This is a genomic window from Zwartia vadi, assembly GCF_030410375.1.
GTDB lineage: Bacteria > Pseudomonadota > Gammaproteobacteria > Burkholderiales > Burkholderiaceae_B > Zwartia > Zwartia vadi.
Map to the genome: position 1 here is coordinate 57672 of NZ_JAUHHE010000013.1, position 57671 is coordinate 115342.

Genomic DNA, 57671 nt, shown 5'->3' on the forward strand with positions numbered 1-57671 from the left:
TTTGCCAAGTAGTTTTTCCATCCCGCCATCACTACTCATGGGAGAGCCGGGCACGAACACGCCACACTTATCGCTCCAGAACTCAGGGAAGTCTGGACCATTCATCGCCATCATGTACTCAGTCTGATTCACGACTGACAGAATCGCCTGCCTCATCAATTTGTTGTTAAAAGGCGCATGCAAATGATTAAACCGCATCAACGATATAGAGGGCAGCGTACGTTTAATCAATGTGATGTTGCGATCCTTTTTAAGCACAGGCAAAAAGTCTGCATCGATATGCTCGACGCCGTCGACTTCGTTGTTGCGCAGCGCAGCGACTGCCGTCGCGCTATCAGGAATAATCTGCCATTTCACTTGTTCGATATAGACAATTTTTGGACCTGAAGTGAACTGTGGCTTGAGCTTGTTACTGCTTGGCACGTATCCGTCAAATTTTTGATAAACAGCTTGAGAACCCGACACCCATTGATCATGGACAAACCTGAAGGGTCCGGAACCATTCATGACTTTGACCTGCACATTATCAGGCGTGAGAGCTAACTTTTCAGGCATGATGCATGCCATGCTCCCTGTTGGACGCGCGATCGCATGCAAAATCAAAGGAAAGGGTTTGTTTAATTTGAACTGAAGGGTTTTATCGTCGAGTGCGGTCAGAGAATCCGTTGCGGCCATCAATGAACGGCCCATCAAGTCCTTTTTTGACCAACGATTCAAACTTGCGACGGCATCCTGCGCGCGTACAGGAGATCCATCGTGAAACTTCAAACCATCTCTCAACTTAATTGTCCAGATCAAACCGGTGCTATCGACCTCATGGCCAGAAGCCATTTGGGGATGTGGCTGGTATTGATCATCCAAGCCGTAAAGCGTGTCAAAGATAAGCTGAGAATGGATATTGGTGATAAAAACTGTGCTGAACATTGGATCCAGAATCGTCAGATCCGCATGGGGCACCCATCGAAATAATTTTGCAGGCGCCGCGGCATGCGCTCTAAAGGCTGTGGGCAAAGTCAATGCTGCGGCAGTTGCTGAAGACGTCACCAAAAATTTTCTGCGATCCATCTTGATTCTCCCAAAAGCTTTACTTCAATACATGCCGCCCACCTTATGCGTTGCGACAAAATGGCCCTCGCCCACCTGTACAAGTGGCACAACGAGGGGTTCATCACCCACGCCCCTCGCGGGACTGGGTATTTCTGAAACTTCGAGTTTGTGCTTGCGACGCGCCATAGGATCGGCAATCGGCACAGCCGCCATGAGTTTTTTAGTATAGGGATGCTGTGGGTTTTCGAAAATCGCGCTACGCGGCCCAATCTCGACAATCTGACCGAGATACATCACCGCAACCCGGTGGCTGACCCTTTCTACAACAGCCATGTCATGCGAGATGAACAAATAAGCAATACCCAGATCGTCCTGCAGATCGATTAACAAATTTACGATCTGGGCGCGTATCGAAACATCCAAGGCTGATACCGCCTCGTCCGCGATCAAAACTTTGGGATTAACCGACAATGCGCGTGCAATACAAATGCGTTGTCGTTGTCCTCCCGAGAATTCATGTGGCCAGCGATTGACAGTCGACGGGTCCAAACCAACCCGCTCCATCAGCTCAGCCACTCGCTTGGCGGCCTCAGCTCCACTGGCTAAACCCTGAATGATCATCGGCTCGCCGATACACTCGCCCACCCTCATGCGTGGATTGAGTGAAGCAAAGGGATCCTGAAAAACAAATTGCATGTTCCGGCGCAGGCCACGCAGGGACCTCGCATTCGTCAAATCAACTGTGGCGCCCTCGAATATCACCTGACCGGCGGATACCCGCGTCAGTCCCATTAAAGATCGTCCTGTCGTGGTTTTGCCGCAGCCGGATTCACCGACAAGTGAAAGCGTCTCACCCTCGTGCAAATCAAAAGAGACTTGTTCAACCGCATGGACGCGTCGTTGCACACGAGAAAAAATTCCGCCGCGAATATCAAAACGCGTCACGAGCCCCCGGACACCGAGAATCACAGGGCTATCGTGCGTCCCATCCGCGAGACGGGCGGAATGCTTCATCACCCTGCCAGCGGATTGCCTTGCCTGATCCTGACTTTCTTGCAAAGGCAAATCAAAACGAGTGGGCTCGCTCACGCCGCGCATAGAGCCAAGTTTTGGCACAGCGGCCAAAAGTGTCTTTGTGTAGAGATGCTGTGGCGCGGCAAACAAACTGAAAACGTCGTTCTCTTCCACGACCTCCCCGCGTTTCATCACCATCACACGATCGGCGATCTCAGCGACGACACCCATGTCATGGGTGATGAAAATAACGCCCATGTCCATTTCTTTTTGTAGATCGGCAATTAATTGCAAAATCTGTGCCTGAATCGTGACATCCAAGGCTGTTGTGGGTTCATCAGCGATCAGTACCGAGGGTTTACAGGACAGTGCCATCGCAATCATGACGCGTTGCCGCATTCCGCCAGACAGCTCGTGTGGATAGCGATTCATCATTGCCGTTGCATCAGGAATACGGACTTGATCAAGAATCCGAATCGCTGCAGCAGTTGCTTGAGTCATGTCGCAGGATTGATGCAACAAAATGGCTTCAGTAATCTGTGAGCCCACTGTGAATACAGGATTCAAAGATGTCATGGGCTCCTGAAAAATCATGCTTAGGTCTGCCCCGCGCATACTGCGCATGACCTCTTCGGATGCGCGCCGCAAATCAATTGTTTCGCCTTGAGAACGGTGAAATTGCATTTCGCCGCTTGTAATGGTTCCGCCACCAAACTCTATCAAGCGCATCAAGGCAAGCGACGTGACAGACTTTCCGGAACCAGACTCTCCCACGATCGCGAGTGTTTCGCCACGATCCACATGCAAATCCAGCGATTTAACGGCCTGAACCTGCCCGGGTCCCGAACCAAATACAACCGATAGACCTTTAACGTCCAATACACGTCGCGCATGTCCCATCAATCTTTCCTGATTTCTGTTCATATCAGATTCTCTTTGCCATACGCGGATCGATTGCGTCACGCAAACCATCTCCCAACATATTGATCGCGAGAATGGTGACTGATAAAAACAACGCGGGAAAGGCGATCATGTGCGGTTTGATCTGCCAAAGCGCGCGTCCCTCGGCCATGATGTTGCCCCACGAGGGAATCGATGGTGGCACGCCAGCACCGATAAAAGACAGACTGGCTTCAGCCAATATCGCCAAACCACAAATGTAAGTTGTCTGTACGGTTAGTGCAGCCACAGTATTGGGGAAAATATGCTTGAATACGACGCGCACAGGGGATGCGCCAGCAGCGATCGCTGCCTCGACATAAGGCTGCTCACGTAATGAAAGAGCGAGTCCCCTGACAAGACGCACGACCCGTGGAACCTCTGCAATGGTGATGGCGATAATGACGTTTTCCAGCGAAGCTCGCGTCAAAGCGATCAACGCAATCGCCAGCAAAATGGTCGGGATGGACATCAAGCCGTCCATGATGCGCATCACAATCGCGTCAATCCAGCGCACAAAACCTGAAGTCAGCCCGATGATGGTGCCGATCACTGCTGAAAGAATGGCGACAGTGAATCCTACGACAAGGGAAACACGCGCTCCGTAGACGACGCGCGCAAACACGTCACGCCCTAGCAAGTCAGTACCAAACCAAAACCTTTCACTCGGCACGCGTGCGCGATGAATCGGAGAGAGCGCCATAGGATCTTTTGAAGCGATCCAGGGCGCAAAAATCGCCATGAGAATCAGCAACAAAACTAAAGTCCCGCCGACCGCAATCGTCGGATGACGCCGGAGAAATTTGAATGCTTGCGACATCAGTATTTAATCCTCGGATCAAAAACGCGGTACAGCAAATCAATCAAAAGATTCACCAGCACGTACAGGAAACTGAAGAGCAAGATCACGCCCTGAATGATCGGATAGTCGCGCCTGAGAATGGCGTCAACCGTCAACCGACCCAGGCCGGGGATGGAAAAAACCGTCTCTGTGACGACCGCCCCGCTTATCAGCAACGCAACGCCACTGCCAATGACCGTTACAACTGGAATCGCTGCATTTTTCAGAGCATGTCTAAAAAGTATGTCCTGATTGCCCACACCTTTAGAGCGCGCGGTTCTGATGTAATCCTGCGACAAGGTCTCGAGCAATGTTGCACGCGTGATGCGTGTGATGAGTGCCACGTAAACGCTGCTGAGCGCAAGAGTAGGCAGGATCAAGGTCTTGATCGAGCTCCAAATCCCCTGGGAAAAAGGAACATAGCCCTGGACTGGCAACCAGCGCATTTCGATACCAAATCCCCAAGCCAGCATATACCCGACAACAAAAGTCGGAAGCGAAAAACTCAATACTGCCATCACCATGACGCCACGGTCATAACCGCTGTTGTGACGCCAAGCGGCCAAGGCGCCCAGAGGAATCGCAATCATGACGGAGACACACAGTGTCATCACCATCAAGGTAAACGTAGGCGGCATGCGCTGCACAATCATCTGCGAAACAGGTACACCCGTAAACAGCGACGTACCAAGATCGCCTTGCACAACATTGAGCAACCAGAGCGAAAAGCGGTAATAGAAAGGCTGATCGAGGCCGAGAGTCTGCCGAATGCGCGCGATGTCTTCGAGCGAGGCTTCTTCGCCAGCGAGAAATACGGCTGGATCACCAGGCGCCAAATCAAGCAAGCCGTAAACAAACAAAGCAACGACTAGCATGACGGGCAAGGTTAAGAGCAATCGGCGAATAGTGTAAGCAAACATCTAGATCACACGCCCTGATAAACCTGAAGTTGTCCCGATGCTATCGGCTCAAACTCCTTGCGTCAACAGATTATTTTGTACTTGGCAATAAGAGAACCCAGGCGTACATTGTGTTTGAATTTCAAGCCATCGAGCGAAAATCAACCGAATGAAAATCATTACACATCACAGGAGTCATGCATGGATTTAAGTCGCTTTGCACGCCGTCAGTACACAGTTGGTCCCTCTCCCATCGAATTTTTACCCAACTTCAGCAAAGCGCTGGGTGGACCAAAAGTATGGATCAAGCGTGACGATATGCTTGGGTTGGCACCCGGCGGCAACAAAACACGCAAACTCGAATTTTTGATGGGAGACGCTCTGGCGCAAGGCGCAGATACATTGATCACCTGTGGCGCGCCGCAGTCCAATCATTGCCGCATCACATTAGCTGCGGCTGTGAAAGAAGGTCTCAAGTGCCGGTTCGTCATCGAAGAACGCGTGCCGGGCAGTTACGATCCACAAGCCAGCGGCAACAACTTTATGTTCAGATTGCTAGGCGTTGAAAGCATCACAGTGGTGCCGGGTGGCTCCAACATGGCGCAGGCAATGCAAGCTGTCGCCGAAGAGGCTCGCGCGCAGGGCCGCAAGCCTTACATCATCCCAGGCGGGGGCTCGAATGCCATTGGTGGCTTGGGCTATGTTGCATGTGCACAAGAAATTCAGCAACAACTATTCGAGATGGGTCAACCGATGAACGCGCTTGTGGTGGGCTCAGGCAGTTCAGGTACACACGGGGGGCTTGTTGCAGGATTTTTAGGCAACAACATCAAGATTCCACTTGTAGGCATTGGCGTCAGTCGTGACCCTCAGGATCAAAATCCTCTGGTCCACAAGGAAGCCCAAGCCATCATGGATTTACTGGGTACAGGGATCACGGTTCCATCCGAGGCGGTGGTGTCTTTTGGAGACTGGTGGCGTCCCAAGTACTCCATTCCAAACCCCGCGATGGTCGAAGCCGTGCAAATGCTGGCTCGCACAGAAGCTATTTTGCTCGATCCCGTCTACACAGGAAAAATCATGGCGGGCTTGATTGGACTGAGTCGCAAGGGATACTTTAAGTCCACCGACAATGTGCTGTTCTTACACACAGGAGGCGCAACCTCCTTGCACGCATATGAATCGGTGATTCTGGGTAATCCTGCCGATGCGAAATAAATCGTCGATTGCTTGAAGTCGGCTACTTGAATTCGGGCCTTTAAAATCAAGAAAAGACTGAACAAAGATTGCGCCGATGATCGACGAGGTGTATCGTCATCGGCATCAATATTTACAACAACCCACATTTATAAGGTGGAGACATGAACATCCTCAAGGCAGGCATGATTGCCGTTGCGCTGGCGACGCTATCGATCGGCGCACAAGCCCAAAATTATCCAACCAAACCCATTCGCTGGGTCGTGCCCTACACGCCGGGCGGTTTCACTGACAACGTGACGCGCATGGTCACGGCCAAAGTGCAAACTATTCTGGGTCAGCCAATCATTATTGAAAACAAGCCAGGTGCAAACTCCATCATTGGTGCAGATTTCGTTGCAAAAGCGCCGCCAGATGGTTATACGATTCTGACGGTTATTACGGCTCATGCAGCTAACGCCACCTTGTACGAAGGCAAACTTCCCTTCGATCACAAGGCGCTGACCCCTATTTCTCTGGTGGCGATTTCGCCCCTGATTTTGACTACGAGCAAACAATTCCCCGTCAAGAATGTGGGCGAACTTCTGGCCTATGCCAAAGCGAATCCGGGCAAAGTTGCCTTTGGTTCATCTGGCATCGGTTCAGCCGCTCATCTCACCTCGGAACTCTTGCAGTCCACGGCTGGCGTCAATATGATCCACGTCCCCTACAAAGGAACCGCTCCTGCATTGGCGGATTTGATGTCAAACAATATCCAAATGCTGGTCGATGTCCCAAGCTCGATGATGCCTCACTTTAAAGGCGGTAAAGTCAACGCACTTGCCATGTTTGCCAATCAGCGCTTGCCAAGTGCCCCTGAGGTGCCGACCATCAAGGAGTCCGGAGGTCCTGCGATTGAATCCTCGAGCTGGGTGATGTTCTTTGCGCCACCTGGCACACCCGCACCGATCGTTGACAAGCTATCCAAGGCTGTCAATGAAGCAGTAAAGTCACCTGAAATTGCCGCGCGTTTTTCTGAGCTGGGGATTGTGCCCATGGGACTGAATCCCGCAGAAACAGGGAAGTTCCTCGCGACTGAAGTTGACAAGTGGGGGCAAGTCATTAAAACAGCCAAGGTCACCGCTCAGTAATTTCTTTAGTTCTAATCATCATGCAAAAAACAGTCGCCGCTCGCGCTCAAGCCCCGCTCACTTCATCCGGTGGGGTCACAGCGCAGGCAGCGACGATGCCGATTCTGTTGTCCTTGAGCTTTTGTCATTTGCTCAACGATCTCATTCAATCGCTCATTCCCGCGCTATATCCGTTGCTTAAAACCGAGTTCAACCTTGATTTCGCTCAAATCGGACTCATCACCCTTGCCTTTCAACTCACGGCGTCCCTCCTGCAACCAACCGTTGGTTTTTATACAGACAAACGTCCCCAGCCTTTCTCTTTGGCGATTGGCATGGGCTCGACTCTGATTGGGCTGTTGCTCCTATCAGTCGCCAACAGTTACACCGTAGTATTGATCGCCGCCGGGCTGGTTGGCACGGGATCAGCAATCTTTCATCCCGAGGCATCCCGCGTGGCTCGCATGGCTTCGGGCGGTCGCTACGGAACTGCTCAGGCATTGTTTCAAGTAGGCGGCAACGCCGGACAAGCGATTGGCCCCTTGCTAGCAGCCTTTATCGTGCTTCCACATGGTCAGGGTGCGATAGCATGGGTGTCCATGGCGGCCTTGGTTGCAATGGCTTTTTTAACGCGTGTCGGCATGTGGTACGGGTCCAATCTTCGTCCAACCCAAAAAGTTTCCAGCCATACGGCCGAGGCCAAAGATTCCGGACTGCCGAGAGGTCGTGTGCTCTTTCTCATTACAGTCCTGATGATTTTGCTCTTTTCGAAAAACGTCTACACCTCAAGCCTCACATCATTTTTTACGTTTTATCTTATTGAGCGTTTCGACTTACCCGTGCAGGCAGCGCAGATCCAGTTATTCATCTTTATGGCGGCCATCGCGGTGGGCACCCTGGTGGGCGGCGCATTGACGGATCGCATTGGCCGCAGACCCATGATCTGGATCTCTATCCTTGGCGTTCTACCCTTCACGATGGCACTCCCCTATGCAGATCTCTTCTGGACGGGTGTTTTGACGATCATTATTGGCTTGATCACTGCCTCAGCCTTTCCTGCAGTCCTCGTCTATGCGCATGAAGTCATGCCCGGTCGCGTTGGACTGGTGTCAGGGATGTTCTTTGGTTTTGCCTTTGGCTTGGGTGGTCTGGGTGCGGCCGTCATGGGAGGACTGGCAGATATATACGGCATTGCAGTCGTTTATAAAATATGCTCGTTTTTACCGATACTGGGTATCGTTGCCTGGTTCTTACCAAACATGGCTCAAGAAAAATTGCGTTATCGCAGCGCAACATCCTAGATCCTGCTCACATATCAAAATTTGTGACGCATCCCCACGCCAATGACAAAACTTTCAGCTGTGTTCATCATCGCGTAATTCAGACCATAGGACGCGTAGGTATAAACATCGGTGCGCGCCGAGAGTTGGTGCGTCAGCGCAGCACTGTATATTTGCTGCGTCTTGAACTGGGCATTATCAGACAACACGCCTTGCGGCTGCATCATTTGCCACGAGGCTAATATTGTCGTTTGCGATGACAAAGGGGCTGTCACGCCAAACATGTAAGAGCTTGTTTGCGCATTGGGTAAAAATAAAACGGCCCCGGACACTCCGGAGGATGTAGTCAGTCCAGATGGAGGCGCTGCGCCTGTTCCAGAGTTTTGGCCATTAATCAGACCATTCAGCGAGCGTCCAAATGCCAATGAGAGTTTGACAATTCTGAGGTTGTAGGCCCCTCCCAACACCCAAGCAGAGGGACTCTGACTGGAAACCTGTTGAGCTGCATCCCCATAAAACCTGTCATACGCAAAGGCAAGGTCAAGTGGCCCTTGTCGATATTGCGCACCGAGCGTGAGCGCGCGCATATTTTGATTGGACACAAAATTGTAGCCTGTCACCTGGGCGGTACAGGATTGCGAAGTTATACAAGAAGCGCCTCCCTCATAGATACCGGCCAATTCAGTAGCGAACGAATAGCCTGCACCAACTTTTAATCCACTAAAAGGCGTCGCTTGGAGCAGCAGCATATTGCCGTAACGCGTCGTGTTGGTTGAGCCGAATGAGGTACCAATATTGGCTTGCCCGAAGCCCTCTCCAAAAGGATCAATGGATAAAAAATAGTTTGAGGCAAGGTTGATCTGACGACCGACTTCAAACTGCCCGACGTCTCGAAGCGACACACCAATTGTCGACTGACGCCCAAACAAGCGCCTACCTTGTGATGAGGTGCCCTGAGCGGGATTAAAACCACCCTCGAGAACAAAATCGATCGACACCCCGCCACCTAATGACTCCACCCCGCGCAATCCAAAGCGTGAACCAGACTGGACGCCGTTGCTCATCCCGAAAAAGCTTTGGTTGAGTGCCTGAGAAGACGCGGGGCCAGACACCGCCTCTTGTCGCACGCGGTCATACTCAATCCCCAGATCAATCACTCCGTAAAGCGTCACACCGTCTTGCTGCGATGCAGCGCCAACGCCTGCGCCGAGCCATGACACGCTCGCGGCCATCACCACTTTGAAAAAAAAGCGCGCAGACACTTTTGGGTAGGGCACGATAGAACCTTGACGAATGTTGCAGGGGTCGATGAAGGGTAGTAATCTTGAAAAGACTACTTCGCATTCATTTATTTTAAAGGTTCGTCATGTCCGTGCATAATCTCAAAACAAAAACTCAGGTCGATGCGGTTCAACAAGCCAAAATTCATCTTGCGGCCGCAAACCGCCTTGCAGTGCTTGATGATCTGCATGAAGGCATTGATAATCACTTTACGATGACAGTCCCCGGGCAGAAAGATCGATATCTTATTTTGCCTTTCGGCTTACATTGGTCAGAAGCTCGCGCAAGCGACATGATCGTTTTTAATGAAAAAGGCGAAACTGTCGAGGGCGAAGGCGTGGTTGAGCTCTCTGCTCAGTGTATTCACGCTCCGATCCATCGCATCACAGGCGCCAATGTTGTCTTGCACACCCATCAAAACTGGGCTGTCACACTCAACATGCTGCAAGATAATCGTCTCTTGCCCGCCAGCCAGACCGCGGCTTTTTTCCACGGTTTGATTGCCTACGATGATACCTACACCGGCACAGCTGACTTCCTCTCCGAAGGCGAGCGACTCGCCGCCGCAATTGGTGACAAAAAGATTTTGTTCATGAAAAATCACGGCATCCTTGTGGTCGGTGATACGGTCGCTCAAGCCTACAAGCGTCTCTACAAACTTGAACGCGTCTGTCGCGCGCAAGTGCTGGCGATGAGTACAGGCAAGCCGATTCAGATCCTATCAGATGAAGTGATCGCAGCCGTGCAAAAGCCCCCTGTCGACGATCGCCATACACGGGCTGGACGTGACAACCTCTACTTTGAAGCCATGATGCGCGTGCTCGACCGTGAGCTGCCTGGGTATGCGGACTAAGTCAATCCTATTCAGGATTTAAAGGCGCGATCCACTGCGCGGCGGGTACAGACACTCCGCCGCGCACACCGGGCTCCACAGTTCCATAGCGTTCGGCCCACACTGCAGGCAATGGACGAGCGCGCGGGGAAGACAACCACAACCTGAGCAGATGGCGCTTTCGCCCTGGTTCGTTCCAGTCCTCAAAGGCAGTCCTATCGTGCAACAAGGTGTGATTGTGGACAAATTGCATATCACCGGCTTCAAGTCGCATTAAAAAATTCAGCCGGCGATCATTTGCCAACGCATCAAAGCAGTCGAGTGCTTCCACATGCAATGGCGTCAATCGCATCGCCTGCGCAAAACGCTGAGCCGAATCGATGTACTGACGCTGATAGATTGTCGACATCATTTGCGCATACCAGGTAAAAACAGGTATCTCAAAGTACGGTTTTTGGCCAGGACCCTCGTCTCCGCGCCGATCTGTTGCAATCGGATCAAATAGCGCAGCCGCCAGCTCAGGATAGTCCCGACGCATTACGTTATAGATCGTATTCGAGGAGACCAGCGCAGAATCGCCACCAGACTTGGCTTGCTGCAAACACACTAAACCGACAATGTCGCTCGAATCAGTGTGAAAGGTTTGACGCTCATGTGTTTGGTAGATTCTGACTTTTGGATCGTCTGCGTTGAGACCCATATCAGTGACATGTCCCAAAACATGTCCTTTCGCATTTTGAGGCACAGGGTAACCAAGATGACAGCCCAAACCATAAAAAGCTGCAGCAGTGACTGCTCGCGGCCAGTCTTTGACTGGAAGTGCGCGCACCAGAGCGAATCCACAGCCGTGGATCAATACATCATGTAAATGCGCGAGCCTGGGACCCAATGTTGGTAAGACAAAGGCCTCACGCCGTATGCTTGCAATATCGGAATGAGTCTCCAGCGCACGACGAGCCGCCAGTTCAAGCTCGGACAGCTCGAGGTCCGTGAGGTGATGCACCCAGTCTGTCGATGCGCTTGCCTGAGGACCCAACCAAGCACTTGGGCCGACTATTTCGGGAGGCAAGGCATGAATGTCCATGTTTTTTCCAAAATTTGAATCGATTAATCACCTCGACACACCCGCATGTCACAAACAATCACTCGCAGGTGCTATCGTTAGAAAAGATTTCACGAATTATAATGACAGACTCAATCTTCACTCTCACGCTGGTCGCCCTCGTTTTTATTCTTGCCGGACTCGTCAAAGGCGTCATCGGCATGGGCTTACCCACCATTGCAATCGGCTTACTTGGGCTGATCATTGCGCCCGTCGAGGCTGCAGCGATGCTTGTTCTCCCCTCACTCATCACGAACATCTGGCAACTGATTTCGGGTCCCAGTTTTATCGCGCTGCTTAAACGATTTAAAACACTTTTGATCGGGATTTGCTGCGGCACACCATTCGGAGTCAGTTTCATTGTGAGCGGCCACACTGCCATTGTGACCGCAGGCCTGGGATTGGTTTTAATGGCTTACGGCGCATACGGCTTATCGGCTGCACGCTTGAATGTTTCCACGCGAACGGAATCATGGCTGACACCTGTAATTGGATTTTTTACAGGCATTGTTTCAGGCGCGACAGGCATCGCCGCCCTACCGGTCGCCCCCTATTTCACGGCGCTCGAACTCAAAAGAGACGAGCTGATCCAAGCACTTGGCTTATCTTTCAGTATGGCTTCAATCGCACTGGCTATTGGACTCTGGATCACCGGAGAGTTTGTGATGGAAATCGCTACCGTCTCTCTCTTGGCACTCGTACCCGCCTTCTTGGGCATGTTCTTGGGGCAATATCTCAGAAAGAAAATTCCACAAGATAAATTCCGCCGTTACTTTTTTCTCAGCCTGTTGTTGCTTGGTGGCTATACCGCTGTCAGAGCTATCAGTCTGATCTAACCTCAACCAGTATGCAGTCAATCATTTGTGTGCGGTGGACCTGAATCTCACGGTCCACTGACTGAGCGTTGAAGCAAAGAGGATGCTTATTTGGCGGGTGTGTACTCTTTGGGGCGAATCATTTCAAACAAGGTGTTGACTTCGACATAGTCCCCTTTGTAGCCGCATCGACCTAAGGGACGCGCGGCAGCCGTGTCAAAGATCCCATCTTTCAAGAACGCGTCGTTGATATGCACACCAACCACCTCTCCCAAAGTCATCCAGGTATCGATCAGCTCGCCTTTTGCATTTTTGAGCTGGGTCGTGCTGATGAGCTTGCATTCGAGCGCTGCAATCGCGCGGGCGATTCGGGGTGGCTTGACCAGTGTGGAAGCGGCAGCATCCAGACCTGCGAGCTTCATCTCATCCACGCCAGGCTCCACGGAGGCCGAAGTAATGTTCATTTCCTGGGCCAGCTCGGCACCACAGAAATTCGCGACAAACTCACCGGTTTCATCGATATTGTTGACGCTGTCTTTACGCACATGGCTTGTACAAAAACCAATCACGGGTGGCGTCTCGGAAAAAGCATTGAAAAAACTATAGGGAGCCAAATTCACACGGCCTTGCTTGTCAATGCTGGAAATCCAGCCAATCGGACGCGGGGCCACGATTGCCTTAAAAGGGTTGTGTGGCAGGCCATGGCCCTTGCTTGGTTCATAAAAATAGTCGCTCACGGATGCATCCTTGAAAAGTGAAGTCGTCGTGCGGAAAGAATAAGAGACTTAACCTGCTCTTTTAGCATAAATATTTTGTCCAACGAAGACCAAACAACAAGACTTTTCGGGCGAAATGGGTGTAAAAATAAACTCTCCAAGTATGACAAGACGATATGAGAGTCCAGAATGACTGAAAGAAAAGTAAATGATCTCGGCGGCCAACCGGCCGGGCCCGTCTGTTTGGACGAACATCCATCTACCCTTCACGAAAAGCGAGTCGATGCACTGCAAAAGCTTTTAACAGGCAGCAAACTCCAGGCGTTTACATCCGACGCCATGCGCCGTGCGATTGAGTCCAATACCGAAGAAGACTACAAGAACATGCTTTACTACGACAAATGGATACGAGCGGTTCGCGACCTAGTGATCGAGCAACAATTATTAACAGCCAAGGAAATCGATGACCGCATCGAGCTGCTGCGCGAGCGCTACAAACAAAAAGGATCCCTATGACAGCCATTGCTCCCCGCCCCGGACAAGCCTTGCCCGCAGGAACACCTGTGATTGTTCGCAAACAGCCTCCCGAGACCCACTGTCGCACGCCGTTTTATTTACGCGGAGCCAAAGGGGAAATCGCTGAAGTTCGGGGTTGTTACCGCGACCCTTCCCTGTTGGCTTTCCACAAGCCTGGCCTGCCGATGCGCGTGCTGTATCGTGTGCGGTTTAAACAGAAAGACGTTTGGCCGCACTACACAGGTAGCCCGAACGATACTGTCGTTGCCGACATCTACGAGCACTGGATCGATCCAATATCTGGAGAAAATAAAGCATGAGTACCTCGCACGGACACCACCACGACCATGACCACGATCATGCCCATGCACACGCTCACCCCCATTCACCTCCGGCACCGGATGATGAGGATCACTACGACCGCTACGAAGTCTTGCTACAAACAGCAATACGTGAATTGCTCGATGAAAAAGGCATCATCACGGCCGACGAACTGCATAGACAAATCGACTACCAAGACAGTCTGACACCCGCGATCGGCGGAAAGATTGTTGCCAAGGCCTGGGTGGATCCAGAGTTTAAAAAGAAATTGCTTGCCGAGCCGCTCAAGACAATCAATGAGCACTTTGAATTGGACATTACGACACCTCTTGATTTGGTCGTATTGGAAAACACTCCAAAGGTCCATAACGTCGTGGTCTGTACGCTCTGCTCCTGTTACCCTCGCATGCTTCTTGGCATCCCGCCTGCTTGGTACAAATCCATCGACTATCGTTCGCGAGTCGTCGTCGAACCGAGAAAAGTGCTAGCAGAATTTGGTACGCACATCCCCGATGATGTCGAGGTACGCGTCTCCGATAGCACGGCTGATTTGAGGTTTTTGGTGCTGCCGTACCGTCCGGCGGGTACAGAGGGAATGAGTGAGGCTGAACTCGCAGAACTTGTCACGCGCGACTCAATGATTGGAACTTCGCTTCCTCTCAGCGCCAAACCCTGAAGTCGCTTGACAAGGGATCTTGTTATTTAGGAGTTGTGGTGTGATGTCAGTCCATCACATTGCACCACACTCAAAATCAATCTTGAAAAATTCAAGCCTAATGATATGGGCGTTTTAGATAATTTTCTGTCTGATGCGGGTGATCACCACTTCGGCCAAGATTACAATCACAAAGATTGAAATCAAAATGACCGCGACGCGATCCCACTGAAAAAGATTCAGCGCTGTGTCCAAAGCCATTCCAATACCACCAGCCCCCACCAAGCCAAGCACTGCCGACTCCCTGACATTGATATCCCAACGCAACAAGACGATCGACCAAAATGCTGGCTTGATTTGCGGCCAATATCCGTATTGAATTAAAGCACCCGTGCTGGCGCCGACAGAGGTGAGCGCCTCAATTGAGCCTCGTTGCGCCTCCTCGACAGACTCACCCACAAGCTTGCCGACAAAACCGATTGATCGAAAAGCGATCGCCATGGTGCCAGCCAATGGGCCGGGGCCAAAAATCGCAATAAACAAAAGCGCCCAAACCAGGGAGTTGACAGACCGACTGGAAACAAGAATGAGTTTCGCAAGCGTATTGATCAGCCGGTTAGGTGTGAGATTGTTAGCCGCAAGCAAACCAATCGGTATGGCAAGCAAGACAGAAATAATCGTACCGAGTGACGCAATGTGAATCGTCTCGATCAAGGCATCATGCACAGAGCCTGAATAATGCGCCCAATCCACCGGCCACATTCTCGAAAACAAATCTACCATTTGCTCCGGTGCGTCGAGTAAAAACTCCGGGATGATCTGAACCTGACGGATCGACTGGACAACGGCAGCAACAAACAAAAAATAAAAACCAAAACGTACTAAGCGCTGGCTGACTGAATACCGCTCCCAGACTCTGTTTGTTGAACCTGCTGCGGACCCCTCAGAAGATTGGATGGGAGCGCCACTCATGCGGACACCTTAGGCGTGGGCACAATCGTGGAAGCTTTTCCCCTGAATAGCTCTTTGATCGTCAGATTATCCAAAAACACGCGACGAATCACATTGGCCAATAGTTCACCCAACATGATGAGGGTAATGATGCTGATCAAAATCGCACAGACGTAGTCGTAGTCGAAGCGTTGGAAGGCGGAAAAAAGAGTCCCGCCTATGCCGCCCGCCCCGACAATCCCAACCATGGTGGAGTTACGCAAATTTGAATCAAACTGGTAAGTACAAAATCCGATAAAGCGCGGAAAGACTTGTGGCAATACAGAGAAAATAATCACATTCGCGAAGGACGCCCCTGTTGCACGCACCGCTTCGACCTGTTTCAGTGAAATTTCCTCTATTGACTCGGTGAATAACTTGCCGATGAATCCAATCGAAGCGACTGTCAAGGCCAAAATACCCGCCAAGGCTCCGAACCCCACCGCTTTGACGAATAAAATTGCAACGATGACAGGATGAAGCGCACGACAAAACGCAACAATCGTTCGAGCAGGCCATGATGCCCAACCCGGCATCAAATTACGGGCGCCAAGCAAGCCCAGAGGCAGGGCTAAAAAAATACCCAGGGTCGAAGCGAGCACTGCGATTTCAAGACTTTCCGAAAGTCCTTTTATCAGCAAGTTATAACGCTCGAAATTTGGTGGAAACATCCGATCTAAAAATTTTGCCGCATGCCCAAGCCCTGCAACAAACCTGGCAAACGTGACATCTAGCTGCATGCTTGCATAAATCACATACAAAACTGCTAGCACAAGGCCGGCCTTGGCTTTAAGGGACATCGTAAAAGGCTTAGGATGCGCGCGCGATGCGCTTAAAGGCGTGGCGTTTATCATACGATCCAGGACTCGCCGCCATAGATTCTTTTGAGCATCCCGTGATCCAAGCCTGCGGCAGGTCCATCATAGACAACTTCACCGCCCGACATCCCGATCAAACGCGTAGCATAGCGTTTTGCTAACTCCACATCATGCATATTGATCATGACAGGAATCTGCTGCGCCTGAGCTTGAGCCGTGAGCAGCTCCATAATTTCCACTGACGTCTTGGGATCCAGAGAAGATGTGGGCTCGTCAGCCAATAAAATCGCAGGCGCCTGCATGAGCGCACGCGCGATACCAACTCGCTGACGCTGCCCACCGGATAAAGCATCAGCACGCTGGCTCGCAAAGTCTCCAAGCCCGACCGTATCAAGATAGCGATACGCCTGCTCGATGTCCTCTGGCTTAAAACTGCGAAACCAAGCTTTCCAGGCCGGCAAGTATCCTAGACGACCCGTGAGCAAATTTTCCATTACGGTCAGTCGCTCAACGAGGTTGTATTCCTGAAACACCATGCCAATATGACGGCGTGCATGACGCAAAGCTGCCCCACGCACGCGGGTCAAGTCAACAGTGCCCTGAGCGGTGTTTAAGGTAATCTGACCGGCTGAAGGCTCAACCAGACGATTGATGCAGCGCAGCAATGTGCTTTTGCCTGTTCCGGATGGACCAATGATCGCGGTGACCTCTTGACCCGAAATTTCCAGATCAATCCCTTTCAGGACAGGGTGGCCTGCTCGATAGGACTTGACCAACCCTGTAATGCTCAATGCTGCAGCCATAAAACTACTTACCCTTTGCTTTTGCTTTTGCTTTCTCTGCTTCGCGGTCGTATGCGGCGCGGTTGAACTTCTCACCACCCGCCTCAGCCACTTCGCGTACGATCGCCCAATCCTTTTCGTATGTCACAGGATAGAAACGGTCTGCTCCATCAAAAGCTTTTTGCATCGCTGCAGGGTAACGGTAGTCATAGAAACACTTCAGCATTTGATCTCGGAAACCTGGCTCAAGGTCATGCGCGTAAGCAAATGAAGAGGTCGGAAACTTTGGACTCGTGTAGATGATGCGGAAGTCGTCTTTGTTGATCTGACCACGGGCGGCCATGCGATAAAACACGTCTGAGGCGACAGCAGCGGCGTCATAGTCGCCAGAATTCACACCCATGACGGACTGATCATGCTTGCCTGAAAACAAGATTTTGTAGTCTTTTTCAGGAGCCAGCCCCTGCTTGGGGAACAAAGCCATCGGTGCCATGTGGCCTGAATTGGAAGAAGGTGAAGTATGCGCAACTTTTTTACCTTTCAGATCAGGCATTGTCTTGAAAGGACTGTCTTTTTTGACAATCACAATCAGGTTATAGCCTTGGAAGCCGTCGGCAGTACCTTTCACGGCAAACGGCACCGCACCTGCAATGTTGACAGCAAAGGCTGTCGGACCTGTGGAAAAACCTCCCACATGGAGTCGGCCTGAGCGCATGGCTTCGATTTCAGCGGCATTGCTCTGCACCTGATAGAACACCACGCGCTTGCCAGTGCACTGAGCAAGATGCTTGGTAAAAGGTGTGAAAATCTCTTCGTAGACCGCAGGATCTTCAACAGGGGTGTATGTGAAAACTAACGTTGAAGGGGTCTTGAGCTTTGATTTGTCCGTCGGCGTGTCAGCCACCATATCTTTGTTTGCATCGCAATACAAAGAATCCAAATCGCCCCGGTTCGGGCAGGCTTGGGCAAAGCTCATGCTAGAGGCGCCCATCGACAATGCAGCAAGGCCCGCTGAAACAAGCAGGGAAAATCTCATTTTTTGTCTCCTATACGCTCTATTCAAGCGCGCAGTGATAAAGTGTGAGTCGAATATAAACCTGAATGACCATTTTTGTAACTGCTCGTTTTCCTATATGACCACGATTTCAGCACCCGCCGTACCCCGTCCCGCAGCGACCGTCATTCTCGCTAGAAATGTCAGCGATGGCATTGAAGTGTTCATGATGGAACGAACGACTGCCGTCGAATTCGCCAAAGGCATGCATGTTTTTCCAGGCGGTGCGCTTGATCGGACAGACCATCATCCCGACATTGCCTCGCTGTGTGTCGGGCTCGATGACAAGCGTGCCAGTGAGACGCTCGGCATTGACCAGGGCGGTCTGGCTTACTGGATTGCAGCGATCCGCGAGTGCTTCGAAGAGTCTGGTTTGTTGTTGGGTTACCGGGACAATGATCAGCTCCTACAGTTGGCAACCGAAGAGGCCGACAGGCTTGCAAACCTGCGGCTTGAAATGGCGCAAAACAAGCTCTCATTTGTGGACATCCTAATGCGTGAGCAGGTCAAAGCCGCTACGGATCGGATCGCTTACTACAGCCATTGGGTCACGCAGGCGGGGCGTCCAAGACGCTACGACACACGTTTTTTTGTTGCGCAAGCGCCAGAGGGCCAAACTGCACTGGAAGATAATCATGAAACCGTTGGTCAGATCTGGGTCCGTCCCGACCAGGCCATTGACTTGCATCGTTCAGGCTCGCTCAACCTGATGTTTCCCACCATCAAAACACTTGAAAGTCTCGCACCCTTTAAACATGTCGAAGAGCTTCTGGAGTATGCGCGCAAACCAAGGCCCAAATTGGTGATGGCCCCCGTAACGGGAAAATCACGTGCCGGCGAAACGCATACATTGATCCCCGGCGATTTTGCCTACGCTGAAATTAAAAAGATCGATCCGGACAATCAAGGTACATGCTGCGCCTACATTGAACCGGGTGTTGCCGTGAAAATCGGCCATGACGTACTGCGGGTCACTGCTGCCAATCCTGGCATGATGACCGGTCCTGGCACCAATAGCTATCTCATCGGCAACGCGACGGAAGGTGTCGCGGTGATTGATCCGGGCCCGCTCCTCGAAGAACATATCCATGCTTTACTTACGGCGGCTCCCGGTCCCATCCGATGGATTCTCTGTACCCATACCCACTTGGATCACTCCCCTGCCGCTGCAGTGCTCAAGCAAAGAACAGGAGCGACCGTGTATGGCATGCCTGCCCCTGCTTTTTCCAATCAAGATCAGACTTTCACTCCCGACCATATCGTGTCGCACCAAGAACGCCTCGATCTTGGGGGCATGTCGATTCGTGTCCTACACACCCCTGGCCATGCCTCTAATCAGGTTTGCTTCTTACTAGAGTCTCAAAATCTCCTGTTCACGGGAGATCACATCATGCAAGGCTCAACAGTAGTAATCAGCCCGCCGGATGGCAATATGGTTGAATATCTCGCCTCATTACGTTTACTACTTGACGAACAAATCGACTATCTCGCTCCTGGCCATGGCTTTCTCATGGATAAGCCAGCGGAGAACGTCGAAAGAATTTTGATCCACAGGCAGGAGCGAGAAAATAAAGTGATGGCTGCCCTTAAAAGAGCGGCCAAACCAGACACACTCGAGGCTTTGGTCAAGCTCGCCTACGACGATACCCCAGAGCGTTTGCATGTTGTTGCGCAAAAATCTTTACTCGCGCATCTGAATAAACTCCATCAAGAATCGCGCGTAGTCCTGGAGGGTAACCTCTGGAGTCTGCCCACACAGTCGACGTAAAAAATGGATCGCCGCTCCTTTCTCGTCACGACCAGTGCGACAGCGACGCTGTTTAGTTCACCTTTCAAACTTGCTGCGCAGTCACCACAGCGCACCTTTCGCTGGGTTCCCTCAACCGACCTGTCCGTCCTGGACCCGGTTTTTACAACGGCTGCGATAACAGCCTGCCATGCCTTGCAAGTTTTCGACACGCTCTTTGGTCTGGATGCGCAGTATCAGCCCCAGCTACAAATGCTGGAAAAAGCAAATCTGTCCGAAGACAAGCTTCAGTGGACTCTGACGCTGCGAGCAGACTTGAGCTTTCACGATGACAAGCCTGTGACTGCCACCGATGTCATCACTAGTCTGAAACGCTTTGGTCAACGCAACCTGTTGGGACAAACTCTCTTTAGTGTGGTCACTGACATCAGGTCGACCGATCCCGCCACCATCATCATTACCTTGAGCAGACCGTTTTCTCTATTACCCTACACGCTCGCCTCCGCATCGGCCTCTATCATGCCGCAACGTCTGGCCAGCACGCCGAACAATGTTGCGATTAAAGAAGTTATTGGCAGCGGCCCTTTCCGTTTTTTACCCGAACTGTGGGTATCTGGGTCAAAGGTAGAGTACGCAAAAGCTGCAAAGTATGTTCCGCGCCAACAAGGTATCGCCAGTAATACTGCCGGTCCGAAAATCGCCCACATCGACACGCTCAAGTGGCTCATTATTCCCGACCGAGCCACCGCGGTTGCAGCGCTTCAAAATAACGAAATCGATGGCATCGAATTAGTCGATAACGACTTTATTCCGATGCTACGCAAAAATCCGCGTATCGAGCTGATCAAGGCGGCTTTACCGGCGATATTTATCATGCGCTTTAATCATCTGCATGCGCCGTTCAATGATGTGGAAATGCGTCGGGTCATTTTGTCTGTCATCAATCAGTCAGACTATATGATGGCGGCCAATGGCGCGGAATTTCCAGAGTATTGGAATGACAAATGCGGCGTCTTTGCGCCGGGTACGCCCATGGCGTCGCAGGCCGGTATGGAAAAGCTTACAGGCAAACGCGACATCAAACGCGCGAGAAAACGCATTCAGGAATTGGGCTACAACGGGGAACCAATTGTGATCTTGGATCCCGTTGATGCAGCCCCCTATCATGCATGCGCGCTCGTGACGGAGGATTTATTTAAACAACTGGGACTCAAAACCGAGTTGAGACCCATGAATTGGGGCACCTATCTGCAGCGTCGAAACAATCAAGACTCACCTGCCGCAGGAGGGTGGAACGTCGCGTTCACCGCACTGACCGGCACCAGCAACCTTGATCCGGCCTCCAATCTGGGGATTCGCGGTACGGGCACACAAGGATGGTTCGGCTGGCCCACTAACGAAAAGCTGGAAACACTGCGGATGGACTGGTTTTTTGCCGACTCACTTTCAGAGAGACAAAAAATTTGTCAGGCGATTCAGCTGGAAGTGTTTGAACACGTTCCCTATATTCCTTTAGGCGCCAATTACAACTTGAGCGCGATCAGGAAAAATTGGCAAAACTTTCAATCCCAAGGTCCCGTTTTTTATACGACACACTCAACCTGACTATCCGCTTAGGCGTCCTGGGACTGAGGCGCAACCTTGTTTCTGAACACCTTTTTGCGTGCGCGTCTGAGCCATTGATCCAAATCATCTATATACGTAAATACAGCAGGAATCACCAGCAGGCTTAGTAACGTTGAAGTCATCAGGCCACCGATCACTGCAATCGCCATCGGTGAGCGAAAACTCGGATCCGACCCCCAACCAATCGCGATGGGGATCATGCCCGCAGTCATCGCAATAGTGGTCATGACAATCGGCCGCGCACGCTTGTGGCAGGCATCGATCAAGGCTTCGTTGCGCAATAAGCCGTTGCGTCTGGCTGTGATCGCATACTCGACGAGCAAGATCGAATTCTTGGTGACAACGCCCATCAGCATGAGCAAACCAATCAGCGAGGGCATCGAAAAACTTTTTCCAGTCAAAAGCAGTCCGACAAACGCACCACCAATCGAGAGCGGTAATGCACCCAAAATCGTGATGGGCTGTAAAAAGTCATGAAACAACAACACCAAGATCATGTAGATGCATAAAAGACCAATCATCATCGCCAAACCAAAACTTGCAAACAAGGCCTGCATTTCCTTGGTATCACCTAATTCCGCAAGCGTGACGCCCGGTGGCAGATTACGCAAGCTTGGCAAAGCCATGGCATCTGCAAAGGCCTCGCCAAGTGGCCGCCCCCCCAACTCAACATCCAGAATCACATTACGGCTTCGGTTCAGACGATCAATTTGTGCGGGTCCGCTATCCATGGTGAATGTCACGACATTACCAAGCAAGGTGGGTCCATAGCGTCCGGGCACGGTTAATCTTTCAAGCGCCGCGATATCAGTGCGGGTCGCATCAGGCAATTTCACGCGGATGGGTATTTGTCGCTCGGCCAGATTCAATTTAGCCAACCCGACATCGTAATCACCGCTGGTGGCAACGCGCAGTGTTTCAGCGATGCTTTGAGCAGTCACGCCCAAATCAGCGGCACGGGCAAAGTCAGGACGCACAATTAGCTCAGGGCGCACCAGACTGGCTGAGGAAGTCACGCCTCCCACTCCCTTGAGTGTGCGCAGATCACGCTCAGCGGCTTGTGCTGCTTTGCTGAGCGCCACGGGATCCTCGCTCTGCAAGACTATCTGCATTTTGACGCCAACGTCCTGAGCGCCTACAGTAATCCGAACACCAGGCTCATTGGAGAGCACCCGTCGAATATCAGCTTCCACTTCTTGTTGATTTTTACTACGATCCGAGCGATGCGACAGCATCACGGTGAGTGCGGCCTTGCGAACCTCTGCGGCAGAACCCCGGGCGAATACATCCCCTGAAACGCCCCCCCCCACAGAACTAAACACACTCTTGACCTCAGGAATCAAAGACAATTTTTTCTTGACTTGCTCGGCTGCGCGTAGCGTATCCTCAAGCGTGCTGCCCGGGGCACGCTCAATGTTGACCATCGTTTGACCCCGATCTGCCGGCGGCACGAATCCCTTTGGCAACAGAGGCACCAATGCAAGCGATCCGGCAAAAAAGGCGAAAGCAAATATGATCGTCGCAAGACGATGACTCAGACACCACTTCACTGACAAAAGGTAATGGCGCATCACCCAGCTGTCGGGACGAGGCTCTGCGTGTTTGCCACCGAGCGGCTTCATCAGATAGGCCGCCATCATTGGTGTTAATAAACGCGCCACAACCAAAGAGGCCATGATAGCCAACACAGCTGTCCAACCAAACTGTTTGAAAAACTTGCCCGGCACGCCATCCATGAACGCCGTCGGTAAAAAGACCGCAACCAGGGCAAAGGTCGTCGCAATCACAGCCATGCCAATTTCGTCGGCTGCATCCATCGCTGCCTGAAAAGGCGTTTTACCCATTTGCAGGTGACGCGCGATGTTTTCAACCTCGACGATCGCATCATCGACCAAGATGCCCACCACCAACGCAAGAGACGTCAAGGTCACCATGTTCAGAGTAAAGCCAAACAAATAGATACCCAGAAACGCAGGCAAAATCGATAATGGCAAAGCGGCAGCAGAGACAATGGTGGCGCGCCAGTCACGCAAGAAATACCAAACAACAAGGACCGCAAGAATGGCGCCTTCGTACAGAAGCTGCATCGAGGCCTTGAAGTTCTCTTCGGTCATTTCAACGTTGTCAATTTGCTCCGTGAATGCGATATCAGGATGGGCAGCTTGCAAACCCTTGATCACTTGGCGAACATCTCTGGCAACAGTCACCTCATTGGCACCTTTGCTGCGCATGATCTCAAAGGCAACCACAGGCTGTCCATTCATCAGCGCCAGTGAACGTCGCTCCGCAGTCGTGTCGGTGATGGTCGCAATCTGATCCAGTCGCACACGCCGGCCGTCTGACAAAGACAAATCAATGCCACCCAGGTCTTGAGCAGTCTGTGCCGTGGCAATCGTTCGCACAGCTTGTTCGGCACCGCCAATATCACCGCGGCCACCAGGTGCCTCTTGTTGAATCAAACGCAATCGTCGAGAAACATCTGCAGCCGTCACACCAAGAGCGGCCATGCGGGCAGGATCAAGCTCGACCCGAATCTCACGACTCAACCCTCCCATCCGTTTCACACGTCCGACACCATTCACTGTCAGCAATTGTTTGGAGACCGTATTGTCTACAAACCAAGAAAGCGCCTCCTGATCCATGCGGTCTGAGGTGATGGCATAGGTCATTAAAGGACGGCCCGCTGTCGTCGCACGCAAAATAGTCGGATCTCTGACGTCAGCCGGCAGATCCGCGCGAACCCGCGTGACGGCATCTCTCACATCATTGACTGCCTCCATGACATTTTTTTCAAGAATGAACTCGACATTAATGACCACTGTGCCTTCAAGAATCTTGGTGTACATATTCTTGATGCCCTGCAAGGTCGCAATCGAGTTTTCAAGCTTTCGTGCAACCTCGGTCTCGAGTGTGGCAGGCGCGGCGCCAGGCAAGCTGGCCTCGACTGTCACCATCGGCAGTTCGATATCCGGAAAATCCTGAACTCCGATGGCTCGAAATGACAAAATTCCAGCGATCGATAGCAAAGTGAACAGCAGAATCGCTGGGATGGGATGTCGAATGGAAAAGGCGGAAAAGTTCATGACCGTTCAACCGAGACAAGATCACCGTTTGTCAGGAAACCCGCCCCTAATTCAACAATCGTGTCGGAGGCTGAGACACCGGACAGAACCTCAACTCGCGCGCCAACCCGTCGTCCAATCTGGACACGCACCTGCTCGACACGCTGATCCGCTAGGAGTTTAAACACATAACTAAAGCCATCTCGCATCACAACCGATTCTTGAGGCAACGTTAATCCCTGACTGTCGCCCAGGTTAAACACCCCAGTTGCGAACATACCCGCACGCACGGGTGGTTCGTCATGCAATAAAACAGGCAGATCGACATAGACAATCGCTGTACGCGCTTGCGCATCAACAGTGGGTCCGATCACACGCACTTTTCCTACGATCGGAGGCTGTCCTTTTGGCACACTCGCGGGGTAGACATCGACAGGCATCCCAACCTTGATCCGGCCAAGCTCCTCGGACACCACATCGGCCCGCCACTCAAGCCGATTTTGACGCAACATCTTGAATAGTTCAGCGCCTACTGGCACGACCGCTCCAACACTTGCCTGACGCGCTGAAATGACACCGTCATCGGGTGCAACGACTTCGGTGTATTTCAAACGAAGCTCCTGTGACTGGCGATGCGCGCGTGCGGCCTCCACTCGTGCGGCAGCGGTCTGCTGGGCAGTCAGATACTGGCTGATCTGTTGGGCGGATAACGCGCCGGACGTTTTCAGGCTCCTGGCGCGCGAGGCGTTCGCCTCGGCATCTGCAAGAGCAGCCAACGCTTCGGACTCCTGTGCCTTTTGAACAGCCAAATCGGCGAGGACCGTATCCTGGGCAAAGACTGCGAGCACCTGTCCTTTTTTGACATGATCTCCGACATTGACCCTCACTTCGGCAATGCGTAAGCCACCAACCTGAGCACCGACCGAGGCATCTTGCCAGGCAGCGATATTACCGTTGGCCCGAATCGTGGCTGGCAAGGCAGTCATGTTCGGCTTTGTCACAGAGACAGTCAACGCGGGACGCGCGGAGGAAGACTGCGCCGATGCATCTGATATGAGCAACCCGCTCGAAACGCCTGTGAGGATGAGCGTCAAACTGAGTAAAGGTACACGGATTGCGTTCATGATTTGTTTCATTATTGGAGCTTGCCTGTCAAAATTTCATTCGGGTTTTGCTGAACAGAACGTACGACAGCAGCCAGATCCTTCGCATCCCAGCCACCGCCAACAGCTCGGTAAAGCGCGATATACGCATTCACACGTTCACGCCGCACGATCGCTAATATGTTGTCGGCGTTAACCGAAAGACGTCTGGTTTCTTCCAAATCCAGAATGCTGGCTAAACCAAACTTGTAACGCTCCTGGGCAGCTTGCAAAGATTCGCGATAGCCTTTCGAAGCTTTGAGGCTTTCAGCTTCCCGCTTGGTCAGGCTATCGAGGCGCACCAAGGCTTCCTCAACCTCTCTGACCGCACGTCGCGCCTGAGTTTGATAATTAGTCGCAGCGACCTCATACGCAATCTTTGCTGTCTCAAGATTAGCTGCGCGACGACCACCATCAAAAATAGGCAGGCTCAAGGACGGCCCAATTGACCAGGACGTCGCACTAATCGAGCCCGCCCCACTTTCAAAACTCAGTGGACCGATGCTACCCAGCAGAGACAATCGAGGAAACCGCTCGGCTTCCCGCACGCCAATGTCAGCGCTCGCGGCAGCCAACTCACGCTCAGCGGCTGCGACATCAGGACGTTGCAGCAAAAGCTGCGCCGGAATACGCTGCACAACGGGCATCGCAGGTGTTGGCAACACACGCGTGCCCCTCTTGAGCTTACTTCTAAGTTCTGGCTCGGGCATTGCAGTGAGCGCCACTAAAGCCTTGATGAGCAGATCACACTCCGCCTGTTGCGCCACCGCCCGACTTTGTCCCTCGGCAGCACTGGCGCGAGCAAGCGCGGCATTGGCTGGAGCCTGAAAACCTGTTTGTGCCAGCTCCTGTGTCAAACGTGCAGTTTGGGCGCGAGACTGAGCATCCGCACGCGCGAGCTGGGACAGTTGCTCGCAGCCTCTATAGTTTGTATAAAGATTAGCGGCATCAGCCGATACAGACAGCCTTGCCTCGTGCCAATTTGCCACTTGGGCTGCCAAGCGGGCCCGAGCCGCCTCACTTCCGCGAGCTAAACCACCAAATAAATCGAGCTCCCATCCTGCCTGAAGTTGCGCCTGAGCGGTCGTTGCCACGACGACAGGACCGCCAAGCTGAAAGGTGCCTCGAGAATAGGCGCCCGTTGCGTTGAGCACAGGCAGTGCGGCACCATCAGCCGTCACCAGGAGCGCGCGTGCCTGCGCAATCCGCAGAGCTGCCTGCGCCATGCTGTTACTTTGCTTTTGCGACTGGTCGATGAGTTCGACTAGAACGGGATCTTTAAACTGTGCCCACCAAGCCACGAGCGTGACAGGATCACCATCATGAGGCAAAGGCTGTTGCCAGGACGCAGGCTCAGACTCCCACTTGGTCGCTTGCTGACGATCGTAATCCGGTCCAAGAGTAATACAGGCAGTTAGAAGCAGCACCAAAGGCGCAGCTAAAATTCGAGAGTAAGTCATCTTCGAATATTAACAGAGCCTGACTATCAAAAGCGCTCATAGTCTCATGCAGCCTGGGCTTTAACCGGTAAACCGGGAAAGGCTGGCGGCTTGGCAAACCAGAATAAAAACGTCCCAGCGCCTGCGATCAATGCCAGCACGGTAAAGCCCAGGTCGTAGTTGCCTGTGGCATCACCCATAATGCCGGCCAGCAAAGGACCGGATACCTGACCGACCGCAGTCAACATGGCCGAAAGCCCAAGAATCATACCGATCGATTTACGGCCAAAATAATCCGCCCGGATGGCCTGCATAAATGGACCGCGAATCCCCCAGGCCAAGCCGTGAAAGACCGCAAACAACACCAACATCACAGGACCCAGCGCGTAGGTAAGCATCAACATACCAATCATGTGCATGGTCATGCATACCGCAGCGACCCGATTTTTCTGAAGCTTGTCACCCAGCACGCCCCCAAGTAAAACACCGATCACCTGAAAACCCGTCATGAGCGTTATGTAAAAAGATGCCTGCGCGATGGAATAGTCCAGAGAAATCCGCATGTGATTAATGGCATGGGTGTTGACAGCTGTCACGATAATGAGCGCGACGCCATGACCGGCAGAAAGCAGCCAAAATGCCTTGGTTCTAAGCGCTTGTTTAGCGGTGAACTCAGGCTCCGGTTTTTCAGGAACAACCGCGCCTTTGACGTCGACAGCACCCCGTTGAGCACCTAAACCATCGACTGTTTCGCCAAAATCTTCTGGGCGGCGGCGGAAAATACACGCCAATGGATAACCCACAACGATCGAGATCACTCCGCAACCAAACGCAGTTTCACGCCACCCGATACTTTCCATGCTCCAGGCTACCAAAGGCACAAACATCCCGCCAAGCGCCAGACCGAGCCCCACCATCGATAAGGCACGGGCGCGCTTTTTTTCAAACCATTGAATCACACCTACATTCAATGGAAAATAACCTGCCATTGACGAGCCAATTGCAATCACCACGACCGCACCGTAAAACCCTAGAAGCGTGTCAATTTGGCTTAGCAACATAAAACCAATACCAAAAACAATCACACCCAGCCTGATGACGCCTCGCGAACCAAAACGGTCAAGGAACCACCCTAAAACAGGACCGATAACCGCCGCCTCCATGGACATCATGGCAGAGGCACCAGAGACAGAGGTTTTACTCCAGCCCTTGTCTTGAATCAGAATGGCAACGTAGGCTCCGAAAGCCTGATGCAACATCATCGACTGGATAAACTGCAGCGAAGCTGCAGCAAACACCATTTTCCAACCGTAAAAAATCTTCATGCAAAAGGACCGTTTGTCTCCTGGCCTAGCTCTGGATTATCGTTTTTCCCAGAGTTTCACCATTTTTTTCGTGTAGGTATCAACCCTAACATAAAGCAGATTCTTTTGCAGAGTGAAAATAGACACATCGTCCAATATGCACCTCCCTAAAAACCTTCGCGCTTGATATAGTGTCCTTTCGCAAGCATCACTCCCAATCACAATTAAGAGGTCATCGTGGCAAAAGCTTATTGGATCAGTGCCTACCGTTCAATTTCCAACCCGGAAGCCTTGGCAGCCTACGCCAAACTCGCCGGTCCCGCCCTCACTGCTGCAGGCGGTAAATTTTTAGCACGCAACGAGGCCGCCGCCGTGAAAGAGGCTGGCGTCAAGCAGCGTACCGTGCTGATCGAGTTTGAAAGCGTCGAGGCGGCCTTGGCTGCTTACAACAGCCCTGCTTATCAAGAGGCAATTCGCGCCCTAGGCACAGGTGCGGCAGAACGCGACATACGAATCGTAGAAGGTGTGTAAGCGGTTTTAGCCGTGTTGGTTGGCTGGTGCGGCTTTATCCCACATTGCCGCGTGCCACTTGTATGCAATCGCTACAGTGGCAGCCAACCCAAGACTAGAGTAAATCAAGGTCGTGGCGACAAAGCCAACAATATCGATTAATGGGCCCGTCAAAAGCAGCCCTACTGGCAGACCCCAGATTGCCAAAATGCGTAAACCCATCACACGGCCACGATACTGAGCATCTGTTGCCCTGAGCATGACAGCGGCCAATGGAATCATACTAATACTTTGTACAAATCCTGCGCAAATCAAAATCGCCACACCCAGCATAAAGTGAGTGGTCGATCCAAAAAACATCAGCAAACAAAACCAAATACCCGTCGCCACCAACAACGCGCGTCCCGTGCCGAGCGAAAAACGGTTAGTCCCCAATACAATCGAACCGATCAGCGCACCAAAGGCAAAGCTTGCACTCAAGGTACCCAAGCCCGCTTGACCCACATCGTATACAGAGCGAGCGATGTAAGGGAGCAAACCCAGCGAGAAGGGAAACGCCAACAAGTTCACGAGAAACGCAATACTCATTGTGCCAAGCAACACAGGTCTGCCCCACACATAGGAAAAGGCATCCTGCAAGTCCGTGAAAGGAGATGGACGAGCGGTATGGATCACTTCGTTGGCAGGCTTGCCTGCCACCCGCATGGAAAAACAGAAGCTGACTAAATACAACAAAGTGATGCAAACATAAACCGGTACCATGCCGAACTGTGCAAAGATGCCCGCACCGGCCAAAGCACCAGCGATACGTGCGGAATCCGAAGTCATGCGCGAGATTCCCAACGCGGAAGTCAGCTGATCACTCGGCTGAGTCTGACCAATCAGGGCATAGCGCATCATCAGGTCTGAGGGACGGATTAAACCCACGACAGTGGCCAGCGCAATCACCGTCAAAGGGGTCAACAGGTCAAAGAAGGCAAGTGCCGCAATCGCCATAGCCGCAATGGCGTAGAGCCCACGAGTGATCATGAAAAGAACCCGGTAGCCGACCCGGTCACCTGCTACGCCCAAAAATGGTGAAATGAGTGCTCCGGTATATTGCAAGGCTCCATACACCACCAGCAACAGCACAGAGCCCGACTCAACCAGCACATACCACCCCAGCACCAAAATTTCCATCTCAAAGGCCCAGGATGTTGCCAGATCCGCGGACCATTGATAACGAAAACTGCGCACCTTAAAAGGTGCGCGGGAGGACTGCAGGATACTGCGCAACGCGCTCAACATGACCAGAAGTCAATACAGTATTAAACAAGCCTTATTCAAGCTTGATATTGCGCTCTTTGACCACCTGTTTCCAGGTGGCAGACTCTTTAGCCATAAAGTCAGCCAGCTCTTGGCGGGTAGTCGGATCAGGCGTCAAACCGTGCTTATTGAGTTGCGCACGGACCTCAGGATCATTCAAGACCTTGACCAGCTCCGTATTCCAGCGATCAAGTATGGGTGCAGGCGTTTTGGCAGGCGCAACAAACGCATACCAATTGGTGGCATTAAAGCCGGGATACCCTGACTCGGCCAATGTTGGGACGTCAGGCATCAGGTCTGTACGTTTTAAACCTGTCGTGGCCAGCGCTTTGAGTTTGCCCGTCTGAACATGCTGCACACTCGTCGTAGGAGTGGCGTAATACGCATCGATGCGGTTGCTCAGCAAATCCAACATGGCCGCGCTACCACCTTTATAAGGCACATGAATCAGCTCAACACCTGCGCGCTGCGCGAAAAGCTCACCCGCTAAATGAGCAGCCGAACCTACGCCTGTCGAGGCGTAGGTCATTTTGCCAGGTTCTTTTTTTGCAGCGGCAACCAGCTCGGCCAGCGAGTTGATTTTTAAATCCGGTGGCACAACCAGCACATTGGGAAAGTTCACGCCCATGGTGATGGGCGCCAAGTCCTTTAGAGGATCAAAATTCAACTTCATCAAATGAGGCGAAACAGTCATGGGGCCAATCGTACCCAGCAAGAGCGTGGTTCCATCAGGCTTGGCATTGACGACAGCTTGAGTCGCAATCACACCCCCCGCGCCGGGACGATTTTCAACCACGACCGGTTGACCGAGATTCGCGGAAAGACTTTTAGCCACAATGCGCGTGGCAGTGTCAGTACCGCCGCCCGGGACAAAACCAACCACAATCGTAATAGTCTGGCCCTTGGGAAAATCCTGAGACTGCGCAAGCGTTGGGGTAAACAGCGCGGTCAAAGCGAGAGATAGCGCACAGGCGGATGGCCAGGCTGACATTAAACGAATAGGCTTCAAAGCAATCTCCAGAGTTTCGTTTTATTTTTATGGACTGATACAGTCAAAGCATAGCGTAAATATAGCTTCAAAATCATCACTTTCCTCTTCTATTTCATCTCAACGTCTACGCAAGAAACTCGTCGTAGCGAATGGCTCTGCAACGCGATAAGATTGTGACTTCACAGGAGATAGCATGAAAATTCTAATTTTGGGTGCAGGCGGCGTGGGTGGATACTTTGGGGCCAGGCTGATTCAGGCAGGGGCTGACGTCACTTTTTTACTGCGGGACAAAAGACATCAAAAAATACAAACCGAAGGTCTTGTCGTTGAAACGCCGAGTGAAACCTTTACCTTGCATCCAAAGTCGGTTACCCGGGAGCAGCTCAAACCTGAATATGACCTGATCGTGCTGGCCCCCAAAGCCTACGACTTGGCCGATGCCCTGGACTCAGTCAGTGCAGCAAGCGCATCAGGCGTCATCTTGCCTGTCCTCAACGGTTTGCGTCACATTCAAACGCTGGACGAGAAGTTTGGCCGGGCGCGTGTCATGGGCGGTGTCGCCCACATCGCCGCCACGATTTCCAGCAGTGGTTCAGTCAAACAACTGACTGATCTCCACGCGCTTACAGTCGGGCATCGTGATCCTGCTCACGAGAAAATAGCCCGTGAGTTTTCGGCCCTTTGTGAAAAAGCAGCGTTTGACCATACCTACAGCGAGAATATCGAGCAGTCTCTCTGGGACAAATGGGTTTTTCTTGCAACGCTAGCGGGCATGACAACGCTTTGCCGCGGTCATGTCGGCAAAATTGCCGATGCCCCATGGGGCAAAGAGACGATGACAAGTTTTTATGCTGAAAGCTGTGCGATTGCGCAAGCGAATGGTTTTCCAACCAAAGAAAGTGCCCAGCAAAAAGCTCTTGCCATGCTCACCAAGTCAGGATCGAGCTTTGCCGCCTCGATGTTGCGTGACCTGACACAAGGCAATCAGACCGAGCACGAGCACATTCTTGGTGCCATGATTGAATATGGCGTACAGAAAAACGTGCCCTGCCCCTTGCTCAAAGCGGCACACACCCATATGGTCGTTGAGCAAAACAAGCCTTAAAGAGAGGGGTTCTCGGACTTAGCGCGATAGCGCGAGTCTGAGCCCAAAACCAATCAAGCACAGCCCTGCAATTTTTTCCATCGCAAATGCAACATGACGATTAGTGCGTAGACGCTCAGCCAGAGAGTGTGTCAACAAGATTGCGACGACTGAATACAAAAAAGCCAACACAGCAATGGTCAGGGCAAGAAAACCAAAGGTCAGCAAACCCATGTTGTGAACAGGATCTACAAACAAAGGAAAGAAGGCCATATAAAAAACAATGGCTTTTGGATTCAGCAAGGTAATAACTAAAGCTTGACGCAAGTAGTGATAGGGTTTGATATTGAGTACAGGGGCGGCACCTGGCTTGGCTAGCAACATTTTCATACCGAGCCAGGCCAGGTAAATCGCACCCATCCATTGAACGGCCTCAAATGCTACGGGGGATGCGGCAAGGACGGCCGCCAACCCGGCAAGCGCCGTCCAGCTCAACAATTGATCGCCTAGAATGATCCCAAAGGTCGCGGCAAAACCAGCTCGAATACCGCCTTTTGTGGTGGAGGTGATGATCACGAGATTACCCGGTCCGGGGATCAGCAAAAAAATGATAAATGCCGCGACAAAAGCTGGATAGTCGGTCACACCCAACATGAGAGGCTCCTCACCCTAGTGCCGATGGCTGCCATGACCAGACATTGAACTCGGATTATAGGTAGGTGGCTTAATCTCAAAAATCACCTTGACCTCGCCGGCCTTTTCAAAATTGAGTGTCACAGGCAATGACTCACCTGCTTTAAACGGCTCAGTCAATCCAAGAAACATAATGTGAAAACCGCCGGGCATCAGCTTGACCGTACCCGATGCGGGCACCTCGATCCCTTGCACCTCTCGCATTTTTGCCACGCCATTTTCAGTGATGATGGTATGAAGCTCCACTCGATTCACACCGGTCGTGCTGGCCGAAACCAAACGATCTGCTTGGCTCGCCTTGTTGTCAATCTGAACGTAGCCCGCACCATTCACCTGCCCGGGAACCGAAGCCCGAATCCAGGGGGTAGACAATTTCAAATCCCCAGCCACCTGCTCTGATGCCAAAACATTAAAAGATGCGCCAAAATACGAAACGCTCGACAAAAGCCCAGCAATCAGAATCGCGAGCGTTTTTTTGGAAATAGTGTTCATGCTGAAACCATGGCCTGTAAAAACTTTGTTAATCAAACTCTATAGCAAATATTAGCTGAAAACCTCTACACTGCTTTATGCGCTTGACCTCCCCACCCTCCGACTCCAACCCGACACCCACCCGCACCAACACCGCGGGCTCAGATCTCGCATCAACTGGTGGCAAACCTGTTGCGTTCCAACGTTCGTCAGGCCTCAGTCTTGGCACGATCCTGTCACTCGTTATCTTTGCTCATTTGCTCGTGATCGTCTTGTTGCTGACACACTTTGGCTGGCCCGGGGGCTCAGACGAAATGGACACCTCAATGTCCGGGCAATCAGGTCTGGTGATTCCTGTCACGCTCGAAACTGCCGACAAACAAGACACGTCCAAGCAAGACTCAGAACAACCTGCATCTGAGAAGCCCGACATGACACCACCGGTAGAAAAACCTGAGGATGATCAATCTGTAGATGATCAGTCTGCAGAGAAGCCTGTCGAGGAGAGGTCTGTGGACAAAAAATCTGTTGATGAAACGTCCGCGGATGAAAAGCCTGTAGAAGAACAACCCACCCAACCACCTCCACCCATTGCCCCACGTGAACCGGCGACGCCCTCATCGCGCTTACCGCTTCCAACAGTCACATCTTCAATTCAAGCTCGAAGTAGCGGGGATGCATCGTCTCAGCATCAGGACACAGGTTCTCGGGCCGAGCTGTCCGTCACACCCGCTAAAGTGGATCCAAACTATTTACATCGACCGGATCCAATCTACCCTCCACTTTCGAAGCGCATGCGTGAGCAAGGCAAAGTGCTTTTGCGTGTGAGCCTTGATGCTCAAGGTGCCGTGAAAGACATCAAGATTCAACAGAGCAGCGACTTTCAGCGGCTGGATCAAGCGGCTCTAGAGGCGGTTCGACAGTGGCGCTTTTTACCCGCAAGGCGTGGGCAGGAACCAGTGGCTGCGACAGTGGACGTACCTATCGAGTTCCGGCACCCATAGAAAGTAAGCGCTACTGATCTAGCATTGAATCGACCCGCTCGCACCACGAAGCTATTTTTTACTGCTGCCTTGCGCGGCACTTTCCTTAGCGCAAGAGCTGATACCTAACAACGGGTAAGCCGGACAAAAACGAAAAATACCGGTCAGCAAAGGAACCACGCCAATCCAGCCCCACACCCCCACCGTGCCAGTTGCCGCCAAGGCAATCAAAACCAATCCGACTGCGATCCGTAGGGTCCTATCGATGGTGCCTACATTGCATTTCATGATGACGATCCTTTTTAAACGTTGATACGATGAAACAAAACTCAAAGTGCCTCACAAAGCATTCAAGGGAATCTTCACATAAGAGATGCCATTCGATTCTTTGGGTGGCAATTCTCCCGCACGGATATTGATTTGCACGGCAGGCAAGATCAACACCGGCATTTCCAGTGTCGCATCACGCTTAGTACGCATCTCTACAAACTGCGCCTCAGTGATGCCGTCGTGGACGTGGATATTTTTAGCGCGCTGTTCAGCCACAGTTGTTTCAAACGCAACGTCACGACCTGCGGGTGGATAGTCATGACACATGAACAGCCGAGTTTCTGGAGGCAGACTCAACAAACGACGTGTCGACGCATAGAGGGTTTTCGCATCACCTCCTGGAAAATCGCAACGTGCGGTTCCAACATCAGGCATAAATAAGGTGTCACCCACAAACACTGCATCGCCAAACTGGTAAGCCATGCATGCAGGCGTGTGGCCTGGCACAAACAAAGCATGTCCCTCTAGGGCCCCTACTTTGAAGGGCTCGCCCTCTTTGATCAGCACATCAAATTGCGAACCATCTTGGCGGAACTCTGGTTCTAAATTGAATACACCCGCAAAAACTTTTTGCACCGTCGTGATGTGATCGCCAATCGCGACTTTTCCACCAAGTTTCTCTTTCAAATAAGGTGCAGCGGACAAATGATCGGCGTGCGCATGGGTCTCGAGAATCCATTCCACCTTGAGGTTGTTGGCGCGCACGAACTCGATCACCTTGTCTGCGGAAATGTGGCGCGTGCGCCCGGATTTAGGGTCGTAATCCAAAACCGAATCAATAATTGCGCATGCAGAACCAGGCTTTTCGTAGACAACATACGTGACCGTCCAAGTAGCTGGGTCAAAAATGCCATGAACCATTGGATTGACGCTTGCCTTGCTCATACAAACTCCCTTGCTGGTAAATAGTCGCTTTTAGTCACTGTTCCACGATCTCGTGATGCCTGGAACGATCAAATAGATTAATTAAAAATATTATATATAATAACAAAATGTTTGTAAATATATTATAATTTATTCAATCTTCATTCCCCTTAAATACTTATCCTGATTTTATATATGCACCATGATTACTGAAGAAGTCGTCCCATTTGAACTAGACACCATGAAGGCATCGGCAGCCAACGCTTGCAAACTCATGAAAGTCCTGACCAACCCTGACCGACTGATGATCTTGTGTCAGCTCGCGCAAGGTGAGCGATGCGTCAGCGATCTAGAAACCTCGCTTGGCATCATGCAGCCCACCCTCTCTCAGCAACTCACTGTTTTGCGCAACGAACAACTCGTCGTGACGCGCCGAGAGGGCAAAAACATCTTTTATCAGTTCGCCAGCCCTCAGGCCTTGGCAGTCATGGAAGTCCTTTACTCTCAATTTTGCGTAAATAACGGAGACGAGCAATGAATATCGACTGGAATCACTTCACACCTTGGAGCTCGCTATCAGGTGGCATCATCCTGGGCGTTGCTTCGGCCATTTTTATTCTGATCAATGGGCGGGTGCTTGGTATCAGCGGCATCGTGGGTGGTTTACTTCCTCCTAAATCTGGCGATACCTTTTGGCGCCTCGCTTTCCTGGCAGGTATGTTTGCATCCCCTTGGATCTTCGGCGCGCTTGCACCCTCGGACCTGATCCGCGCCCCACAAATCGATGCCGATACGTTCATGCTTGTGATTGCCGGCTTGTTGGTTGGTATCGGCACGCGTTACGGATCAGGTTGCACCTCGGGCCACGGTGTTTGCGGCCTCTCACGCATGTCGCCACGCTCGCTGGTTGCGACGGTCTCATTTATGGCGGCAGGTTTTCTGACCGTCTACGTTGTACGTCACCTCATTTAAAGGAGCGCAGAACATGCTTCGCTTTTTCGAATTTCTCGCAGGCTTGCTTTTCGGTCTAGGTCTGATTCTTTCAGGCATGACTAACCCAGCCAAAGTTCTTGGTTTTCTGGACCTGTTTGGGCAATGGGATCCTTCACTCGCCTTTGTCATGGGCGGTGCGATCTTGGTGGGTATCTTTGCTTTTGCTCTCGCAAAGAAACGCACGACAAACTTTTTTGGCGGTGCCTTGCATCTGCCCAAGTCTACCCACATTGACAAACGCCTGGTTGTCGGGAGCCTCATGTTTGGAGTCGGATGGGGACTCGCCGGTTTCTGCCCAGGTCCGGTGCTTGTTTCAATGGCAGCGGGGCACGAAAAGGCTCTGATATTCGTCATAGCAATGCTTGTGGGAATGATGGGCTTTGAAATCGCCGAGCGCGCAGCAGCCCGAAATAAAACTTGACTGAGCGAACAAGCAAACAAGCTATGAAACTGCCGACCCTGCCGATTCTTCACTGGGGCACTCAATACGATCGGGAACAGCTTGTCGGCGATCTGGTCGCGGCATTGATCGTCACCATCATGCTGATCCCGCAAAGTCTTGCCTATGCGATGCTGGCGGGCTTGCCTCCCGAAGTTGGCTTATACGCCAGCGTTGCTCCGCTCGTTTTATACACGTTACTCGGAACAAGTCGCGTTCTGGCTGTCGGCCCGGTTGCGGTCGTCTCTTTGATGACCGCCGCAGCCGTTGGCGAGCAAGCTGCGCTAGGCGTGCACAGTTATTGGCAAATCGCGCTGACACTGGCGTTCATATCCGGCGCGTTACTCTTGCTGATGGGATTCCTCAGGCTGGGTTTTCTGGCTAATTTTTTAAGCCACTCCGTTGTCTCTGGTTTTATTTCCGCTTCAGGCCTGCTGATTGCTGCCAGTCAACTCAAAACACTGATGGGTGTTCAGGCTTCGGGAGACAATTTTTTTGCGCTCATTTGGTCATTGATCCAGCAAATTCCCAGCACAAATGTGCTGACACTGCTTGTTGGCGTGCTCGTGACAGCCTTTTTATTTTGGGTGAGACAAAGGCTCAAGCCTTTGTTGCTCAATTTTGGATTAAATAAGCTTGCAGCAGACATCATCACCAAAGCGGGTCCCGTACTCGCCATCTTCGTGACGACGATTCTTGCTTGGCAACTCAATTGGCCTGACATGGGGTTAAAAGTTGTCGGCACCGTGCCACAGGGCCTTCCCCCACTGACAGCACCGCTTTGGGATCTCAAGCTTTGGCAGGATTTATTTGTACCGGCTCTGTTAATCAGTATCGTTGGGTTTGTGGAGTCGGTCTCGGTGGGACAAACACTTGCCGCCAGACGTCGTGAACGCATTGAACCCAATCAAGAACTTGTCGCACTCGGTGCATGTAATGTTTCAGCGTCTTTAACCGGTGGGTTTCCTGTAACGGGAGGCTTTGCGCGTTCGGTCGTCAACGCAGACAGTGGCGCCCGCACACCTGCTGCAGGCTTATTTACTGCCGCCGGCATCACCCTCGCCTCGTTACTGCTTACGCCTGCCTTGTTTTATTTGCCCCAGGCAACACTTGCCGCAACAATTATCGTGGCCGTGTTGTCGCTGGTGGACTTCAGCATTTTCAGACACACCTGGCAGTTTTCCAAAAAAGATTTCGCCGCTGTCACCACAACCTTGATTGCAACCCTTGTTCTCGGTGTGGAGCTCGGTCTGGTCACAGGCGTTGTATTGTCTCTGGCCATGCACTTGTACAACAGTAGCCAACCTCATATCGCAACAGTAGGTCTTGTCCCGGGAACGGAACACTTTCGCAACGTCTTGCGCCACGACGTGCGGACCAGTCCAACCGTCTTGTGCCTGCGCATTGACGAGAGCCTGTACTTCGCCAACGCTCGCAATATCGAGGATCGCCTAAACGCCGAGGTTGCTGAAAACCCACAACTTAAACATGTTGTCCTGCAGTGTTCGGCGATTAATGACATTGATGCCAGCGCGCTGGAAAGTCTCGAAGCCATAGAAAAGCGTTTGCGCGAATCGGGTATCTGCCTGCATCTCTCCGAGGTCAAGGGCCCTGTCATGGATCGTCTTGAGAAATCAGACTTTCTGAAACATCTCAGCGGACAAGTATTTTTGACAAATTATCGTGCGGTGCAGCATCTCTGTCCTGAAATTATCAACGCTTAGTATGTGCTTTAATCAGATTCATGGAAAATTCGCCGCGGTTATTTAATAAGAATCTGGTGTTGCTGATTTTGTGTCAGGGCATCTTTCTCACCAACAACATTACGTTTGTCGCGATCAATGGCCTAGTCGGCCTAAGCTTGACTAACATCACCTGGATGGCCACCTTGCCCATCATGGGTTATGTGGTCGGTGGAGCGCTTTCAACCGGAATCGTTGCACGTACACAAAAAAAATACGGCAGACAAAAATCTTTTCAACTCGGCTTGTTGGTTGCCGTGCTGTCTTCGCTCATTTGCGGTTATGCAGCCTATTCAAAAAACTTTTGGCTTTTGACCTTCGGCACCTTTGTCGCGGGTTACTACAGCGCAAACGGTCAACTTTATCGATTTGCCGCGGCTGAACTCACACACGTCAGCCTCAGAGACAAGGCTATTTCATGGGTGTTGGCTGGAGGTATTCTGGGTGCTGTTGCGGGTCCGAACCTCGCGGCCTTGACCAAAGACACTTTCGACACCCCTTTTCTGGGTGCCTATTTAACACTGACTGCCGCGGGCATTCTCGGGCTGATTGTCATGCACTTCATTCATTTTCCGGATGAAGTAGCTGTGAAAAAGGTCCTCCCCGCCGGACGCAGTACCCTTGAACTCCTCAAGCAACCTGTTTTCATGGTGGCCGCGATCAGTTCCGCGCTGGGCTATGGCGTCATGAACTTGCTCATGGCAGCAACCCCGCTTGCCATGAAAGTCTGTGGCCTACCCTTCTCAGATGCGGCCCTAGTGCTTCAATGGCACGTCATCGGAATGTTCGCTCCCGGCTTTTTCACTGGATCCTTGATCAAAAAGTTTGGGACCTACAGAATTATGATTCTGGGTATCGTGCTGAACTTTGTTTGCATCATAATCGCGCTCTCTGGCGTGGAGGTTTATCAGTTCTTGTTGTCGTCCTTTATTCTGGGCGTCGGTTGGAACTTCCTTTTCACTGGCGCAACAAGTTTGGCCATGACGGCTTATAGACCCGAAGAAAAAGACAAAGCTCAAGGCATTGTCAACTTCTTTGTCTTTGCAACGATGGCAATCACTTCGTTTAGCTCAGGCGCTCTGGTCACGACATCAGGCTGGGATATTCTGAACTTCGCCTCGCTGTTCCCCGTTGCACTCATGGGTGTCGCCCTCATCTGGTTACGCTTTAAACAAGAGCAGGAAAAAAAGCTTCAAGCTCTTTCCACCTGACGAATCAACGGCTACGATGAAAGCCTAGGCGGGCGCCCAACAAGATGCCCGCCACCGCGACAACTGAGCTCAACGCGAGTGTCGATAAGCCCGTCAGTCCCTGACCGATTGAGCAGCCTAAAGCCAGAGAGCCACCCACCCCCATGGATACGCCACCCACGATATAGCGCAGCATCTCGCGTGGCGAACTAAATCCCTGTAGATGCAAACCTTTGCGCAACCAGGCAATCAAGAAAGAACCCAACAAGACACCTAATACAGCCGAAACCCCGAAGCTCAGCTTCATGCCAGTCGCGATCATCGCGTACTGGATTGTTTCGCCAATCGGTGCGACAAAGGTCAGGGAGACCAGATTGACAGGCTCAAACTCATCGAAGGCCAACCAGCCCGTTGAAAACCAGCCAGCCACAATTAAAAGACCCATCACGAAGCCAGCAAACAAGTCTCTTTTATGACGAAGCAAGTTCAGCTTCCAAAAACTGAATGCGAACAAACCAAGCAGTAACAGACTGACCACCCAGCCCTGAGCGATCACAGGCAGGTCGGCAATACTTCCGCCGGAAACGGCTGTCGTCTGGGCCAAGACCATACGCAACGGACCAAATACACCCGTCAAGGTCATATAGGCCGAAATCCCAAGGCAGAGCAACACAACAAGAGAGCGCAGGTTACCCTGTGCGCACAACACGAGCGTGCGGGCACCACATCCGTTGGCCAGCATCATCCCGTAACCGAACAGCCCCCCCCCAACAAATACCAACAACCATGAAAAAGTGGGCCCACGGTAGATGGATTTACTTAGGTCAATCATCTCAAAGTGCGCCAGGGCTTGTGTGCCAATGATCGCTACGCCAAGCGCCAATACGAAAGACTGCGCCTTATGCAACGCACCGGACTGCCAGTACTCTTTGAACGCGCGATTCAAACAAAATCCCGAATATTGTCCGGTGGCACCAAACGCCAGACCAATCGCGAGCCCCGACCAAATCAATATTTCCTGAACATTCATGACGCCTGTATTCCCAATGTGTTTTGAGGAATTTTACCCGGGCGCCCTCTCATTGCGGGACCCAGGCTGCATGGCGCGCCAGTGTGCGGAGCTGTTTCCAGGTTTGAGCTTCTTTACGCACTGCAGGCCACAAACGCAGTAATAACTCAGCTGTGGCAAACGCATCGGACGCCGCCTGATGCCGAACTGCACATTCGATTTCGAAGTGTGTCAACCAATCATCCAACGCCCGCGCTTTACTGTTGCCACCCACCACACGCGCAATGGGCTCGATATCGAGCCATTCGTTTACCAAGGGGGGCAACTGATAACGCCGAAACGCCCGTTCAATCATCGCGGCATCAAACGCTGCATGAAACGCCAGCAAGGGCGAGCCGTTCGCCCAGGCTCTGAATTGTTCAAGCGCCTCTTCGGGTGCGCACCCTTCTGTTTGCGCCTGCACGCCGATATGATGAATCAGAATATTATCTTTAGTGGAAGGCCGGGCCTGACGCAAAACAATTTCAAAACTATCACCAATCATAAGCTCCAGGCGAGCGCTAGAGGGTGTGTAGCGTAGTGCGACTGCAGCGATAGCCAAAAGCTGATCGTTTTTCGGATCGAGCCCCGTTGTCTCAACATCAAGCATGATCCAACGCTGAGAAAGACTTCGATCCTCGGAGGTCCGATCAAAAAGTGCACGCGCGCGGCGCTTGAGCTCAGCGAACATAATCAAGCTCTAGACGTTGCTGCAGAGAGCGAATACGCGCCAGGGACCCCTTTAAAATAGTGCGGTCGACTGCATTCAATGTATCCACATTCAAAGCATTAGGATTATCCCCAATCATGCCACCGTCCAACTGAATGGCAAGACGCAACGTCTGAAGGTACTGAAATGCTGCAATCCACGCTGAGCTTTCTTTTTTGGGTACTCCAGCAACTCTACCCAATGCAGCCAGACGCTCCTGCGTGTTGAGGGACTCGATCCGATTGGCCAATGCGTATATACGCGCGACCTCGACCACAATCGCCGTACCCTGCATTTTCAGATCGATCACCTGCTTATCGTCAATTTTTTTAGTGTCAAGACTCCCCAGCCAATTGAGCGGCACACTGTTACGCAGCGCAGACTCAGCCATCAACTTTAAAAATCTGGGTTTAGCGGCGGCCCACTCGGTGACCTCGGTGCGAAGTTCCTTCAACAGTTGATCGTTACCTACAAGCGACCTGAAATCAAAAAATATTCCCGCATTGAGCAGGTCCTCAGGATGCCCATGTTCAACCCAGTGAGCAAAGCGATTGCGCCATTCCTGTTGCGTTAAACAAAGCGTCGGATTACTCGCCATGATGTTGCCCTTGCAAAGCGGATAACCACAAGCATCCAGGGCGACATTGACCTCGCGCGCAAAATTCAAATACCGATCTTTGATCGTCGCATCGGCCCGGTCCACATATATCAGCGCATTATCCTGATCAGTTGCAATGGTTTGTTCGCTGCGACCTTCCGAGCCCAGGGCGATCCAGGCAAAATCATCGAGGTCCAACCCATGCTGATGCGCCAATAAAATCACCAAACGCGAAGTCAATACATCATTGAGATGACTAATTAAAAAGGTCAGTTGCCGAGCCTTGACGCCTTGGCCTAACAAGCTGCGCGCAAACTTGCGAATGTTCGAGGCACAGTCTTGGAGCGCGGCAACATCCTCCGCCATTCTGATCGAAGAACTGATCGTATCGAACGAAAGCCTTTGTAAAGAAAACAGATCGCGCTCAGAGATACAGCCCACAATCCGGCCCTGGTCCAAAACAGGCACATGACGGATGCGAAACCGCGACATCATAACGGCGGCTTCCTCAGCGGTATCATCGACAGTCAGTGTTTTGACATTTTTAGACATCACCTCACAGATGGGCGTATCAAGACTGATGCCTGCCAAGGTCACGCGACTCAACACATCGTCTCGCGTCAAAATACCCAAAATCTCGTGACCGTCCTCGGTGATCAAGACCGATCCGACTTGTTTTTCATGAACAAGCGTCAATGCCTCCCGCAAAGAAGTTTGTGGATGCGTCACGATCGGGACACGTCGAATCAAATCGCCGAGTCGGCTCTCTAGAGATTGTTCGTGTAAAGCTTTGGATGCAACACTATTACGCATGGCCTGCCTGGATTGCTCAAGCAACATCCAGACACGGTTATTAGAGAAGTCTCGAAATATTTGCGAACGACCCAAGAGCTCCTGCAACGCAGCTGCTGGCAACAGCAAACAAAAACAATCCGTCACCGCGGTATAAGTAGCCGCTACAGGCCGTGCAGCCAAACTCGCACTGAGAGAAAATAAATCGCCAGGCTCCATCTCGAAGACCGTTTCGACCAAGCCCGGGTTGACTCGTTTACCAGATACACGCCCCTGTCGAATCAAATAGAGATCTCTAGGCGGTCCGTCTGCAGGCGACAAGATGACTTCGTCAGGAGCGAAATATGCTTCAGAGGATGATGTCAGGAAAAAATCAACATCCTCGATTGCCATTTGAGAAAATGGCAATCGTTGCATCACCTGTTGGCGGAGATTTTGAACCAGGCTAGGTGAAGTCATCGCAAGCCTCCATTGAAGTCTGTGGCGTCCTGAGCACTGGACCGCAAACCTCGGCAAGAGGCTTGCGGTGAATGAAGTATCTTACAACTTCATGTGTTGCGGGAGTAATGTCGCCAATTCAGGCACAAAATAAAGTACCAACACAGCAAACACCATCAAAAAGAACAAAGGCGATGATACTCGGGCGATATAAGGCAAATCGCGTTTGGTCATGCCTGCAAGCACAAACAAGTTAAAGCCTACAGGTGGAGTGAGCTGAGCCATCTCAACGACAAACACAATAAAAATACCAAACCAAATGAGGTCGATACCGGCGGCCTGAACGGTTGGCAATAAAACACCCATGGTCAGTACAACCATGGAAATACCGTCCAAGAAACACCCCAAAATCACGAAGAACACCATCAAGACGATCACTAGCCAGAATTGGGACAGGCCCAAACTGCCTATCCATTCAGCCAAAGCACGAGGCAAACCAATGTATCCCATTGAAAGCGTCAAGAACTGAGCGCCCGCGAGAATCAGTGCAATCATGCAATATAAACGGGTCGCACCTGTAAGAGAGCCTTTGAAAGTCGTCCAGTTTAGAGAGCCCTGAAACGCAGAGATCACCAAGGAGCCCACCACACCGATTGCTGCCGCTTCAGTCGCTGTGGCAATCCCGCTGTAAATAGACCCCAACACGCTTGCAATCAACAGAAGAACCGGAATCAAACTACGGGACTGATAGACCTTTTGACGAAAAGACATTTCCTCGTCGGCCTGGGGTACTTGGGAGGGATTGCGCCACGCCCAAAACATGATGTACCCCATAAACAGAATAGCCAGAAAAATACCTGGCAAGATCCCGGCGATGAAAAGCTTGGCAATCGATACCTCAGCCGCCACGCCATACACGATCATGATGATCGAAGGTGGTATGAGCAAACCAAGCGTACCGGCACCTGCTAGCGTACCGATCACCATGTCATCGGGATAGCCCCGCTTTTTAAGCTCGGGAAGGGTCATTTTGCCGATTGTTGCGCAGGTTGCGGCAGAAGAGCCCGACACCGCAGCGAAAATCGCGCAACCAATCACGTTTGTATGGAGCAAGCGACCTGGCAATTTATTGAGCCAGGGCGCGAGACCTGTGAACAAATCCTGAGAGAGCCGGGTTCGAAATAAGATCTCGCCCATCCACAAAAATAACGGGAGCGCAGTGAGCGTCCAGCTCGAAGAAGCTCCCCAAATCGTAATGGCCATCGCGTCGCCAGCGGGACGGGTGGAGAACAACTCCATGCCAATCCAGGCTGTGCCCGCTAGCGTCAAACCAACCCAGACGCCTCCAGCCAGAAAGCCAAAAAGCGACACGACCAACAGCGTGACAATCAAAATATCATTCATTGCGCTGTGGCTCCTGTGAATCGATCAACAAACCTTGCCCACGGATGCGTGCCACCAACAAATCAACGAAAGCGATCACAAACAGAATATTGCCAGCGGCCATAGAGAGCTGTGGAATCCAGAGAGGCGTCGCATCATTGCTGGTAGAAATATCATTAAACGTGAATGAGTCCATCACCAGTTTGGAGCTAAAAAACGCGAGCGTGATCGCAACAGCAAGTCCGACAACCATCGCACCGATATCGAGACGGCGTTGCCCACCAGGAGACAATGCATTGAGGAGGATCGTCACACGGATATGTTCGCCATGACGCAAAGTCGAGGCCAACGCAAAAAACCCTGCTGAAGCCATCAAATAGCCAGCATAGGCGTCGAGTCCTGAGACGTGGAAAGTAAATTGCCTACTGACGATGCTCAGGAGCACCGTCAGCAGGACACCAATTAAAGAAACCGCCGCCAAAAACTCGGCGGCGGAATACAGACCATCAAGAAAACGTCGCATCGATTATTTTTTCAAAGCGTCAACAATAGCCTGACCATCTTTACCAGACTTCTTGAGGTAGTCAGCCAGCATCTTCTGACCCACTTCATTCAAACCCTTAGTCAACTCAGGGCTAGGAGTAATGATTTGTCCGCCATTCTTGGTCCAGGCAGCCTTGTACTCGTTGGTTTTGGCTTCTGAAATCTTCCAGCCTCGCGCTTCAGCACGGGCGCCTGCTTCCAGAACAGCTTTTTTGGTATCGGCATCCAAAGCATCAAAGGCTTTCTTGTTCATCAAGATTGCATTCTTGGGGATCCAAGCCTGATTATCGTAAAACTTCTTGATGTACTCATAGGTCTTTGTATCAACACCCGTAGCGCTGGATGACATATAGGAGTCGATGACACCAGTCGCCATGGCCTGCGAAAGTTCGGCAGCCTGGATCGTCACAGGTTGTGCACCGACCAATTCAGCGATCTTGGAAGTCGCGGGACTATAAGCGCGCCACTTCAAACCCTTCATGTCGGCAACTGAATTCAGATCGCGGTTTGTGAAAATACCCTGTGGGGGCCACGGCACTGTAAACAGCAACATCATGCCTTGCGAAGCCAACTTCTTTTCCAGGTATGGCTTTTGAATATCAGCGAGTTTTTTCGCGCCCGCGTAGCTTGACACCAGGAATGGCAAGCCATCTAGTTCATAAATGGGATCTTCGTTCGCGAAGTTCACCAGCAAGATTTCGCCAAGCTGAGCCTGATTGCCCTGCACGGCGCGCTTGATCTCGGGCGCCTTGTACAAAGAGGCATTGGCGTGAACAGTAATATTCAACTTGCCTTTTGAGGCCTGTGCCACGTCTTTGGAAAACTCGACTAAGTTTTCAACGTGGAAATTTGTGGGCGAATACGCCGAGGGCAAGTCCCATTTGGTTTGGGCCTGGGCCGAAAAACCAGCCGAGGCGATCAGCGCGCCGGCAAGCAAAGATACAGTTTTACGCATGAGGGTGTCCTTGAGCGAGAGAATCAGTCGACGAATCGACCATAGTTGTTCAGTTGACAGAGTCACACTCTATCAAAGCACGATGAGTGTATGCGTGACCGCGAATTGTCACAATCAAGTATCACCCATTTCAGGGTAAATACCTAGGGTGTCGACCCTTTTGACTGAAGGCAGGGTGTGTCTGTAAAGTAGCCCGTCTTTGTATTGTTATCAGGATCAGCATTCATGTCCAACCCATTCGCAGTTTTTGTGACCGCCATTGGCGGCCCCGATGTTCTGAAGGCTCAGCCCATTTCCATGCCCGTTCCTGGTGCAGATGAGGTTGTGATCGAGCAAACCGCCGTGGCCGTCAATTTTGTGGACATCTATTTACGCGCAGGGCAACCGCACTCCCATAACCCCACTCCGCCTTTTATACCAGGGGTGAGTGGCGTGGGGCGTATCAAAGCGGTTGGCAGCAACGTTCACGATCTCAAGGTCGGGGATAAAGCCACCTATACAAATGCCGGAGTTGGGAGCTATTGCACCCATGTTGCCCTCCCGGCCGAGCGCGTCATACCAGTCCCTGAGGCACTCGACGATGTGCGCGTCGCTGCGGGGTTGGTGCGCACCCTCACCTCGCAATATTTACTCAAACAAATGCGCCCCCTCAAGCCCGGCACATGGATTTTGGTGCACGCCGCAGCCGGCGGAGTGGGTCAAATTTTGGTGCAGTGGGCAAAACGCTTGGGCTTAATCGTCATCGCCACAGCGGGTAGCGACGCCAAAATCAATACTGCGCTCAAACTTGGTGCAGACTATGCGATCAACTACCGTACACAGGACTTTGTTGCCGAAGTCATGCGCATCACGCAGGGCAAAGGGGTCAGCGTGGTATTCGACTCTGTCGGTAAAGACACGTTCGACGGCTCAGTGAAATGCCTGGCTTCCCGTGGATTGGTTGTGAACTACGGCACGGCATCTGGACAAGTCGAGGGCTTTAAATTGCAAGACCTGCACAGCAAATCTCTTTGGGTCTGTCGACCTACCTTGAAAACCTATGTCGCAGACCGCGCAGAGATGCTGGCAATGAGTAAAGAAGCTTTTGAAATCCTGGGTGATCCAACAATCCGCCTGGATATTGAAACCGTTTTGCCTCTGAGCCAAGCAAGCGAATCGCATCGCCTGCTTGAGAGCCGAAGCACGCAGGGTGCGATTGTGTTGATTCCAGACGCACTGTATAAACATCAGTAATATTTCAGCAGTCTCGGGGATTGGCACTCGCCCGAATAAACTTTTCAATAACAATCAGGAGATTCATATGCGTTTAATCAAATCAGTATTGGCGGGTGCGGTCGCCCTGTCGGTATTCAGCCCAATGGCAATGGCTCAATACCCTGAAAAACCTATCCGCATGGTGGTGGGCTACGCCCCCGGCGGTGCGGCGGACAAACTTATCCGTCCTATCTCGGATCAATTGTCTAAGGTGCTCAAGCAGCCCATCATCATTGAGTACAAGCCAGGTGCGGGTGCTTCAGTTGCCGCGGATTTCACCTCCAAGGCAGCCCCGGACGGCTATACCCTGCACATCACAGACTCTGGTCCCATGACCATTTTGCCCAACATGAAAAAAATGGGCTATGACCCGATCAAGGACTTCACACCGATCTCGATGATCGGCGAAGGTGGCGTTGTTGTGGTGGTGCTCCCGACATCACCGGCCAAGGACATGAAGTCTCTCGTCGAATTAGCGAAAAAAGATCCGCAAAAATGGAGTTACGGGACCTCGGGCGTGGGCGGTGTGGGCCATCTCGCGGGCGAGCAATTCAAAGCTGCAGCCAAGCTTGATATTGCGCATATCCCATACAAAGGCGGCAATCCCGCCATCACTGAATTGCTTGGCGGTCATGTGCCATTCCTGTTCTCCTCCCTGGGATCAGCCGCTGCGCAAATCCAGTCAGGCAAACTTGTTGCTTTAGCCGACACAGCCAGCAAGCGTAGTTCGATGTTTCCAAATGTTCCCACCATGGCTGAATCCGGTTTTCCGGGCTTTGACGCGACAATTTGGTTTGGAATTGTGGGACCTGCCGGTTTGCCCAAAAACGTCATGGACACACTCGTGCCTGCACTCAGCAACATCATGAAAGATCCTGCCGTCATCGCGGCAATCAAGCGTGAAGGTTACGAGCCTATGGACTTTACGCCTCAACAATCCGCAGACCGTATCAAGTCCGACCTGGCCAAGTGGGGCAAGACAGTCAAGGATGCAAACATCAAGGCTGAGTAAGCTCTATTCACGCTTTGAGATTTACATGAAAAGGGCCGCTCTTAAGCGGCCCTTTATCACTCTAAAATCAATCTATTCAATACTTTTACAAGGCTTCAAAGATGTCTCTACCCTCCGCTCAATTGACGTCCATGCCCGAACAAGTGTCGCTCGACCTAGAGCGTCCTTTCCAAGCGATTCGACTGGAAAGCCCTCTCAATGGTCCTCGCCTGATTGTGACTGCAGCCGTACACGGGAATGAAACCTGCGGAACCTTTGCTATCGAACGCATCGTCAAAGAGTTTCAGGAAGGTTCACTCAAACTCAAGCGCGGTGCCGTGACCTTCGTACCCGTCACCAATCCCAAAGCCTATCGCTTACAACGTCGCAATGGCGATCGCAACCTCAATCGTCGATTGATCCCTACGGATACACCTGTCCAATACGAAGATCACATCGCAAATTGGCTTTGTCCGCTTTTAGCCGAACACGACGGCCTGCTCGACCTGCATTCCTTTCAGAGTGGTGATCAGCCTTTTGCGCTGTTTGGTCCGAAAAATAATAACGATTCTCTTGAGCCCTTTGCACAGGCCGAGATCGAAGAAGCACTCGTACAAAGACTGGGCTGTTCGCGCTTTGTCTATGGCTGGCTAGAAACCTATGCCAAAGGCATCCAACGGCGCGCAGAGCAAGTCAAAGCCGGACGCTTTAACGCTAAGGATGTGGATGTCGATACACGTTATGGCATCGGCACGACAGAGTACATGCGTTCAACAGGGGGCTGGTCAATCACTCTTGAGTGCAGCCAGCATGATGATCCGGGTGGACGAGAGGTTGCTTATCAGGCGATCATCAACACCATGATTTATCTTGGACTGATAGAAGGATCAACCCCGCCAGTCGCCCGGGATGTCCAAGTGTTGGGTTTATATGATGTGTACGATCGCTTTGATTTAAATGACAGCTTCGCAAAAGTCTGGAAAAGCTTTGACCCGATCGCAAAAGGCGAAGTCATCGGTACGCGCGCAGACGGCACCGTATTACGGGCAGAACAAGATTGCTTGATTGTGTTTCCCAATATTAAGTCTCAACCCGGCCAAGAGTGGTTTTATCTGGCTCGCGCTGGAGGACGTCTTGGGCTCTAATACAATTAATCTGCTGATGGCGCGTGAGGTCACAAGCTTTGAGCGAGCAGCCATTGGGTCAAAACTTCCGTAGCCAACATAAAGTCCTCGGTAGCCATCGCCTCGTCAGGGTGATGGCTACCGTTTGGATTACGAATAAAGAGAAAACCGAAGGGAATACCCGCCGCACAAAAGGCTGCGGAATCATGCGATGCCGGACTCGGCAAATCACAAACAGGCACAGACAAGAACTGTGCACAGTCTCGGAGTTGCTGTGTCAAAAGCGGATCGGCCTGAGCAACCTGTGCACTGGCGCGTGGCCCCAAGTCGATCGAGACGCCTCGCTGTCTTTGCACCTCATCTACGAGCGCAAGAAAGTCCGACTCCAGCTCTTGCAAGTCGGCTTGGCAATACGCTCTCACATCGAGACTCATATTGAATTCGCCCGGAACAACCGTTAAGCCGTGGCGCTCGGAGTTTGTATAAAACTCTCCATTCGTGCAGGCCATCAATCGGCCCTCACGCTCCCACCGCGCCCAAATCCTGTCCAGTCCAAGGGCAAGATCCGCACCGGCGAGTGAGGCATCATGTCTAAAGCGGCGTCCCAGTCCAACATGGCCGTACTCGCCCGTGATTCGGATGCTTGGATAACGAAAATTACCCGGCACCCCTGTCCCGATTGCAATCGGAAAACCTGTCAGAGCCAGACTTGGCGCCTGTTCGATGTGAACTTCCATAAAGGCACGGACATTTTGAGTCGATAAAAAACGATCTCCGCGCTTGACCGCCTCAGGATCACCTCCCGCCTCAGTCAAATGCTCAGCCAGGGTCCGGCCGGTATCAATTCTGCGCGCCTCCAATGCCTCAGGCTGCAACAGGCCCAGCGCACCGCGACTGCCAATGTAGGAGACCTGAAACCAAATACTCTCTTCAGCCCGTACACCCATCACCATGACATCGCAAGGCAACTCAATATCGGCTTGCTTGAGCGCCTGCAAGGCAATCAAGCCCGACACCACGCCGGCAGCGCCGTCGAAATTACCGCCCCCCGCGACAGAGTCAAGATGAGAACCAATCACAATCGCCGGCAAACTGCGATCCTGACCCGGCAGTACCATGTAGGTGTTGCACATGTAATCTTGCTTAACCTCTAAACCGATGGCCGCAGCATGTTTAGACAATAAGTCGTGGGCAAAGGCCTCACCCGGTCCGTACGTGTCCCGAGTTACCCCTCCGCGCACCGGGTCAAGGCTGCCTGCACGCAAAGCATCGAACAGGCTTTGCGCCTGAGGAAAAAGTTGAGCGATTTCTATTTTGCGCATTGCTTCACTAAACCCTTACGTCGAGGGCTATCATGTTGAAAATGTAATCTATACACTTTAGCTTAACGTAGAAGCGTTGTGGCAAGACCTCTTGCCAGAAGAGATTTTTTTGAACATTCTCGCTCTCCTCATTGTCGGACTTGGTGCATCCATTGCGCCGCTGGATTTTTCTGTCAATGTTGCCTTTCCTGCCATTACACGTGCGTTCGATCTGGATACGCAGGCGATTCGCTGGATACCGCTCAGCTATGTTCTCACCTATGGCGTGCTTGTCATCGGATTTGGGGCTGTTGGCGATCGTATCGGTCATCTCAGGGTCTTTAGACTTGGACTGCTGATGGGTACTGTGGCGCTCACGCTCTGCGCCCTCGCGCCGACCTATCTCTGGCTCGTCTTCGCTCGCGTGTTGCAAGGCATCAGTATGGCGCTCACACTTTCTTGCGCGCCCGCTCTTGTCACTTTTTTGTATGCAGAGCACGAACGCACACGTGCCCTATCAGCCTATGGCAGCATGACCTCGATTGCCAGCCTGGTCGCACCGCTTGCAGGGGGTCTAAGCATCGCCTGGATGGGCTGGCCTGGTGTGTACTGGTTTCGCGTGCCCTTGGCTCTACTCGCCCTCACAGCGCTACCACTGATTCAGTCGCGACTCCGTCATCGCCCTGCGACAATCTCAACGCGCTCGGGTGGGTCTTCAACTATTTTTTTACTCTTTAAGATTTTTAAAACCACTCCGACCTTTGTCTGGATTAACGTCATCAGCGTGACCGTACAAATGGCGAGCTTCACCATTCCCTTGCTCGTCCCGTATTACCTCTCGCAAGTCGCACACTGGGGACCTGCCGAATCTGGGTCTGTCCTGGCAGTCTGGGCATCAGGTACTTTGATTGGCTCGGCGCTCGCCGCCCAAATCGCCTTACATCTGGGCACGAACCGAACAGCTTTTCTCGCGGGTTGGATATGTGTTCTGGGACTCGCTCTCACGCGCCTGTGGTCACTCGAAATTTCTTTGACTCTGATTTTTATCGCCGTCTTTTTGCATGGCGCAGGCCTGGGATTATTTCAGGTGTCTTACTCGGATTGGGTCCTCAGAACATTGCCTGTACAAGCGCGCGGGGTAGCCGGTGGCCTGACCGTTTTTACACGCACAATCGGAGTCGTGAGTGCTGCTTTGCTGTGGCTCTGGTTGCTTGAGCAAAGTCGTCTAAACGCCCTGGATGCGGGGCTCAGCCAAGAAGCAGCATTTCTGCAGGGCTTTCACTTGATCTGTTTATGCTCTGTCATGCTGATCGCAACCATACTGCTCTCGAGCAGCGTGGTTCGGGGGCTTTGGTGGACGCGACTGGTACAAAAAAACGAGTGATCCTCGCGGAGTCACTCGTTTGAATAAGACAATTAAAATTAATAATTAATAAACGCCCTGCTCAAGCATCGCATCGGCAACCTTCACAAAACCAGCGATATTGGCACCATCGAGATAGTTGATCTGCTTGTTGGCGGCACGACCATAGCGCACGCAGTTTTCATGAATATTGCACATGATCGTGTGCAGGCGACGATCGACCTCGTCACGATCCCAGGACAGTCTCAAGGCGTTTTGGCTCATCTCGAGTCCCGATACCGCCACGCCACCCGCGTTGCTGGCCTTGCCTGGCGCATACAACACACCCGCGGCGATGAAAGCATGGGCGGCATCGAGTGTCGCAGGCATATTCGCACCTTCAGCCACGCACTGGACACCATTTTTGATCAACATCTTGGCATCTTTGATGTCGAGTTCATTTTGTGTGGCGCAAGGCAGCGCGATATCAACTGGCACATGCCAGGGACGCTTACCTGCTTCGAACTTCAACTTAAAGCGTGCTGCAAAAGACTTCAAGCTGCCGCGCTCCACGTTTTTCAGGTGCATCAACGCTGCAAGTTTTGCCTTGTTGAAACCCGCTTCATCAACAACCGTGCCCGTAGAATCAGACACAGTCACGACCTTGGCACCAAAGGCCATTGCTTTTTCAATGGCGTACTGAGCCACGTTACCGCTGCCGGATACAGAAACGCGCATGCCCTCGAAGCCCTTGCCCTGACGGGCCAACATTTCCTGCGCAAAATACACGGTGCCATAGCCCGTTGCCTCAGGACGTATCAAGCTTCCACCAAAGCTCAGGCCCTTGCCGGTGAAGACCGAGCCATTCGAGTTGGAGAGTTTTTTCATCATGCCAGCCATAAAGCCGACTTCGCGCGCGCCCACACCCATGTCGCCAGCAGGGACATCGGTATCAGGACCCAAATGACGGTAAAGCTCTGTGATCAACGCCTGGCAAAAGCGCATCACTTCCATGTCTGACTTGCCTTTGGGATCAAAGTCAGAACCGCCTTTTCCGCCCCCCATGGGTAGTGTCGTCAGAGAGTTTTTAAGAGTCTGTTCGAATGCCAGGAACTTCAGAATCGACATGTTCACCGAGGGGTGGAAACGCATGCCACCCTTGTAAGGTCCGATGGCTGAGCTGTGCTGGACACGGAAGGCGCGATTGACTCGAACAACGCCTTGGTCGTCTACCCAAGAGACGCGAAACTGAATCAAACGCTCGGGTTCAACCAGACGCTGCAACAAGCCATATTGAGCGTATTTGGGGTTCTTTTTGACGAAAGGCCAAAGACTGCCCATCACCTCTCTCACCGCTTGCATGTATTCAGGTTGGTGAGGATCACGGCTTTCGACTTGTTTGATAAAGTCTGCTTGGCTCTGGGCTTTCATTAAGCGCTCCAAATGAGTGAATAAAAGAAATTTTGGCAACGCGTGAATATAGTGCAAAAAATAATCAGATTTGCACGCTTTTAAAGCAAAAAAACGAGTAAAACGAACATTTTTAATAAAAACGACAAAAAAGCACTATCTTGGTGCAAAAATACGCACCAAAAAAGTACCTTTTGGGCCGGTAAAAAGAAGCTAAAACAAGCCCTTTGCTTTGGCTGCCGCAATGCGTTCCTCAGTGAAACCAATGGAGCGCAATACCTCATCCCCATGCTGATTCAAGCTTGGACCAGTCGAACGGATTTGTCCGGGAGTCCCGGAAAGTCGCGGGATGATGTTGTGCATTTTGACGGTACCCATCTCCTCGTCAGGCACTTCGACGATGACTTCACGCTTCTGTACATGTTCATCGGCCAACAATTGCTCAATGTCGTAGACAGGTGCTGCGGTCACGCCCGCCTGATGAAATCTGGCCAACATTTCACTTTGACTATGTTTGCCGATTTCACTTTGTAGCGCCTCATCGAGCGCCTCAACGTTGATGATACGTTGCTCGTTTGTTTTAAAACGCGGATCGTCAATCATGTCCGGACGCCCGATCGCTCGCATCGTCTTTTCAGCCATCGATTGGGTGGCAGCAGACATCGCAATCCATTTCCCATCAGCACTACGATAAGTGTTGCGCGGTGCATTGGTCGGCGCGCGATTGCCGCGACGCTGCTGAATTACGCCGCAATGCTGATACTCAGCCGCTGCAGGTCCTAGAATCGAAATCATGGACTCATAGATCGAGAGGTCGATCACCTGCCCTTTTCCGCCATGTCGTTCACGGTAAAACAGGGCGAACATCGTGGCTGAAGTCCCATATAGTGCGGTCGTCATATCCGCCAGTGGGAGTGGAGGTAACGTAGGGGGGCCATCCGGCATGCCTGTCATATTTGCAAAACCACTCATCGACTCGATCAAGGTCCCAAAACCCGGACGCGAGCTATACGGTCCCGTTTGACCCCAGCCAGAAGCCCTGACGAGCACAAGACCCGGATTGATTTCGAGTAACCGCTCAGGTGACAAGTCCCAACTTTCCAGCTTGCCGGGGACAAATCCCTCGATCATCACATCAAAATGCGGGATCATCTCCAGCAGGATATCTCTACCCTCCTGAACGGCAAGATTCAACGTCATACTTTTTTTATTGCGGGCGTAAACCTTCCACCAAAATTCTTTTTTCTCTACAGCCCAACCGCGCAGAGGATCACCCTTGCCAGGCGCCTCGATTTTGACCACTTCGGCGCCAAAGTCGCCAAGCAAGGTACCAATGCAACCTCCCGCGACCAGTCGGGCACAATCAAGCACCCGAATACCTTCGAGAGGTAGAGGCGCTTCGGGTGATGAGGATGATTGATTTTTTGAGGAGGGATTTAGAGCGTCAGACATCGTCATTCTTATTCAGCAAGTTTCAAGGCGCGTGCAACGTCCAGAAGTTTCTGGGAATTTTTGACCATGGCGTAGTCGATGAGTTTGCCTTCGACGCGAATCGCGCCAACACCCTCAGCCTCTGCTCGAGTAAAACTATCCACAACCAGTTTTGCATAGGCGATTTCATCAGGCGAGGGTGAGAACACCGCATTTGCCGTCGCAATCTGATTAGGATGGATAACTAGTTTGCCTTGGAAACCCAATCCCTTCGCCTGAAGGCAATCAGCCTCATATCCCTCAGTGTCAGTGACATCAAAAAATACCGTATCAACAGGTGGCCGGATCCCTGCAGCACGACAAGCCAGCGCAGTCTGTATCTTTGCGTTCACCACATGCGGCCCGATGTTAGAGGTTGGAATACCCAAGTCACCGGTAAAGTCGCCCGCACCAAACATCAGCGTGGATAAACGTCCGCCAGCAAAGGCGATCTCCTCGGCACGTAACACCCCTCGCGCAGTCTCAAGAATGCCACAAAGCGTGATTTGCCCATGAGGCAAACCTTCTGAGCGAGACAACTCGTCAATCATGGCGCTTGCAATCCGAACCATTTCCGCCGACTCAGCCTTGGGCAGCACGATCCCGGCAATGCCACCCGTACAAACTGCACGCATATCCTCGGCAGTCATGCCCGTCATAAAGTCATTGACGCGCACATAAACCTGACGATCGGGTGAAACCGATTTGACGAGTTGATTGAGCATCAATCGAGCTTTCGGTTTTTCTGAAAGGGCGACAGCATCCTCAAGATCAAGAATCAACGCATCTGCCGCAGATTGCAAGGCTTTCTCGCATTTGCGCGCATCCATACCCGGCGCAAACAGCCAAGTTCGAATCGGTTTCACCAATGACGACATAAACAGCTCCTAGAAAACCTTTAATTATGGACGGATTTATTCGATCTTCAAGTTGTTTTCACGAATAACTTTGCCAAAATCGACTGAAGACTCCTGCATCCACTTTGCCAATGCCTGCGGCGTCATCGGAACGGGCGTTGCGCCCTGGGCAGCGATTCTTGAGAGAACCTCAGGGTCCTTCAAAATCGCATTGATTTCAGCATTCAGTTTGGCAACCACTGGAGCAGGTGTACCCGAAGCAACCAAGACACCCTGCCAACTTCCGCTTTGAGCGGCAGGCATCTTCAACTCACCAAAAGTCGGTACACTCGGCAAGGACTCCAGCCGCTTATCTCCGCTCACTGCAAGCGCGACAATCTGCCCGTTTTTGACATAGGGCAAGGTCGCCGTCGATCCATTTACAATCACGTTGGATTCGCCGGACAGCACCGCGTTGATCGCGGCGGAACCACCTTTGTACGGAACTGTAACCCAATCAACTCCCCAGTGTTTGGCGAGCTCAAGTCCGACAATTTGATTGCCAGAACCCACTCCGGAGTGGGCAAAAATTAATTTGCCGGGATTGCTCTTTCCAAAGGCAAGCAACTCGGCCAGCGTTTTGACACCTAGTTTTGGATTCACGGCCAACAGATAGGGGGAAAAGCTGATCATCGAGACTGGCGCTAAATCCTTGACAGGGTTGTAAGTCAGTGTCGTGTAAAGATGCGGAGCCACGGCAAGCGAGGAAAGATCCATGAGCAACAGGGTATGGCCGTCGGGATCAGACTTTGCAACGATTGAGGCGCCTAGATTACCTGCTGCACCCGGACGATTTTCAACAACAACCGTCTGCTTGAGTGAGGTGGATAATTTGGGCGCGATCATGCGCGCCAAAATATCCGATGTTCCGCCAGGCGCGAAAGGTACGACAAGTTTGATCGGCTTAGTGAAGCTGACCGTACCTTGTGCGAGCGTTGAGCCCATGCTGACAGTGCCTAACACTGCCAATAAGCTTGCTAAAACTTTGCGACGAATCATGGTTGTCTCCATTTACACGATTGGTTTTTTTATGTAGTACTTCAAATACTCCCCTAATATACTAGTATCAAGTTGCCTCACACCAACCCCAATGAACATAAAGTCTAGACTTTTACTGTTAGCATGAAAAAAATTAAGTGGATATTTGTTGTTCTGATGTTGCTGTGCACACTGCTGTATTGGCTCAGCCTCTCAGATGTTGAACGCACACTTGAGCCTTGGGCACTGCGCAAATCAGTACTCTACTACACAGGAATCATGTCCTTTTTCGCCATGACTCTCGGCATGATTCTCG

At 51.9% G+C, this 57671-nt stretch carries 55 protein-coding genes (2 of these 55 cut by a window edge); 23 read left to right on the forward strand and 32 right to left on the reverse strand.

Annotated features, from left to right (window positions below):
* The 4 genes in view from QWY27_RS11930 to QWY27_RS11945 are tightly spaced (at most 24 nt apart) and all read right to left on the reverse strand, a layout consistent with a single transcriptional unit that may run on beyond the window.
* Positions 1-1065: the 5' portion of an ABC transporter substrate-binding protein gene (locus tag QWY27_RS11930; RefSeq protein ID WP_290198596.1), read on the reverse strand. 534 nt of this gene lie to the left of the window's left edge; the window shows 1065 of its 1599 coding nt (coding positions 1-1065); the start codon lies at positions 1063-1065; the stop codon falls past the left edge of the window.
* A 24-nt stretch (positions 1066-1089) separates the two neighbouring features.
* Positions 1090-2985, reverse strand: a complete 1896-nt coding sequence (locus QWY27_RS11935; protein ID WP_290198597.1) for a dipeptide ABC transporter ATP-binding protein — start codon at positions 2983-2985, stop codon at positions 1090-1092.
* A 1-nt stretch (position 2986) separates the two neighbouring features.
* Entirely contained in the window at positions 2987-3820 is an 834-nt protein-coding gene (locus QWY27_RS11940; RefSeq protein WP_290198598.1) for an ABC transporter permease, read from the reverse strand.
* The gene (locus QWY27_RS11945) at positions 3820-4761 is read right to left on the reverse strand and encodes an ABC transporter permease (RefSeq protein ID WP_290198599.1); all 942 of its coding nucleotides are present in this window, start codon (positions 4759-4761) and stop codon (positions 3820-3822) included. The genes QWY27_RS11940 and QWY27_RS11945 overlap by 1 nt, the downstream gene beginning before the upstream one ends.
* Positions 4762-4941: 180 nt before the next feature.
* On the opposite strand from QWY27_RS11945, the gene cuyA reads away from it, so the two are divergent.
* The 3 genes from cuyA (at position 4942) to QWY27_RS11960 (ending at position 8347) form a co-directional block, all read left to right on the forward strand.
* Positions 4942-5958, forward strand: coding sequence for a D-cysteate sulfo-lyase (gene cuyA, locus QWY27_RS11950; RefSeq protein WP_290198600.1), 1017 nt, complete (start codon positions 4942-4944; stop codon positions 5956-5958).
* A gap of 143 nt (positions 5959-6101) precedes the next feature.
* Complete coding sequence (locus tag QWY27_RS11955) at positions 6102-7067, forward strand: Bug family tripartite tricarboxylate transporter substrate binding protein (RefSeq protein ID WP_290198601.1); 966 nt, start codon at positions 6102-6104, stop codon at positions 7065-7067.
* A 20-nt stretch (positions 7068-7087) separates the two neighbouring features.
* Positions 7088-8347: an MFS transporter gene (locus tag QWY27_RS11960; protein ID WP_290198602.1), complete on the forward strand. Its 1260-nt coding sequence runs from the start codon at positions 7088-7090 to the stop codon at positions 8345-8347.
* Positions 8348-8361: 14 nt separating this feature from the next.
* Here the strand turns inward: QWY27_RS11960 and QWY27_RS11965 are convergent, their stop codons facing one another.
* The gene (locus QWY27_RS11965; RefSeq protein ID WP_290198603.1) at positions 8362-9603 is read right to left on the reverse strand and encodes a porin; all 1242 of its coding nucleotides are present in this window, start codon (positions 9601-9603) and stop codon (positions 8362-8364) included.
* A gap of 89 nt (positions 9604-9692) precedes the next feature.
* On the opposite strand from QWY27_RS11965, the gene QWY27_RS11970 reads away from it, so the two are divergent.
* Positions 9693-10460 (forward strand): class II aldolase/adducin family protein, encoded by a 768-nt coding sequence (locus QWY27_RS11970; RefSeq protein WP_290198605.1) that lies wholly within the window; start codon positions 9693-9695, stop codon positions 10458-10460.
* Between the two features lie 7 nt (positions 10461-10467).
* Here the strand turns inward: QWY27_RS11970 and QWY27_RS11975 are convergent, their stop codons facing one another.
* A complete protein-coding gene (locus QWY27_RS11975) occupies positions 10468-11523 on the reverse strand; it encodes a TauD/TfdA family dioxygenase (RefSeq protein WP_290198606.1) in 1056 nt (351 codons plus the stop codon).
* A 101-nt stretch (positions 11524-11624) separates the two neighbouring features.
* Here QWY27_RS11975 and QWY27_RS11980 point away from each other — a divergent pair, with 101 nt between their 5' ends.
* Positions 11625-12377, forward strand: coding sequence for a sulfite exporter TauE/SafE family protein (locus tag QWY27_RS11980; RefSeq protein ID WP_290198607.1), 753 nt, complete (start codon positions 11625-11627; stop codon positions 12375-12377).
* Between the two features lie 86 nt (positions 12378-12463).
* Here QWY27_RS11980 and QWY27_RS11985 read toward each other — a convergent pair whose 3' ends face one another.
* Complete coding sequence (locus QWY27_RS11985) at positions 12464-13093, reverse strand: flavin reductase family protein (RefSeq protein ID WP_290198608.1); 630 nt, start codon at positions 13091-13093, stop codon at positions 12464-12466.
* Positions 13094-13261: 168 nt separating this feature from the next.
* Here QWY27_RS11985 and QWY27_RS11990 point away from each other — a divergent pair, with 168 nt between their 5' ends.
* Genes QWY27_RS11990 through QWY27_RS12000 form a run of 3 tightly spaced genes read left to right on the forward strand, consistent with a single transcriptional unit; the run spans position 13262 to position 14585 of the window.
* Positions 13262-13588 (forward strand): SH3-like domain-containing protein, encoded by a 327-nt coding sequence (locus tag QWY27_RS11990; RefSeq protein WP_290198609.1) that lies wholly within the window; start codon positions 13262-13264, stop codon positions 13586-13588.
* Positions 13585-13908 carry an SH3-like domain-containing protein gene (locus QWY27_RS11995; protein ID WP_290198610.1) on the forward strand — a complete coding sequence of 108 codons (324 nt, stop codon included), beginning with the start codon at positions 13585-13587 and terminating at the stop codon, positions 13906-13908. The genes QWY27_RS11990 and QWY27_RS11995 overlap by 4 nt, the downstream gene beginning before the upstream one ends.
* Positions 13905-14585 carry a nitrile hydratase subunit alpha gene (locus QWY27_RS12000; RefSeq protein ID WP_290198611.1) on the forward strand — a complete coding sequence of 227 codons (681 nt, stop codon included), beginning with the start codon at positions 13905-13907 and terminating at the stop codon, positions 14583-14585. The genes QWY27_RS11995 and QWY27_RS12000 overlap by 4 nt, the downstream gene beginning before the upstream one ends.
* Positions 14586-14699: 114 nt before the next feature.
* Here the strand turns inward: QWY27_RS12000 and phnE (QWY27_RS12005) are convergent, their stop codons facing one another.
* Genes phnE (QWY27_RS12005) through phnD form a run of 4 tightly spaced genes read right to left on the reverse strand, consistent with a single transcriptional unit; the run spans position 14700 to position 18190 of the window.
* The gene (phnE, locus tag QWY27_RS12005) at positions 14700-15536 is read right to left on the reverse strand and encodes a phosphonate ABC transporter, permease protein PhnE (protein ID WP_290198613.1); all 837 of its coding nucleotides are present in this window, start codon (positions 15534-15536) and stop codon (positions 14700-14702) included.
* The gene (phnE, locus tag QWY27_RS12010; protein WP_290198614.1) at positions 15533-16408 is read right to left on the reverse strand and encodes a phosphonate ABC transporter, permease protein PhnE; all 876 of its coding nucleotides are present in this window, start codon (positions 16406-16408) and stop codon (positions 15533-15535) included. The genes phnE (QWY27_RS12005) and phnE (QWY27_RS12010) overlap by 4 nt, the downstream gene beginning before the upstream one ends.
* A complete protein-coding gene (phnC, locus tag QWY27_RS12015) occupies positions 16405-17175 on the reverse strand; it encodes a phosphonate ABC transporter ATP-binding protein (RefSeq protein ID WP_290198615.1) in 771 nt (256 codons plus the stop codon). The genes phnE (QWY27_RS12010) and phnC overlap by 4 nt, the downstream gene beginning before the upstream one ends.
* Positions 17176-17179: 4 nt before the next feature.
* Positions 17180-18190 (reverse strand): phosphate/phosphite/phosphonate ABC transporter substrate-binding protein, encoded by a 1011-nt coding sequence (phnD, locus tag QWY27_RS12020; protein WP_290198616.1) that lies wholly within the window; start codon positions 18188-18190, stop codon positions 17180-17182.
* 97 nt (positions 18191-18287) lie between these two features.
* Between phnD and QWY27_RS12025 the strand changes: the two genes are divergently transcribed.
* Together QWY27_RS12025 and QWY27_RS12030 are read left to right on the forward strand one after the other, a co-directional pair.
* Positions 18288-19976, forward strand: coding sequence for an MBL fold metallo-hydrolase (locus QWY27_RS12025; protein ID WP_290198617.1), 1689 nt, complete (start codon positions 18288-18290; stop codon positions 19974-19976).
* Positions 19977-19979: 3 nt separating this feature from the next.
* Positions 19980-21560 carry an ABC transporter substrate-binding protein gene (locus QWY27_RS12030; RefSeq protein ID WP_290198618.1) on the forward strand — a complete coding sequence of 527 codons (1581 nt, stop codon included), beginning with the start codon at positions 19980-19982 and terminating at the stop codon, positions 21558-21560.
* A gap of 8 nt (positions 21561-21568) precedes the next feature.
* Here QWY27_RS12030 and QWY27_RS12035 read toward each other — a convergent pair whose 3' ends face one another.
* The 4 genes from QWY27_RS12035 to QWY27_RS12050 are packed head-to-tail and all read right to left on the reverse strand — an operon-like array spanning position 21569 to position 28549.
* A complete protein-coding gene (locus QWY27_RS12035; protein ID WP_290198619.1) occupies positions 21569-24664 on the reverse strand; it encodes an efflux RND transporter permease subunit in 3096 nt (1031 codons plus the stop codon).
* Entirely contained in the window at positions 24661-25767 is a 1107-nt protein-coding gene (locus tag QWY27_RS12040; RefSeq protein WP_290198620.1) for an efflux RND transporter periplasmic adaptor subunit, read from the reverse strand. Before QWY27_RS12040 ends, QWY27_RS12035 begins: the two co-directional genes overlap by 4 nt.
* 11 nt (positions 25768-25778) lie before the next feature.
* Positions 25779-27245 carry an efflux transporter outer membrane subunit gene (locus QWY27_RS12045; RefSeq protein ID WP_290198621.1) on the reverse strand — a complete coding sequence of 489 codons (1467 nt, stop codon included), beginning with the start codon at positions 27243-27245 and terminating at the stop codon, positions 25779-25781.
* 44 nt (positions 27246-27289) lie between these two features.
* Positions 27290-28549, reverse strand: a complete 1260-nt coding sequence (locus tag QWY27_RS12050; RefSeq protein ID WP_290198622.1) for an MFS transporter — start codon at positions 28547-28549, stop codon at positions 27290-27292.
* A 216-nt stretch (positions 28550-28765) separates the two neighbouring features.
* On the opposite strand from QWY27_RS12050, the gene QWY27_RS12055 reads away from it, so the two are divergent.
* Positions 28766-29059: a DUF1330 domain-containing protein gene (locus tag QWY27_RS12055; RefSeq protein ID WP_290198623.1), complete on the forward strand. Its 294-nt coding sequence runs from the start codon at positions 28766-28768 to the stop codon at positions 29057-29059.
* Positions 29060-29065: 6 nt separating this feature from the next.
* Here QWY27_RS12055 and QWY27_RS12060 read toward each other — a convergent pair whose 3' ends face one another.
* Both QWY27_RS12060 and QWY27_RS12065 read right to left on the reverse strand, forming a co-directional pair.
* Entirely contained in the window at positions 29066-30325 is a 1260-nt protein-coding gene (locus tag QWY27_RS12060; RefSeq protein WP_290198624.1) for an MFS transporter, read from the reverse strand.
* Positions 30326-30356: 31 nt separating this feature from the next.
* Positions 30357-31334, reverse strand: a complete 978-nt coding sequence (locus QWY27_RS12065; RefSeq protein ID WP_290198657.1) for a Bug family tripartite tricarboxylate transporter substrate binding protein — start codon at positions 31332-31334, stop codon at positions 30357-30359.
* 193 nt (positions 31335-31527) lie between these two features.
* Here QWY27_RS12065 and QWY27_RS12070 point away from each other — a divergent pair, with 193 nt between their 5' ends.
* Positions 31528-32439: a ketopantoate reductase family protein gene (locus QWY27_RS12070; RefSeq protein ID WP_290198625.1), complete on the forward strand. Its 912-nt coding sequence runs from the start codon at positions 31528-31530 to the stop codon at positions 32437-32439.
* 18 nt (positions 32440-32457) lie between these two features.
* Here QWY27_RS12070 and QWY27_RS12075 read toward each other — a convergent pair whose 3' ends face one another.
* Positions 32458-33072 carry a LysE family transporter gene (locus QWY27_RS12075; protein ID WP_290198626.1) on the reverse strand — a complete coding sequence of 205 codons (615 nt, stop codon included), beginning with the start codon at positions 33070-33072 and terminating at the stop codon, positions 32458-32460.
* 15 nt (positions 33073-33087) lie between these two features.
* Positions 33088-33603 (reverse strand): copper chaperone PCu(A)C, encoded by a 516-nt coding sequence (locus tag QWY27_RS12080; protein WP_290198627.1) that lies wholly within the window; start codon positions 33601-33603, stop codon positions 33088-33090.
* 77 nt (positions 33604-33680) lie between these two features.
* On the opposite strand from QWY27_RS12080, the gene QWY27_RS12085 reads away from it, so the two are divergent.
* Complete coding sequence (locus QWY27_RS12085) at positions 33681-34586, forward strand: energy transducer TonB (protein ID WP_290198628.1); 906 nt, start codon at positions 33681-33683, stop codon at positions 34584-34586.
* 51 nt (positions 34587-34637) lie between these two features.
* On the opposite strand, the gene QWY27_RS12090 is transcribed toward QWY27_RS12085, so the two are convergent.
* Together QWY27_RS12090 and QWY27_RS12095 are read right to left on the reverse strand one after the other, a co-directional pair.
* Positions 34638-34853: a YgaP family membrane protein gene (locus tag QWY27_RS12090; RefSeq protein ID WP_290198629.1), complete on the reverse strand. Its 216-nt coding sequence runs from the start codon at positions 34851-34853 to the stop codon at positions 34638-34640.
* Positions 34854-34904: 51 nt separating this feature from the next.
* Entirely contained in the window at positions 34905-35780 is an 876-nt protein-coding gene (locus tag QWY27_RS12095; protein ID WP_290198630.1) for an MBL fold metallo-hydrolase, read from the reverse strand.
* A gap of 181 nt (positions 35781-35961) precedes the next feature.
* Here QWY27_RS12095 and QWY27_RS12100 point away from each other — a divergent pair, with 181 nt between their 5' ends.
* The 5 genes from QWY27_RS12100 to QWY27_RS12120 are packed head-to-tail and all read left to right on the forward strand — an operon-like array spanning position 35962 to position 40144.
* Positions 35962-36297 (forward strand): ArsR/SmtB family transcription factor, encoded by a 336-nt coding sequence (locus QWY27_RS12100; protein ID WP_290198631.1) that lies wholly within the window; start codon positions 35962-35964, stop codon positions 36295-36297.
* Positions 36294-36731, forward strand: coding sequence for a YeeE/YedE family protein (locus QWY27_RS12105; RefSeq protein WP_290198632.1), 438 nt, complete (start codon positions 36294-36296; stop codon positions 36729-36731). Before QWY27_RS12100 ends, QWY27_RS12105 begins: the two co-directional genes overlap by 4 nt.
* A gap of 13 nt (positions 36732-36744) precedes the next feature.
* Positions 36745-37173, forward strand: coding sequence for a YeeE/YedE family protein (locus QWY27_RS12110; RefSeq protein ID WP_290198633.1), 429 nt, complete (start codon positions 36745-36747; stop codon positions 37171-37173).
* Positions 37174-37196: 23 nt separating this feature from the next.
* A complete protein-coding gene (locus tag QWY27_RS12115; protein ID WP_290198634.1) occupies positions 37197-38915 on the forward strand; it encodes a SulP family inorganic anion transporter in 1719 nt (572 codons plus the stop codon).
* 20 nt (positions 38916-38935) lie between these two features.
* The gene (locus QWY27_RS12120; RefSeq protein ID WP_290198635.1) at positions 38936-40144 is read left to right on the forward strand and encodes an MFS transporter; all 1209 of its coding nucleotides are present in this window, start codon (positions 38936-38938) and stop codon (positions 40142-40144) included.
* Between the two features lie 4 nt (positions 40145-40148).
* Here the strand turns inward: QWY27_RS12120 and QWY27_RS12125 are convergent, their stop codons facing one another.
* The 6 genes from QWY27_RS12125 to QWY27_RS12150 all read right to left on the reverse strand — a co-directional run bounded on the left by QWY27_RS12125 (position 40149) and on the right by QWY27_RS12150 (position 46589).
* Positions 40149-41153, reverse strand: a complete 1005-nt coding sequence (locus tag QWY27_RS12125; protein WP_290198636.1) for a YeeE/YedE family protein — start codon at positions 41151-41153, stop codon at positions 40149-40151.
* Between the two features lie 49 nt (positions 41154-41202).
* Complete coding sequence (locus QWY27_RS12130; protein WP_290198637.1) at positions 41203-41862, reverse strand: 3'-5' exonuclease; 660 nt, start codon at positions 41860-41862, stop codon at positions 41203-41205.
* Complete coding sequence (locus QWY27_RS12135) at positions 41852-43729, reverse strand: DUF294 nucleotidyltransferase-like domain-containing protein (protein ID WP_290198638.1); 1878 nt, start codon at positions 43727-43729, stop codon at positions 41852-41854. Before QWY27_RS12135 ends, QWY27_RS12130 begins: the two co-directional genes overlap by 11 nt.
* Before the next feature lie 81 nt (positions 43730-43810).
* Entirely contained in the window at positions 43811-45112 is a 1302-nt protein-coding gene (locus tag QWY27_RS12140) for a TRAP transporter large permease (protein WP_290198639.1), read from the reverse strand.
* Entirely contained in the window at positions 45105-45614 is a 510-nt protein-coding gene (locus QWY27_RS12145; protein ID WP_290198640.1) for a TRAP transporter small permease, read from the reverse strand. Before QWY27_RS12145 ends, QWY27_RS12140 begins: the two co-directional genes overlap by 8 nt.
* A 3-nt stretch (positions 45615-45617) precedes the next feature.
* The gene (locus QWY27_RS12150) at positions 45618-46589 is read right to left on the reverse strand and encodes a TRAP transporter substrate-binding protein (protein ID WP_290198641.1); all 972 of its coding nucleotides are present in this window, start codon (positions 46587-46589) and stop codon (positions 45618-45620) included.
* 225 nt (positions 46590-46814) lie between these two features.
* Between QWY27_RS12150 and QWY27_RS12155 the strand changes: the two genes are divergently transcribed.
* The 3 genes from QWY27_RS12155 (at position 46815) to QWY27_RS12165 (ending at position 49979) form a co-directional block, all read left to right on the forward strand.
* Positions 46815-47822, forward strand: coding sequence for a quinone oxidoreductase family protein (locus QWY27_RS12155; RefSeq protein ID WP_290198642.1), 1008 nt, complete (start codon positions 46815-46817; stop codon positions 47820-47822).
* Between the two features lie 67 nt (positions 47823-47889).
* On the forward strand, positions 47890-48855 hold the full coding sequence (locus QWY27_RS12160) for a Bug family tripartite tricarboxylate transporter substrate binding protein (protein WP_290198643.1): 966 nt from the start codon (positions 47890-47892) through the stop codon (positions 48853-48855).
* Positions 48856-48956: 101 nt separating this feature from the next.
* Positions 48957-49979, forward strand: coding sequence for a M14 family metallopeptidase (locus QWY27_RS12165; RefSeq protein ID WP_290198644.1), 1023 nt, complete (start codon positions 48957-48959; stop codon positions 49977-49979).
* Positions 49980-50008: 29 nt separating this feature from the next.
* On the opposite strand, the gene QWY27_RS12170 is transcribed toward QWY27_RS12165, so the two are convergent.
* Entirely contained in the window at positions 50009-51280 is a 1272-nt protein-coding gene (locus QWY27_RS12170; protein WP_290198646.1) for a M20/M25/M40 family metallo-hydrolase, read from the reverse strand.
* A gap of 109 nt (positions 51281-51389) precedes the next feature.
* On the opposite strand from QWY27_RS12170, the gene QWY27_RS12175 reads away from it, so the two are divergent.
* Positions 51390-52643, forward strand: a complete 1254-nt coding sequence (locus QWY27_RS12175) for an MFS transporter (RefSeq protein ID WP_290198647.1) — start codon at positions 51390-51392, stop codon at positions 52641-52643.
* A 45-nt stretch (positions 52644-52688) separates the two neighbouring features.
* On the opposite strand, the gene gdhA is transcribed toward QWY27_RS12175, so the two are convergent.
* The 4 genes from gdhA to QWY27_RS12195 all read right to left on the reverse strand — a co-directional run bounded on the left by gdhA (position 52689) and on the right by QWY27_RS12195 (position 57376).
* Complete coding sequence (gdhA, locus tag QWY27_RS12180) at positions 52689-54032, reverse strand: NADP-specific glutamate dehydrogenase (RefSeq protein ID WP_290198648.1); 1344 nt, start codon at positions 54030-54032, stop codon at positions 52689-52691.
* 192 nt (positions 54033-54224) lie between these two features.
* Positions 54225-55463, reverse strand: a complete 1239-nt coding sequence (locus QWY27_RS12185) for a CaiB/BaiF CoA transferase family protein (protein WP_290198649.1) — start codon at positions 55461-55463, stop codon at positions 54225-54227.
* 8 nt (positions 55464-55471) lie between these two features.
* Positions 55472-56359 (reverse strand): HpcH/HpaI aldolase/citrate lyase family protein, encoded by an 888-nt coding sequence (locus tag QWY27_RS12190; RefSeq protein WP_290198650.1) that lies wholly within the window; start codon positions 56357-56359, stop codon positions 55472-55474.
* 36 nt (positions 56360-56395) lie between these two features.
* A complete protein-coding gene (locus QWY27_RS12195; RefSeq protein WP_290198652.1) occupies positions 56396-57376 on the reverse strand; it encodes a Bug family tripartite tricarboxylate transporter substrate binding protein in 981 nt (326 codons plus the stop codon).
* A gap of 123 nt (positions 57377-57499) precedes the next feature.
* Between QWY27_RS12195 and QWY27_RS12200 the strand changes: the two genes are divergently transcribed.
* On the forward strand, positions 57500-57671 hold the beginning of the coding sequence (locus QWY27_RS12200) for a ferredoxin reductase family protein (protein WP_290198653.1). The gene runs 1166 nt beyond the window's last position; 172 of the gene's 1338 nt are visible here — the first part of the coding sequence; it begins with the start codon at positions 57500-57502; its stop codon lies beyond the right edge, outside the window.

Bases quoted from the DNA above. Each gene is read 5' to 3' on its own strand.
- QWY27_RS12065 (WP_290198657.1), bottom strand. From the start codon at position 31,334: ATGTCAGCCTGGCCATCCGCCTGTGCGCTATCTCTCGCTTTGACCGCG.
- QWY27_RS11940 (WP_290198598.1), bottom strand. From the start codon at position 3,820: ATGTCGCAAGCATTCAAATTTCTCCGGCGTCATCCGACGATTGCGGTC.
- QWY27_RS12190 (WP_290198650.1), bottom strand. From the start codon at position 56,359: ATGTCGTCATTGGTGAAACCGATTCGAACTTGGCTGTTTGCGCCGGGT.
- QWY27_RS11975 (WP_290198606.1), bottom strand. From the start codon at position 11,523: ATGGACATTCATGCCTTGCCTCCCGAAATAGTCGGCCCAAGTGCTTGG.
- phnE (WP_290198613.1), bottom strand. From the start codon at position 15,536: ATGAGTGGCGCTCCCATCCAATCTTCTGAGGGGTCCGCAGCAGGTTCA.
- QWY27_RS11945 (WP_290198599.1), bottom strand. From the start codon at position 4,761: ATGTTTGCTTACACTATTCGCCGATTGCTCTTAACCTTGCCCGTCATG.
- QWY27_RS12030 (WP_290198618.1), top strand. From the start codon at position 19,980: ATGGATCGCCGCTCCTTTCTCGTCACGACCAGTGCGACAGCGACGCTG.
- QWY27_RS12135 (WP_290198638.1), bottom strand. From the start codon at position 43,729: ATGACTTCACCTAGCCTGGTTCAAAATCTCCGCCAACAGGTGATGCAA.
- QWY27_RS12155 (WP_290198642.1), top strand. From the start codon at position 46,815: ATGTCCAACCCATTCGCAGTTTTTGTGACCGCCATTGGCGGCCCCGAT.
- QWY27_RS12045 (WP_290198621.1), bottom strand. From the start codon at position 27,245: ATGACTTACTCTCGAATTTTAGCTGCGCCTTTGGTGCTGCTTCTAACT.
- QWY27_RS12150 (WP_290198641.1), bottom strand. From the start codon at position 46,589: ATGCGTAAAACTGTATCTTTGCTTGCCGGCGCGCTGATCGCCTCGGCT.
- QWY27_RS12140 (WP_290198639.1), bottom strand. From the start codon at position 45,112: ATGAATGATATTTTGATTGTCACGCTGTTGGTCGTGTCGCTTTTTGGC.
- QWY27_RS12120 (WP_290198635.1), top strand. From the start codon at position 38,936: ATGGAAAATTCGCCGCGGTTATTTAATAAGAATCTGGTGTTGCTGATT.
- phnC (WP_290198615.1), bottom strand. From the start codon at position 17,175: ATGGCTGCAGCATTGAGCATTACAGGGTTGGTCAAGTCCTATCGAGCA.
- QWY27_RS11990 (WP_290198609.1), top strand. From the start codon at position 13,262: ATGACTGAAAGAAAAGTAAATGATCTCGGCGGCCAACCGGCCGGGCCC.
- QWY27_RS12145 (WP_290198640.1), bottom strand. From the start codon at position 45,614: ATGCGACGTTTTCTTGATGGTCTGTATTCCGCCGCCGAGTTTTTGGCG.
- QWY27_RS12165 (WP_290198644.1), top strand. From the start codon at position 48,957: ATGTCTCTACCCTCCGCTCAATTGACGTCCATGCCCGAACAAGTGTCG.
- phnE (WP_290198614.1), bottom strand. From the start codon at position 16,408: ATGATAAACGCCACGCCTTTAAGCGCATCGCGCGCGCATCCTAAGCCT.
- gdhA (WP_290198648.1), bottom strand. From the start codon at position 54,032: ATGAAAGCCCAGAGCCAAGCAGACTTTATCAAACAAGTCGAAAGCCGT.
- QWY27_RS12185 (WP_290198649.1), bottom strand. From the start codon at position 55,463: ATGTCTGACGCTCTAAATCCCTCCTCAAAAAATCAATCATCCTCATCA.
- QWY27_RS11980 (WP_290198607.1), top strand. From the start codon at position 11,625: ATGACAGACTCAATCTTCACTCTCACGCTGGTCGCCCTCGTTTTTATT.
- QWY27_RS11955 (WP_290198601.1), top strand. From the start codon at position 6,102: ATGAACATCCTCAAGGCAGGCATGATTGCCGTTGCGCTGGCGACGCTA.
- QWY27_RS12125 (WP_290198636.1), bottom strand. From the start codon at position 41,153: ATGAATGTTCAGGAAATATTGATTTGGTCGGGGCTCGCGATTGGTCTG.
- QWY27_RS12195 (WP_290198652.1), bottom strand. From the start codon at position 57,376: ATGATTCGTCGCAAAGTTTTAGCAAGCTTATTGGCAGTGTTAGGCACT.
- QWY27_RS12085 (WP_290198628.1), top strand. From the start codon at position 33,681: ATGCGCTTGACCTCCCCACCCTCCGACTCCAACCCGACACCCACCCGC.
- QWY27_RS12000 (WP_290198611.1), top strand. From the start codon at position 13,905: ATGAGTACCTCGCACGGACACCACCACGACCATGACCACGATCATGCC.
- QWY27_RS12170 (WP_290198646.1), bottom strand. From the start codon at position 51,280: ATGCGCAAAATAGAAATCGCTCAACTTTTTCCTCAGGCGCAAAGCCTG.
- QWY27_RS12090 (WP_290198629.1), bottom strand. From the start codon at position 34,853: ATGAAATGCAATGTAGGCACCATCGATAGGACCCTACGGATCGCAGTC.
- QWY27_RS11960 (WP_290198602.1), top strand. From the start codon at position 7,088: ATGCAAAAAACAGTCGCCGCTCGCGCTCAAGCCCCGCTCACTTCATCC.
- QWY27_RS12080 (WP_290198627.1), bottom strand. From the start codon at position 33,603: ATGAACACTATTTCCAAAAAAACGCTCGCGATTCTGATTGCTGGGCTT.
- cuyA (WP_290198600.1), top strand. From the start codon at position 4,942: ATGGATTTAAGTCGCTTTGCACGCCGTCAGTACACAGTTGGTCCCTCT.
- QWY27_RS12035 (WP_290198619.1), bottom strand. From the start codon at position 24,664: ATGAACTTTTCCGCCTTTTCCATTCGACATCCCATCCCAGCGATTCTG.
- QWY27_RS12095 (WP_290198630.1), bottom strand. From the start codon at position 35,780: ATGAGCAAGGCAAGCGTCAATCCAATGGTTCATGGCATTTTTGACCCA.
- QWY27_RS12100 (WP_290198631.1), top strand. From the start codon at position 35,962: ATGATTACTGAAGAAGTCGTCCCATTTGAACTAGACACCATGAAGGCA.
- QWY27_RS12160 (WP_290198643.1), top strand. From the start codon at position 47,890: ATGCGTTTAATCAAATCAGTATTGGCGGGTGCGGTCGCCCTGTCGGTA.
- QWY27_RS12110 (WP_290198633.1), top strand. From the start codon at position 36,745: ATGCTTCGCTTTTTCGAATTTCTCGCAGGCTTGCTTTTCGGTCTAGGT.
- QWY27_RS11935 (WP_290198597.1), bottom strand. From the start codon at position 2,985: ATGAACAGAAATCAGGAAAGATTGATGGGACATGCGCGACGTGTATTG.
- QWY27_RS12075 (WP_290198626.1), bottom strand. From the start codon at position 33,072: ATGTTGGGTGTGACCGACTATCCAGCTTTTGTCGCGGCATTTATCATT.
- QWY27_RS12115 (WP_290198634.1), top strand. From the start codon at position 37,197: ATGAAACTGCCGACCCTGCCGATTCTTCACTGGGGCACTCAATACGAT.
- QWY27_RS12070 (WP_290198625.1), top strand. From the start codon at position 31,528: ATGAAAATTCTAATTTTGGGTGCAGGCGGCGTGGGTGGATACTTTGGG.
- QWY27_RS12105 (WP_290198632.1), top strand. From the start codon at position 36,294: ATGAATATCGACTGGAATCACTTCACACCTTGGAGCTCGCTATCAGGT.
- QWY27_RS11995 (WP_290198610.1), top strand. From the start codon at position 13,585: ATGACAGCCATTGCTCCCCGCCCCGGACAAGCCTTGCCCGCAGGAACA.
- QWY27_RS12050 (WP_290198622.1), bottom strand. From the start codon at position 28,549: ATGAAGATTTTTTACGGTTGGAAAATGGTGTTTGCTGCAGCTTCGCTG.
- QWY27_RS12060 (WP_290198624.1), bottom strand. From the start codon at position 30,325: ATGTTGAGCGCGTTGCGCAGTATCCTGCAGTCCTCCCGCGCACCTTTT.
- QWY27_RS12025 (WP_290198617.1), top strand. From the start codon at position 18,288: ATGACCACGATTTCAGCACCCGCCGTACCCCGTCCCGCAGCGACCGTC.
- QWY27_RS11970 (WP_290198605.1), top strand. From the start codon at position 9,693: ATGTCCGTGCATAATCTCAAAACAAAAACTCAGGTCGATGCGGTTCAA.
- phnD (WP_290198616.1), bottom strand. From the start codon at position 18,190: ATGAGATTTTCCCTGCTTGTTTCAGCGGGCCTTGCTGCATTGTCGATG.
- QWY27_RS12040 (WP_290198620.1), bottom strand. From the start codon at position 25,767: ATGAACGCAATCCGTGTACCTTTACTCAGTTTGACGCTCATCCTCACA.
- QWY27_RS12130 (WP_290198637.1), bottom strand. From the start codon at position 41,862: ATGTTCGCTGAGCTCAAGCGCCGCGCGCGTGCACTTTTTGATCGGACC.